This is a genomic window from Lamprocystis purpurea DSM 4197 (assembly GCF_000379525.1).
Classification (GTDB): Bacteria; Pseudomonadota; Gammaproteobacteria; order Chromatiales; family Chromatiaceae; genus Thiodictyon; species Thiodictyon purpureum.
Genome location: NZ_KB902362.1, coordinates 115344 through 172673 on the forward strand (window position 1 = coordinate 115344; position 57330 = coordinate 172673).

Consider the following 57330-nt stretch of genomic DNA (forward strand, 5'->3'; position numbering starts at 1 on the left):
CGGTCGGAAGCGGTCGATTGCGGGCCGGGCGCCGAATCCGTCAGCGTCGTCCGATCTGGCGACGCTGGCTGCCCCTGGCCGTGCTGGGAGGCTGTGCACTGGGTGCCGCACTGTTGATCGGGACCATCCAGCTCAGCCTGCCGTCGAGCGCGCCGCAGCTCTATGCCCCCGCTGTCGGAAACGGCACATCCTCGCCGCCGCCTGACCTGTCGGCCCAACTGGCGGGGCTTGAGCAGGCACGGGATCAGCGTATCGCGGCACTGTCGTCGGACCGGCAGCCCCGACCGGCGGAGTTGTCGGCGGCACCGGTGGTGGTCGCAGCGGCTGGCGCAGCGCCGGCAGCGCCGGCAGCGCAGAAAACTGCCGGGTTATCGCCTTCTGCTGTAGAGCCGGAGTCGGTTTCGCCGGTTAGCGCCGCGGCGCCGCTGTTGCCGCCGCCGATGCAACTTGCTGGACTGGCGCAGACGCTGCAACGCGACCCCGGGGCGCCGGTTCAAGAAAACAGCACCGGACTCGCGTTAGCCGTGTCGATTCCGTCCGCGCCGGCGTCGCAGGGCGTGCCGACGCTCGCGAACCCGAGCGCGCCTGCCGGTCCGGCGCCGACTCCCCAGTCGACGCCGGAGCCCATCCCGGCGGCGGTGAAACTGACCGATCGCGAGGTGCAGACCCTGATTGATCGCTATACCGATGCTTACCGCCGGGGCGACCTGAACGGTGTGATGGTCCTGTTTGCGCCCGGTGCACGCGGTAAGGGCGGCAGCGACCGCAGCAGCGTCCGGCGGGACTACGGGAGTCTGTTCGCGGCATTCCTGATCCGGCGGCTCCAATTGAACGGGCTGAAGTGGAGCTTGCGCGGCGGCCGGGCCAAGGTCTCTGCCCGTTACGAGCTCTGGCTGCGGGGACGCGGCGATGGCCAACAGACTCAGTGGACGGGCAACATCCATTTCAAGTTGCGCAAGCACCAAGGGCAGGTGATGATCGATGCCATTGATTACGATTGGCCGAGTCCGGCCAGGGGCTAACGGATGACGCGGCTCTCCGGGAGGGCAATGGTCCTGGGTGGTCTGTGCTTGCTGGCTGGGCTGCTCAGTTGGCGGATCCTGGTCGTCGGGTTGGCCGCGCATTACGCCGCGCTGGACACGCCGGATGCCGCCGCCGCCGCATTAGGTTGGCGCGCCGACCACCCGGCGGCGCTTTTTCAACGTGGTGAAGCCTTGGCCGCGCGCGAGCCGGCGGTTGCCACAACCCTGTTCCAGGCGTCGGTGTGGAACGATCCGACCAACGCGCTGACCTATCTGGCACTGGCGGAGCTTTGGGCGGCCGCCGGACGGCTGCCCGATGCGATTGCGCTGGCGGAGGTTGCAGACGCGTTGGGACCAATGCGCAGTCCGGCCCTGTCGCGATCGGCCGCGTTCTGGTTTGCACAGGGCCGGCCGGAGCTTGGGATCGAGCGCTGGAGTATCCTGCTGCGGACTCAGCCCGGGACCGCAGGTCAGTTGTTCCCGGTCTTACTGCGACTCGCCGATGAACCCGTTACCCGCGTTCTGTTGTTGCCGCTGCTGGATCAGCCGCCGGAGTGGTGGGATGGATTCTTTGCCTATGCGGCGACGCATGCCCCGCGGCCGGACCCGGTGATATTCCTGTATAATGGGCGCAACCGAAGGGGCGCCTTGCCGTCGCCGGTTGAGCAGCGTGTGTATTTGGATCGTCTGTGGAAGGATGGTCGTTGGACAGACGTCTATCTCGCCTGGGTGGGTGGCTTGGGCGAACGAGGGCTGGAGGTGCAGGGCCTAATCTATAACGGCGGTTTTGAGTTGCCGCCCACCGCAATGGGCTTCGATTGGCGGATCACGCCGACGCGCGGGGTCACGGTCGAGACGACCGAGACCTTTGGTTCCGGCGGGAGTCGCTCCCTCCATGTGGTGTTCGAAGGTCGAGGCCCGCGTTTTCAGAATGTCTATCAGCCACTGTATCTGGAGCCGGGCGGCTACCAACTCCGGGGCCGGGTGCGGACCGACGGGGTGCCCCCGCGGCAGGGTTTGCGTTGGGCGGTGCGCTGCAATCGGTCGGGTGCCGAACCCTTGGCCGCGACCTTGCCCTTCGGCGGCAAGGATGATTGGCAGGCGTTCACCCTGAATTTTGAGGTCCCGCCGTCGGAGTGTCAGGTCCAGATGCTGCGTTTGGAGCAGGAGGATCAGGTCGGCGAGCGGTGGGACGGTCAGGGCGGGATCTGGTTCGACGATCTGACGATCCGCCGCGGCACCTAGACCGCGCCCAGTGCGGTAGGCGCTGTTCGTGGATGGAATCGGCCTCGGCAGACTCGACGATTGCAGAATCTGGCGCGGTTTAAACGTTTTCCGATGTGTTAGCATTAAGATATGAAAGTCCGGCTGTGGGCTGTGTTGTCCCAGTGTCAAAATCAACATCTGCGCGGTCGTGCGAGGTCCCAAGTCATGAGAACACGGTACACGAGTATTGGTCTGGCGCTGACGCTTGCGGGTTACGTCGCTGTCGCGGCGAGTGCTGCGAGTCCCTCGGCGACGATCAAACAACTGCAAGGGCGGGTTTTTGTCGGTCAGGACACGTCGATGGGGCTGGCGCAGGACGCCATGCCGCTCTACGCCGGTAACCGCGTGGTCGCGGTTGCCGGGGGAGCGGTGCAGGTTGTTTATGAGGACGGATGCACTGTCGTCATGCCGGAAAATAGCATTCTTGCGATCGGTGATGCCGATCAGTGTCGTTCCGGTCGGTCAGTGGTCCGGAGTACCGCTGCATTTTCCGGACAGCCGATCGGTCAGGCCTTTGAAGGATTCGGCAACAGCAAACCTGACGATAAGAAGAAGCGTCGCAAGGCTGGCGCTTGGTACGGCAGCGGTGGAGCGGGCGCCGGCGCCGGCGGTGAAGCGGGCGTCGGCGCGGGTGCTGCGGCCGGCGGCGGAGCGGGTGCTGGTGCTGGTGCTGGTGCTGGCGCGGCTGGGACCGCTGGTGCGGCCGGAGCGGCCGGGGCGGTTGCCGGCGGCCTAGGTACGGTGGGCTCTGCTTTTGTGGCCGCAGGCGCAGCGGTGGGGTTGGGCGCAATCGGTACCGCTGTTGTCGCAGTTGCTTTAGTCGCTGGCGTCGCGGTCGCAGTATCGGAATCGAGGAGACAAGAGGATGGACCTACCAGTACCGGAGGGTGAGCCTGCCGGCGATTAATCCGAAACGGCGAACTGACCTCTGATGGTCGTGAAGGAATCCGACGGCGCCGCGGTGCCCGGCGCGGCGATGCTATTTGCACTCGCCGCGTTGATGGTGTTCGCCGCGCTGTTTCTCGGGGCCAGTCGGCGGCCGTTGCCGATGATGATTGCGGAACTGGTGGCGCTGGCATTGCTCGTCAGCGTCCTGCTTCCCTGGCGGGCTCCGATGCACCGCGCGGCGCCCGTTTCCGGTGCTGGTCGACCGCTATCCAGGCCGTTGCAGAGCTTCCTGATCTTGTTGTCGTTGGTGCCGCTGATTCAGTTATTGCCGGTCACGATGGGTCTCTGGGCGGAACTGCCAGGGCGTGCGTTCTATGCCGAGTCGATCCGCTTGGCAAACGGCAACAGCAGCGGTCTCGATTGGCGAGCGATTTCGCTCATCCCGAGTGCAACCGAGGCCGCCTGGTTGGCGCTGTTGCCGCCGCTGGCGGTCTTTGTGGTTGCCCTGCGACTCGACCGGGAGCGGTTGCTGATCCTGGTCTTGGTCTTCCTGGGGATCGCCACCCTGCAGGCACTGTTGGGGTTGGCTCAATACGGCAGCGCCGCGCAGACCGACAGTGCTTTAGGGACTTACCTCAATCGAAACCACTTGGCCGGCCTGCTGGAGATGGCGCTGCCGGTGAGCTTGGCGCTGCTCGCGGCCACGGTCGGGCATACCCGACCCCCGCATGCCGCGGGGCGCCACGGCCGGCGCAAGCGGACATTTCGGCAGTGGGTGGCGCGCTTCAGCGTGACGCGAATCAACCAGGCCGCGGCCTTGGGAGCGGTGTCGTTGGCGATTCTGCTGGGTCTGATCTTTACGCGCTCACGCGCTGGGGTGACCTTGGCGATGGTCGGCATCCTGCTGTCCACCCTGATGTTTTCCTATCGGTTGGGCGGACGTAACACCTACGGGTTGATTGGTACCTTTACCGCCGTCGGGGTCGGAACGGCCAGCCTGATCGGCTTGGTGCCGGTTTGGAGTCGGTTTACCTATACGGACCCGTTCGAGGACGGGCGCTGGAAAATCTTCGATGCCACGGTGCGTGCAATCGGTGAGTTCTTTCCGCTCGGGAGTGGTGCCGGGACTTTCGTCGAGGTGTTGCGGCGGTTCCATCCGGCCAGTTTTCCGGGGGTGACCATCAACCGCGCTCACAATGACTATCTGGAATGGCTGTTGGAGTTCGGGTTGATTGCCGGTGTGCTGATCCTGGTCTGGCTGCTGTTCTATGTGCGACAGTGGGGGCGGGTCTGGAAACGCGGGGACTGGACGATCTGGCGATTCGCCCAGGCCGGCGCGGGCATCGCGCTGCTGCTGATGATGCTGCACACCTTGGTTGACTACAACCTGCGGACCCCGGCGAACGCGGTGGCCACGGCCTTGGTAGCGGCGGTGTTTTTCCATCGCACGCGCAGCGACGAGGGGCGCCGCGACCGCAAGCAAAGGGCCTCCGCGGCAGGCGCTGCCGCGCCGCAGCCGGACTACCGTATCCCGCCGGAGAATCAGAGCAATCCGTTCGGGGCTTGAGACACGCCGGTAGCCTTCGACGAATCGTCCGGCTGGACTCGACACTGCCCAATCGAGGAGCGACCACATGAATGTGTCCTTTGTCACGCTATATTGGTTAGTGCCGGCCGTTTTCATATTGATCGCCAGTCTGATCGCCATGCTCCATCGGCCGGCCGCGGCACTGGGATGGGTCGACCACCCGTCCACCCGTAAGCATCACCGCCACCCGGTACCGCTGGTCGGCGGGGTGGCGATGTGCGCCGCTTTTTGCCTCGGTGTGCTGCTGTTGCCGGTCAAACCCGCGGATTGGCCGTTCCTGCTGACCGGCATGACACTGCTGACTTTGGTTGGTCTCTACGACGATCTCCACTCCAGTCGTCCGACGACGCGGTTCCTGTTTCAGGCAATTGCCGTCTTGTTGATGGCCTTCGGCAGTCATGTGGTCCTGGGGGATCTCGGCGATCTGTTCGGTCTGGGCCAGGTCCGGCTTGGCTGGGCCGCGGCGCTGTTCACACTGATCGGCGTGATCGGGGTGATCAACGCCTTTAACATGATCGACGGGCTGGATGGTCTGGCGGGTGGGACCGGCTTCGTGGTCACCGGGTGGCTGATCGTGCTCTGCCTGAGCGCTCCGGCGGCCAATGCCGGCGCTCTTGGTGCACTGCTGGTATTGGCCGCGGCCATCGCCGGTTTTCTGGTCTACAACCTCCGGCATCCGTGGCGTGTTCACGCCACCGTCTTCATGGGTGATGCGGGCAGTACCATGCTCGGCTTTGTGCTGAGCTGGTTTCTGATCCATTTGTCGCAGGGAGAGCAGGCGCTCATGGCGCCGATCACCGCCGTGTGGATCATGGCTCTGCCGTTGTTGGATACGGTCACGGTCATCATCCGCCGTATCGGTGACGGCCGCAGCCCCTTCGCTGCCGATCGACAGCACCTGCATCATCTGCTGCTCGGCCGCGGTTTCAGCGATGGCCGGGTGACTGCCATCTTGCTGGGCATGACCGCCGCCACGGGCGGTCTGGGCGTCCTGGCCGATTGGCTGGGTATGCCCGAGGCGCTGCGGTTCTACGCCTTTGTCGGTGTCTTCCTGCTGTATTACCGGTTCACGACCGGCTTGCTGAGCCGACAGCCGATCACTCCCCGTCCTGGCCGTGAGCGCCGCTGGTCACCGGAGGTCACGGATGAGTCCGAATCGACAGATCATCGGCTCGCGCCCTAGTGTCGGGCGCGTGGGTCCTGGCCCTGCTGGCCCCGCCGCTGTTCAGCGCCTGCACAACGCGGCCTGCGCCGCCGATGACCCCCGACGCGGCCCTGCTCCAAGTGAATGCCGCCGTCAACCGTCAGGCGAAACCCTGTCCGCGCGACAGTTGTCTTGACCAGTGGCCCGCGGTTGCCGATCTGCCGCGACTGGACTACTGGGACTGCAAGGCGTATGCCGTCGCCAAGGCGGATCGGCTGATCCGCCGGCACGGCTATGCGCCGACCCGGCTGGAGTATCTGCTGATCGCCGGTGCGCCGCTGCGCGTCACCCATGCGGCCCTGCTGGTTGACGGCCGCTGGGTCCTGGATCTGGGGCTGCGCTGCCAGGTGTGCACACTTGAGCGCTTCGTCGCCGGGGTCGAGGTCACCGGGCGGTTGCCGGTCAGCGATCTGCCGATGCTGATGAAGGCGCTGAGTTCGGATCCCTGACCCGGACGCCCGCGACGCGTTCCATCAACCAGTTCCAGGCCGCCTGCTCGCGCGGGCCCGCGGTCTTCTCGATCGCAATGCGCAAGTAATCGATCTCCGCAGCGATCTTCCCGGCCGGCAAGCGGTCGAGGCGGCTGACCAGGATCGCCAGTTCCACCACCGCGGCCTGGGCCCGGTTGAAACCCTGAAAAGGTCGGTGGGTCGCCTCGAAGACCGGACGGCAGAGCAGACGCGGGCGCACCGGGTCGTCTTCAATCTGCTCCAACTCAAGTTCGGTATGGGCCAGGACCTCCGCGAGGCGCGGCGCCGGGACGCGCGCCGCCGCGGCCAGGGGCCAGTCCCGCCGTCCGGTGAGACAGCCGGCGAAGACGCGGACATCATCGGTGTAGTTCACGACGGCACATCCACTCGCGACCAGATTGTCCAGGGTGACGGAGGGCCGGAAGGGGGCAATAACGATGGTCTCCCCGTGCCGACGGATGCCCATGGGGGCGATATGGACCCGGCCTGCCGGGTGTCGGGTCGTGACGATGACTTCCTGGATCAGGGCCTCAGTTGCGTTCATTGGTGGACGCTGTCTCCGGTTTTTCATCCGCCGAACGCGGGGCTTGCCGGTGTCGGGTCGTCCCGCGCCTCGCATCGCCGACCGGATCGGACCCTGCCGGCGGCACCGTGCAGCCCCATTGCAGCGGCTGGTCCTGGACATAGCGCTTGCCGAGTTGCAGGGCGATCTGGGCGCGCGCCAGTTCGACGCCGAGATAAAAGGCATGACCCGCATCGTGCTCGACCCCCAGCAGCGGATAGAAGGCGAAGGGGTCGGTGTCGGTGTGGAAGCCATCCCGGTTGAAGCAATGGATGCCCGCTTCACTCACCTGGATGCGGAAGTTCGGGTCGCGGACGGCGGCCGCCAGTGCCTGGATTTCATCGGGGCGATAGGGGAAGGGGCTGCGCTCGTGGACCGCGGTCAGGCCGCCATCGATCGCCTTGGGCAGACTCCCCTCCCGGCGCGCCCAGTGCATGATGCGGCGCGCCCGATCCGCTTCGCGGATGGCGCTGCGGCAGTGTGGACTCACCTGGGTCGTCAGGATGTTGCCGATCGCCAACTCGGAGATCAGCCCCATCAGCAGGGCATTGATGCCGGTGGTGTCGGCCTCGGTGAGTTCGGTCAGGTTGCCGATGCCCATCATGATCTCGGCCCGCGGGTGGGCGTGCCGCAGGCGGTGATAGCGCACCAGCGAGTCGGCGAAGCCGAAATGGATGGGGTCCAGCACGGGATCGGCAAGATAGGGCCGACCTTGGGCGTCCAGCCGCGCCATGGCCCGCTCCAGGGAGGACAGGTCACCCGGCTGTTGGGGTATGAGCACGGGGCAGGACGCCACTTCCGCGGCGATCCAGAGGCTGTCCTCGGTGAGACTGAGCAGGAAATCGGCCCCGGCACGGCCGCCGCGCAGCAGTTCCGCGGGCTGCATGGAATCGACGCTGACCAGATGGCCGGCCGCTTTGAGCGCAGCTACACTGGCCTCCAAATGGTCGAACGGCGTATCGGGCAGGCAGCCCAGGTCGATCACATCGGCACCGTCGGCCCGGTATCCGGCCGCGCGCTCCAGGATCTGTGCGATGCTCAGGCGCGGGGCCTCGACGATCTCGGCGAAGATGCGCACCAGATAGCCCGACAGGTCCGGCATCCGGCCGGCGCACCCGAGGTAGCGCGGCAGGTCCATCAGTTCGTCCGGGCCGCGCTCCACCGGGATGCCGAAATGCCGACTTAAGGCGGCGAGGTCGCCCCGGCAGCGTCCGGGGATGATGATGCGCTCGGCCTGTTCAGTGTCGGTGAGCCGGCGCCGGATCATCTCCGCGGTCATCAGTGCGGCCACTTTGACCCCGAGTTGGCGCACGGACCAGGTGGTGTCCCCCAGGTCCAGCCCGTCCAGGAGGCGTCGCAATGACGGCTCGGCGAGTTGGCCGGTGAGAAAGAGGATATGACCGCTCATGCGCTGCCGTCCGCCGCCAGCGCCAGGGTCAGCGCATCGAAGGTGTCGACCACGCGGGTATACGCGAAGCCGCGCAGGCGCTCGACATTGTCCAAGTCGATCGGGCGCGGATAGACCATGACCTGGCCGCCCGGCGCTTGCGTCTCCAGGGCCGGGGCGGTATCGCAGGCGAAGACGATGCTTGGAATACGGCACTTGCCGGCCTGGGCGTAGAGGTTGGTCACCAGCGTATCGGAGATCCCGCAGACCATCTTGGCCACGGTGTTCGAGGTTGCGGGGGCCACCACCAACCGCGAGTACCAGCCTTCATAGAGTCGGGCGATCACCGGGGCGCTGGCGGTGTTGTCGCGATAACAGGGAAAGCGCTTGCACAGGGCGGTCTGGTCGATGTCGTACATCGCCAACACCTCCGCGGCCGCGCGGCTGAGGAACAGGTCCAGGTCAGTGCGGCCCTCCAGCAGCGCCAGACACTCTCTGATGTAGTGACCGGAGCCGGTCAGGGCCCAGGCGAGGCGGCGTGTCGCGGTGTTTTTCATGGCCGGGTTGGGTCGATGCACCTGAACAGAGAGGCCGGCGGTCAGCGTTGCGTTTGCTGTTCCCACCAGTCCCGATAGGCCGGGTCCGGCGCCAGGACCTTGGCCGTGGCGCTGGTCAAACGCGTTCCCCGCGTGTCCGTGACGGTCATCTCCAGCTCGATGATGGGACCCTTGATGCGGGTGATCTCAAAATTGACCACCACTTCCTCGTCCGGGAGCACGGGCTTGCGGAAGCGCTCGGGGACGAAGGTGAGCCCGAGTGCGCCGTCGCCTGGAAAACGGGTGCCGAAGATCCCCGAGATGGTGCTCTGAATCAGCCCGCCGGGCACCACAATATCCGTCACCCCCGGAAACCGCCGACGGGCGGCCTCCAGATCGCGGTGGATCGCGTTGGCATCGCCGGTCAGGGCGCAGTAGGTGTCGACCTGGTCGCGGGTGAAACGCAGTCGCTCGGTGCGGCTTTGCCCCACGGTCAACATGGCGGCGGTAAGGCAATCGGTCTTTGGCAGGGAGCTGTTGGTCATTGGCATTTTCTTCAGTGACGAATCAAGAACAAGTGAAACACAATCGTTGTCGTTGTCGTTGTCGTTGTCGTTGTCGTAATCGTAATCGAGCTTATGATACCCGTGATACCCGCGAGGATTCTCTCGCATCGCGTCGTTTCTCTCTGCACTGGAGCCCGGACGAGGTCCGATGTACGCTCCACGCTGTCGCCGTGTGGCGTCGAATGGACGCGTTGCACGGGCGCGGCAGTGACAACCTGGGACGGAGCCGGCAACATGGCAAGCAACCGGATCGTGTTGATCGAATTGGACGATCGACTGCGTGAAGCAGGGACTCGGGTGCCGCTCGGCGCCGAGTCGTTTCATCGTGAACGTGCGGCGCTGCTGGCCGAGGTCGAGGCTGCGCGGTCCTGGCGCGGAATCCTGGGTCTCGGCCAGAGTGCCGCGGGGCTGTTGCCGCGGGTCCATGAACTGACCGAACGCGGCCAGGCGCTGCGTTTGCTGTTCGACCGGATCGAGCGGATCGATGGGCGGCTCAAGGCCATCGCGCAGACCCTGGAGCGGATCACGGACGGGACACTGCAAGCCCCGGACTGCATTCCGGCGCTGGTCGAGCGGATCGGCGCCGTGCTGCGCCGCCTGGGTCGGCAGGCGCGGACCGACGATGACCTGATGGTGGATCAGCGCCGCTGCGAGGAGGCCGAGGCCGCCAGTGTCCGGCTGAACGAGGCCCTGGCCCTGTGGCTGACGGCGGAAGATGCCCTGGCGAAGGTTCGCGCCTCGACCCGCACCGCGGCCCTGGCCGCCGCCCTGCCGGAACTGGGTGAACGCCTCTGTCGTGAGGGACCGACCGCCTCCTGGCGCGCCGAGTTCAAAGGGCTGGTTGATCCCCTGGACCAGTTGGTGCGCCGCGAGCAACCCCGCGAGATCAAGGAGACCGAGAAAATCATCAAGGACCTGCCGCGCTGGGCACGGGTCCTGGGCGCGGACGCCGAGCCCTGTGCCGCCTTGTCGACACGCTTCATGGCCAAGCGCCGGGACTGGCCCGGCGAGGACGATCGCACCTTCCTGGATCTGTTCGATCAGGCCCGGACCCTGGAGCAGGCGCTGTTGGAGCAGGCCGCCGCCGTCCGCGGCGACGGGATCACGGACCTGGAGGGGCGCTATGCCCTGTTCACCGAACTGGTCGGTCCGGATGCGCGGATCGAGGAGCAACTGCGCGACCTGCGGCTGGAGGCGCCCGACAATCCCCGCGATTTCGAGGACTGGTGCGAGCAGTTGCGCGAGACCAATGCCGCCTTCCATGCGCGCGTCAAGCGTTCCGAGACGGATCTGTTGGATCGCTTCAACCAGTATCTGACCGACTGTCGGCAGCGTCTCGACGCCTTGCGCCTGATCCCCCGATTGGATGAAAAGGACAATCAGCTCGAGGGCTTGCAGGAGACGTTTCAATCCTTGAGTCGCGCCGGCCAAGGGGTGGATGCGTTGGTGCTGCTCGCCGATGTGCAGCGGATGCGCGTCTTGCGCAGCACGCTCGATGACCTGGAACGGGCGATCCGCGACGATCACGCCGCGCTGGAAGCGGTCCGGGCGGCCCTGCAGCGGCGCCTTGCATGGCTCATCGCGGCTGCCGCGCGACTCGGGATCGTGCTGCCCGCACTGATGCCGGCCCCGCTGGAATTCGAGCTGGAGGCCGGCCAGCCGGCCGATCCAGTTAGCTGCCGGACCAGCCTGGAACAGGAGCGGTTGCAACTGGACGACCAGGCCGGACGGCTCGGCGAGGCCGAGGCCCGGTTCGCCGATGTCTGTGCCGAGGAAATTGGTGCGGACACGCGGCGCGTCCGTCAGGCGCTGGCCGTGCTGAACCCGGACCGGGTCCGTGCCGACGGTCTGGACTTCGCGCCTTTGCCCCCGGTGATCCCCGCTGACTTGGACGCGTGCGCAGAACATCTCGAACGCGTTCGCACGCAGCGTGCGCGGGTCGAGGTCCTGCTGGCCGCCGAAGCGCAGGAACGTCAGGCCGCTGCCGCGGCCTTGCAGCAAGCCCTGGCCGCTATCCCGGCGGAGCGCCTCGGTCATAATGATCGCGGCGAGCGTGAACTGATGCTGCGCCAATTGGAGCGGCAGGACCCGTTGCGCCTGAGCGATCCAGTGGAGCGGATCGCGGCGCTGGCCGAGTTGAGCGAGCACACCGAGCATCTCCTCAAGCGCTTTGCGACCGCCACCCGGCGGCTGGCGGAGCGCCGCGAGCGGCTGGCGGAGCGACTGCGCCGGTTCAACGGGCTGTCACTCCAGGGTTACTGTCCGGACCTCTATCTGCGGGTCGAGGCCTTGGTGCATCCGCCCCTGGGGACGCGCTGGCCGGGAAACGCCCAGGAGTGGCAGCTCCGGGAGGCTGAAGGTCTGCTCGGGCTGCTGGAGCATCAGGCCCAGCGGCTGGCGGCCCGTGAGATCGCGGGTCACCTGCGGCTCCTGCAGCAGGATGTCCGGCGTACCCGGGACGGGCTGGTGCAGGCGGTGGTCGACGAAGTCGCGGCGCTGCCCCCGGAGCAGCCGCCGTCGGCGCGGCTGCGCCGACGGCTCGCGGAACTGGCGCAGCCGCACCTGCGATGAGCGATCAGGACCCGCTCTCCAGTTGGCCCGCCCTGGCCGGCCTGCCGCGGACCTTGCCCACCGCGCTGCGCTGCGAACTGGGTGTGCTCGGCAAGGCGCCGGGCGACGCCGCGGATTTTCATTGGATCGCCGCCGGCGCCGGGTTCTCCGGCCCGACCTCGGACCTGGCCCGGCATCTGGGGCTGGGGAGCGAGGACGTGATGCGCGCGACCCTGCTCTGGCGCAGCGATGCCAACCTGTATCAGGCGGTGCACTGTTATCCGGGGCGCGCCCCGGATACGCAGGGGCGGCCCTTTCTGGAAAAGCAGGTGCTGGAATGGCAGCGCCCCGATGACTTGCCGGCGGTGCTGGGTGCCCTGATCCTGCTCCCGCTGGCGGCCACCGTCGACGACTCGGTGTGGCAGGGTCGGGAGCGTGACCCGTTCGCGGAGCACCTCTTCGTCACCCTGGGCGTCGATCAGGTGCCGCGGCCGACCGTTGATCCGGTGCTGTTGCTGCGAACCATCCGGGCCGGCACGGCGGAACTGCGCCGCCGCTTTCGCGAGGCCGATCTCGGGGTCCTGTATGCCCGTCTGCTGGCCGGTCAGCGTGGATGCTTTCCGCCGCAGCCGCTCGAACCACTCGGCCCCGCCGCGCTGGCCGCGCTGCTGCTGCCGTTGCCGCGCGTGATCGCGGACCGCGCCTCACTGATCGCCTGGCTGCCGTCGACCAGTCCCGCGCCGGAGACGCTGCGCCAACACTGGGATCTGATCCTCGGCAGTGACGGCAGCCTGCCGCCGCCCGCCGCGGTCGATCCGGTGACCGGTGCCGCGCCGGATGCCGGGATCCTGGCCCAGGGTAGCGCCATGGCCGCGGCGATCTTTCGCGACGACCCGCGTGACTTGGCCCGGACGACCGTGCCGCGGTCGTCCGGCGCGTCCGGCGGGTCGGCGCCGGAGCCGACCCGGCTGACGCTTTGGGGTCCGTCGGGCTCCGGCAAGACCGTGTTCCTGGGCCAACTGTACTGGCAGTTGAGCGGCGCCGACGGGGGCGACTGGGATATCTATCCGGGCGACAGCGGGCTGGACTTCTTTGAGATGATGCGCGACACCCTCTATTCGAGAAACGCCTTTCCGCCCGGCACGGCCTTGGGCACCTCACTGAATCTGGTCTGCCGTTTGCGCCATCGGCACACGGGTGAACAGGTGACGCTGGCGCTCGAGGACCGCGCCGGTGCCGACTATGAGGCGCTGCATTCGGAGGTGTTGGAGCGGCTGCTGCAAGCCGACGGGATCATCCTCCTGCTCGACCCGAACCGGCGCGACGATCGGGTCTTCAACGAGGTCTCACATACCTTCGAGCGAACCCTGCTGGCCGCCGGGCAGGGTTCGGCGTCCGGTGGTCCGGCCGGCCAAGACCCGCGGCCGGTGGCCGTCTGCGTGACCAAGGCCGACGAGTTGATCGCGACCCCGGAGGATTATCGGATGGCGTTGCGCGAGCCGGCCGAGTTTGCCGCGGCGCATCTCGATGCCCGTCTGCTGAATTATCTGGAGAGCCGCTTTGCCCGCTTTGCCCTGTTCCCGGTCTCCGCGGCCGGGGTGCGGATGCAGCACGGGGCCATCGAGCCCGTGTTCTTCTATGACGAGGCGCTGCGGCCGCGCATCAACAGCGGCCCGCCGTTCAATCTGATGGCCCCGATCGACTGGCTGATCCGGGAGCTGCGGTCATGAGCGATCCGCTCCGGTGGCCGGCGCTGTCGGGCGCCACGGCCCTGCTGGGCGAGGTCCTGCGCTGCGAGATCGGCATCTGGGGCAAGGTGCATCGGCAGGCCTCCGATTACCGTTGGATCGCGCGCAGCAGCGGCTTCGCCGGTCAAGCGCCGGACCTGCATCGACGGCTGCGCATCGGCAGCGAAGACCGCGCGGTCCGGGCCACCGCCTGGCGTGCGCCCTGGGAACCGACGGGTCAGGACTACTTCGCGATCGGCACCTACGCCAGTCGTGCCCTGGATGCCGCGCAGCGTGCCGGCGTGCTGGAGAAGCAGGTGCTGCACTGGCACCGACCGTCCGCGGAGGTTCCGGCGGCACTCGCCGCCGTGCTGCTGCTGCCGGCCGTGGCCCATGCCGATGACCGGCTCTGGTGGGATCGGGTGGGTGAGGGCGACTGGCAGCGGTCTGACTACGCCTTGCCGCTGGGTGGGGACGTCTGCCCGCAGTTGCGGATCGCGCGTGCTGACGTGGAGGCGGCGGTCGCGGCCGGCATCGACGCTTTGTTGGAGACGCTGGACCAGCCGTCACTGGCCGCACTCTATGCCGGTCTCCTGGCCGGGGTGCGCCCGGTGATGCTGCGCGGGCAGGCCTCGCCGCTGCCGCCGGCCGCGCTGGCGGCACTGCTGCTGCCGCTGACCGCGGAACAGGCCGGGCGGCTGTCGCTGAGCGCCTGGGTGCCCGGCGTGCTGATCGATCCGCCGGATTTGGCGCACAACTGGGATCTGGTCGTCACCGGGCAATCCGGTGCCGTGCCGGAGGTTGCATCGGAGTTCCTGGAGCGGGGTGCCGTGCTGGCGCAGGCACTGGTGAACCGTGACCCTGGATGCCTGGATGCCGGACCGCCAAGTCGGATGCACGCCGGATCCGCCCCGGCGTTCGAACCGCCCGATCCGTTCGATCCGGGGTCGCGCCACCCGGCCCAGCCGCGGCGTCCGCGCGGCACGCCGATCGACTCGGCGGACCGCGGTGGATATCCGCGGCGAATGCAGCTTGCCCGCACAGCGTCCGTCGAGTCGCCGGGGCTGCGCTATCTTTATCACTTTGCGGATCACATCGCCCTGCGCCGTTTGGATTTGTCGCTCCTGGCGGCTGACCTGATCGAAGCCGGGGGACAGCTCCTGCCGGTGCCTGGTGAGGACCCGGCCGGGCATCCGTTGATCGGCTGGATCAAGACCCTGCGGGAGACACTGCCCGCGGGCGTCGATGCGCTTGAATGGGAGATCAAGATCGACCAATTGCGCGCCGCCGCCTTGTTCCTGCTGCCGCACCCGCACACGCTCGCACTGGTGGGCCTGCCGGATAACCCGCGGGTGCCGGCGTTGCTCTGCGCGTTGGCCGCCGATCCTGCCGCTGCCGAGGCCCTGGCCGCCCATGGCGAGTCGGCGCTGCGGCGGATGATCGAACACAGCCTGGCCTGTCCCGACGCGTCGCTGGTTGCGGATATCCGCGCCTGGGTGACGGACTGGCTTGCCGGACCCGGCAAGACGCCGCTTGGGCACGGCTTGCGGGAACTGCTGTTACACGAATAGCCTGGTAGGTTGGGGTGACGAAGGAACCCCAACGGCCAACGCCTGGGATCGTTGGGGTTCCTTCGTCACCCCAACCTACGGCATTGCGATGGCACAGCAATTCCAAATTTCGGCGACAGCGCGCGACTACCGCGTGGCCCACGTGCGGCTAACGGTCATGGAAGGTCGCCCTGCCACCCCTGAACATGAAAGTTGTGTCAGGCTAACGGGGCGCTCCCCCGTCTGGCGGTCGTTTTCGGTCATCATTGCGAAAAGTGGATAATTCCAATCGATCGATCGATCCGGCCGGAGCGACGATTGCCACCAGTGTCCGTGCCTCACCGCATCCTACGCGGCCCGTGCCAGCGCGGGGACCAGGTCGGCGATGGTTTCGGGCAGGGCATCGGTCCAGCGCAGCAGTTCCAGCCGGCCGTCGTGGTGTTCCACCAGGGCGGTACAGCTTTCCACCCAGTCGCCGCAGTTGCAGTAGCGCACCCCGCCCAGTTCGCGTACCTCGGCATGGTGGATGTGACCGCAGATCATGCCGTCCACTCCGCGGCGGCGCGCTTCCTGGGCCACCGCCTGCTCGTAGTCGCCGATGTAGTTCACGGCGTTCTTGACCTTGTGTTTGAGATATCCGGCCAGCGACCAGTAGCGCAGCCCGAAATGGCGCCGCACCCGGCTCACCAGCCCGTTCAGGGCCAGCAGGTTGTCGTAGGCGCGCGCGCCCAGCCGGGCCAGCCAGGGGCCGGCCTGCACCACGGTGTCGAAGCGGTCGCCGTGCAGCACCAGAAAGCGCTGGCCGTCTGCTGTTTCATGGATGACCTCGTCGCGGACCGCGACATTGCCGAAATCCACCCCCAGATGGGTGCGCAGCAGTTCGTCGTGGTTGCCGGGGCAGTAGGTGACCTGGGTGCCGTTGCGCGCCTTCTCCAGCACCTCGCGCACCACCGCGTTATGCGCCTCGGGCCAGTAGACTGAACTCTGCATCGCCCACAGATCGACGATATCCCCCACCAGATAGAGGTGCTTACACTGGGTGGACTGGAGAAAGTCCAGCAGATAGCCGGCCTGGCAGCCGCGAAAACCCAGGTGCACATCGGAGATGAAGATGCTGCGATACTTCAGGGGCTGCATACGCTTGACCTCAGACATCCTGCTCATTCCGTTTGTTTGTTTCATTTGCTCCCTATGCTCTCCAATCTTCGTTGCAGGAAGATGGAGAACCGGTGAAGGTATCGTGAAGAATCTTGTTTTTATTCAGCTTGATGACAACGCGGTGACGCCTTCATGGCAGCGCTGATACTGCATCATCGACACTACGGCGAGCGGGCCGCGCCAGCGCTGCCCGTGCTGCTCTGTCATGGCCTCTTCGGTTCCGCGGCCAACTGGCACGGCATCGCCCAACGCCTGGCGGGTGAACGGCTGGTGCTGGTGCCGGATATGCGCAATCACGGTGCATCCCCCTGGGACCCGCGCATGGATTACCCGGCCATGGCCCTGGACCTGGCCGCGTTGCTCGATCGGCTGGGGATTGCGCGAGCGCATCTGGTCGGACACAGCATGGGGGGCAAGGCCGCCATGTGGCTCGCCCTGTCGGCGCCGGAGCGGGTGGGTTCACTGGTGGTGGCCGACATTGCGCCGGTGACCTATCCGAGCCGCCACGGCGTCCTGGTGAGCGCCCTGGCGGCCCTGCCGCTGGGGGAGATCGCGCACCGGCGCGACGCCGATGCCCGTCTGGCGGAGACCATCCACTCCGCCGCGGTGCGCGGCTACCTGCTTCAGAACCTGGTCCATGATCGCGCCCATAACGATGGCGCGGGTGCCTGGCGCTGGCGTATCAATCTGGATGCGCTGGCCCGTTCACTCGATCAACTGCTGAGCTTTCCGGCCGCCGAGGGCCGCGGGTTTCCCGGCCCCGCGCTCTTCGTCTACGGCAGCCGCTCGGACTATGTGACGAAATACGGGTTGCCGCGCATCCGCGCACTCTTTCCCCTGGCGCGCCTGCGCACCATCGCCAACGCCGGGCACTGGGTCTATGCCGATCAGCCGGACGCTTTTGTCGCGGCGGTGACGGGGTTTCTCAAGGTGTAGGGGCGGGTTTTAAAGCCGTCCCCCACGTCCCGTTATCCCGTTCGACGGCTCTCGCATCAACCCACGAGCCGCTCACGATGCTGCAAATCCAGTGCCCGCTGGCGCACCCGCCGCTCGTAGCTCGCCTGGTTCTTGGTGCAGACCAGGGTGTAGGGGCGGCCGCGCTTGTCGGTGGTCAGGTCGAGATCCGCGTTGGCGCGCTGGATCTTGTCGGCGACATGTCCCCGGTCGGTCTCGGCCGCCTTGAACAGCCAGACCCGCTCGGTCGGGGCGGCGAGGAAGCGGCTCAAACCCTGGCAATGCTTGCAGGAACAGGGAATTGCGGCGTCCCGCGCCCAGTCCGGCGGCGGCGCGAGCGGCAGCGCGATGCGCGCATCCAGGTGCGCGAGCACGGCCCGACGCAGCGTCTGCACCGCCGCGGGCTCCGGGTCTGTCCCGCCATCCTTGAGCAGCAGCGCGGCCGGGAGCAGCAGCCCGTCCAGGTTGTAGACCGCCGGCAACGACAGGAAGCGCATCACCGCCTGCTCGGCAATGGCGGCGTCGATGCGCAGGAAGGCGGTGACGGCGTCGGCGACCTGGGCCGCGGTCAGGGGTTCCGGATGTTCCCAATTGGGCAGCGGCACGATCGCATGTCCGTCCGGGAGCCCGTCGAGCAGGGCGCGCGCCGCGGCCTGCAGGGCGGCGCGGCGGGCCGGATCGTCGCTCTGCGTACAGCGCAACAGCAGCCCGGCACAGGCGCCGGGCAGTCGGCCGACATTGGCGGTGATGACGGCGCGCAGCAATTCCGTCGCCCGCTGCGTCGGCAGGTGCCCGAGCACCAGGGCCAGGGCGGTATTGTCCGCGGCCCCATAGGCGCCGTCAGCGCTTTGCCGGGCGATGAAGTCGGCACAGCCGTCGAGGTCATCCAGACGCAGTTGAATCGCGAACAGGTCGCGCATCCGGCCGTCGTTACTCGCCTGACGGCGGGTCCAGAGGTCCGTCGGCCAACCGGTGCGAATCGCCGCGGCCAGGCTCCGCGCCTCGTGCCATAACGGGTCCCCGGACTTGGCCCCGGCCGCCTCCCAGCGGTGCACCAGGGCGAGCAGCGCGGGGACGCTGACGCCGAGTCCGCCCGCGGCGAGCGTCGCGGCCCGGCGGGTGCGCGGCCAGAGGATCAGCGCGGCACGCTGATAGGTCCGTTCGAAGGAGGCGCCGGCGTTGCCGGTGGCCTCGGAGAATTCGGGCTCGGCCTCATCCAGATCGGCCAAGGCGTCGGCGGGTGACAGCTCGTCCGCGCTGAACGGGAGCGGGTCCATCGTCGGGCGGCTGTCGTCAGGCAGACACCAGTCATGGATTTCCCAGTCGGTCTCGGTCACTTCACCGACCTCGAGATCCGGGCTGTCCCAACGCCCGCCGCCGGTGTACTCGGCCCAGCCGCTCTCGGTGACGGTGAGCAGCGCCAGATGCAGGTCGCAACCGGCCGTGTCGGCAGCGGGAATCAGGCATTGCGCGATGGCCGCGTCCTTGCCCTTGAGGGCGGCGAAGGCGATCTCCGCCTGCGTGTAGGCATGTTCCAGCGGATAGACGAGCTTGGCCGGGGTCTCGTCGGGCGCTGCCGTCGAGGTATTCCAGCCACCGAGCAGTTGAACGAGCCGCTGCTGCTCGGTGCCGTAATCCGGCGCCTGCGGCAAGGGTCCGGGGCCGACGCGCACCAGGTTGTAGATCAGCGCCAGACGATAGCCGGAGGCGATCGGCAGGACCTCGTGCAGACAGTCGGCATAGAAGGCGGCGAAGGCCGCCTCGGAGGGTTCGTCACGATGCAGGTCGACCCGCACCTCCTGGCCGCGATGGCGAATGATCAGTTCGCCGCCGCTGTAATCGCAGGGCAGCACGACGACCAGTGTGGCGAACATGCCGGGCGCCTTCTCGGTGTCGCGGTGGGGGACGAAGAAGCTGCCGGTGTCGTAGATCAGGAGTTTGTAGAGTTGTGCCTCGATGGCGCCCGCGACCGCCAGCCCGCGGCGGACCCGCTCCACCACCGCGGCCAAATCCGCCGACCAGCGCTGACCGGTGAGGGCGACCCGCGCGCCGTCCACCTGCCAGGTGCGGCGCACGGCCGTGTCGACCAGGGTCTCGGGCCCCCGCCCGTAGGGCGCCTGCTCGGCCACCCGCAGCAAGGCCTCGGCCTGCACCGGCAGCAGCGGCAGTGCGATTGAGCCGACCCCTGTCACCACCAGGCGCGGCGGGTGGATGTCGAATGAGCCGGCGACATGGAAACCGCCGGGGCGTTGGACCGCGGCGAGGATGTCGGCAAAGGACTGGGCGAGATCGGGCATGGGTGCTGGTCCTGGTGCGAGGTCAGCGTCGGGGGTGATCGGCGCATTATCTCACCTCGGCGGCGGCTCGGCAGGATAACGACAGGGTTTATCCTGTGCATGGAAGGGGGAATCGACCACCTCGAGACAGGAAGTCCTCGTGGGAGCGGCCTCCGGCCGCGATGCGGCGCCGGGGTGACTGCTGACGCCACGGCAACGCGCACGGCTCAGTCGCGGCCAGAGGCCGCTCCCACCGGCTCGCTACGCGACCTTTACGGTAAATCCGTGAAATAATTCGCGATTAGATCGCCCGCTGCAAGGCCCGTTCGGCGTTCGCCACCAGGTCGGTCGGCGGCAGCAGTTCACCGCTCGGGAAACGGATCAGCTCCAGGGTAATGCGGCGCTGCCCGTCGATCAGGATATCGTTGAAGGTCATGTCATCGGCGGACTTGCGCAGGTTCTTGGACACCTTGGTGTTCATCCGATCCAGGGTCATACCGACGCGCTCGAAGCGCAGGTACCCGTGCGGCTCTCGCACGATGTTGGCGACCAGGGCGAGTTGCTCGCCGAGCGTGCCGGCCAGGGCGCGCAGCCGCCCGAGTTCGGCCTCCACACTTTGGAGTCGACGCGCATCGGCCGGGTCATGGGGGCTGCGGATGATGCCCGCGCTCAGGCCGGCGGCGCCCCGCCCGGCCCGACCGGGGACCGGCGACCGACCCAGGCAGAGTTGCCGGTACTGGCGCTCCAATTGCTCGCGGCGCGCGCGCATGGCATCCAGGTGGGTCTTGGCGACCTCGATCAGATAATCGAAGGCGCGCGCCTGGACTTGCAGCAGGGTTTCGGCCTCGGACGTGGCCGGAAAGGCGACCCGATGATTATGGAAATTGACCATGGTCTGCGGCACGTCGCGCAGCACTCGCCCGCCGTCCAGGGCCATGCCGAAGACTCGCTTTTCGGTGCGTTCCACGCGCAGCGCGGCGAACAGCTCCGGCGGGGTGGTGCTCCTGTTTTCCTTGAGATAGCCGCGGACCTCGGGGCTGGAAGACAGGACTTCCAACAGGTGATTGGGCCCGACGAACATGGCACGCAGTCGCGGGTCGGCCGAGAAGCGGCGCCGATCGAAGGTGATGGCCGGCGGAAAAATGTCCGCGTTCGCGGCGATATACTCGAGCGCGCTTTCCACCGGCCGCGCCAGGATGCGTTGGTAGTGGGGAACCGCGCGCAGCCGCGGGTCCGTGCCGTCGATCACGCGATCCACCGCCGTGTTGATGGTGGCGGATCCGACCGCCCCGATCTGCCGCGACGGCGGTGCGAAGAGTGAATGCAGAAAATGCAACACGATCGAGTCCTCTGGTAGTGTCTTCAGTCGTTGTTCTAGATCAGCAGGGCCTTGGGCGGCCCGCGGGGACGGGAACAGTAGGAAGCACAATCGGTAATCGCTAATGAATCAGGGGTCTCAGGCCAGTGCGCTGGGCCGCGCATGCGCTGGAATAACCCCCCTAGCGTAGCTTTTAACAGATGGGGCCGCACCGATCAAGTCGGGAAATCAGCAATTCCAAATTTTGGCGGCACCGCGCGACCTCTGGTGGATGCGGCGCGCGCGACCGCCGTGCCGAGTCCCTGAGACCGAGCGGCGCGCCTTATCCACCCTACAACGGAGCCGGTTTCGTAGGGTGGATAAGCGCAGCGCATCCACCATCGGCCTCGCTGCCGACACGCTGTTGGCGGCGGCCACCTAAATTTGGAACTGCTGTCGGGAAATCTGAATCTGCGGTGGGCGGACGCGTTCGGCGCGCTTGAGACTGCTGCTTTGGGAGCCGTTGTGCGGCGCCGCGGGGTCGTTACGCGGGCCGTTCATGCAGCGACCAAGGACGCGCTTTGGATGCTGACCACGGACCGCTCATCCGCGCATCACGGCAGCGGCCGCAAGACCAGCAACCCCTGTGTGCCCTCGGTCGTGGGGCCGTGCCAGGGCCAGGCGTGGGAGCCGCCGTGCAGCCAGTCGTCGAGCTGGTCGGTGCGGTAGCGCGACAACCGATGACCGGACTGGCCAAGCGGCAGGGTCCCGCGGGTCTGCGGCCAGTTGCGCGGCACCTGGACTACGCGCATGGACGGTGCGATCAGGACGCTCCGCGGATCGGCGGGCGCGCTTTGCATCAGGTCCACCGTATCGGCCGCGCCGCCGACGCCGATGGGTCCGACATCGAACAGTTGACCGAGCAGCGGCTGCTGGTGGAAGGCATGGGGCAGGGTCAGGGTCCGCAGCCGGTCGAGGCGCTGGTCCCGCGTTCTGGGCAGGGCAGTTGCCAACTCGGCCGCGGCCGTCCGCAGGGCGCGCGCCCAGATGTGGGCCGGCGTCTCGACTTCCGGCGTGGTCACGTCGTCCCAGAAGCTGGACTCACCGGTATTCAGGGTTTCCTGTAATGCGCTATAGCTCGGGTTTGCCAGCGACATCAGGACGGCGAGATCCGCTTCACCCAACTCGTCGCCATAGAGCGCCCGCCAGAGCGCCGGTTCCAGCAGGGCATAGAAGGCCGCGGCGCGGCTCGCCCCATCCATGACGCCGTCCCAGCCGAGCAGGTCGCGCTCCGCGATCACCCAGGCCTCGGGGTCCGCGGCACGCAGCGCGGATTCATCGCGCCGCAGGGCCTGCTGGGTCAACAGGGCCTGGCGACTGCGGCGATCGGTCTGGATGGCGGCCATCGCCGCGGGGGTCAAGGGGCCGGATTCGTCGAGGCGCCGCGTGATGCGCTGAGCCCGGTAGGGCGCCATCCACGAATGACTGACATTGACCGGGTGGTCGACCGGGATCGTGCGGTTATTGGCCGTGACCAGCGCGGCCCCGGCCGGAGCGGTCTGCCCCGGGTTGCGCCAGGGCGCCACCGTGCCGTCCCACCCGTAATCCGCGATCCAGCCGGGGGCCGGGAAGAGTCCGGAGCCTTTACGGCGTTGCGGCAGGAGGCCGGTTACTTGCCAGGCGATGTCCCCATCGCGGTGGGCGAGCATCAGATTCTGCGCGACCGCATAAAACCCCAGGCCGGCGCGGCGGGCCTCGGCCAGGGTGCGCGCCCGGTTCAATCCGACGAGCGCGGCGAAGCTGCGGTCCGGCGGGTCGGTGATCTGACTCAGCGCGATCAGATAGGGGCCGGCGACGGACGGCTGCAATGGGCTCCGTGCCCCGTCCGCGGCGTCCGGGACAGGCGCGAGCAAGTCGTTCAGGATGACCCCATGACGGGTGCTGCGCACCACCAAGTCTACCGGCGGCGCATCCTTGACGCCGATCCGTTGGACCCGGGTGGTGATGGCCTCGGGCGCACGTCCGGCCCGTTCCACCTCAGTGCCGTCCGCGGTGGGCCGTTCGAGGAACAGGTCCTGGGTGTCGGCGATGGCGCTGGTGAGTCCCCAGGCCAGATCGGCGTTGTGGCCGATCAACACCAACGGCACCCCGGGCAGCGCCAGACCGGCGACATGCAGATCGGGGCCATACAGCTCCATTTCGTACCAGGTCCCGGGCACCGATGGGGGTAGGTGGGGGTCGTTGGCAAGCAGGGCAGCACCATCGGCGGTGCGCGGTCCGGTGACCACCCAGGCGTTACTGGCCGCACTGGCGGTCGGCAGGCCGAAACGCGCCGGCAGGTCCAGGAGGCCGGCCAGCGCGGTCGCCGTCGCGGCGGTGGCACTGCCCAGGTCGCCGGGCCGCTCCAGCAGTTCAGGCGGCACCGGCGGGGCGGGCACTCCTTCATCTGTGGGAAAGAGTTCGCGCGCGCGGGCCGCTCCGAGACGTGCCGCCATCCGCAGAAAAGTCAGTTCCTCCTTGAGGTTGAACGATTGAGTCCAGGCCATATAGGCGCCGACCAGCAGACTGTCCTCCGGCCGCCAGGGGGCCGGTTCGAAGCCGGTGATCAGATATTCGACCGGCAGCCGTTCCAGCGCCTGGGCACGGTAGGCGTTGACCCCGGCCGCATAGGCCGCGAGCATGGCGCGCTCGGGCGCATCCAATTCGGCATAAGCACGGCGGGCGGCGGCATTGAGACCCAAGGTGCGGAAGAGCCGATCGGCGTCCAGTGCCCCGGACCCGAAGACCTCCGCCAGGCGCCCGTCGGCGAGCCGGCGCATCAGGTCCATCTGCCACATCCGCTCACTGGCCACCACGAACCCTTGGCCGAACAGCAGGTCGGGCAGTGAGTCCGCCTGGATGGTCGGCACCGCGTGCGGTCCCCAGCGCACGCGCACCGGCGCGGTCAGGCCGGCGACCCTGACCTCACCGGCATAGGCCGGCTCCGCGCGTTTGGTGATCCACAGGAGGAACCCGGCGACACCCAGCCCCAGGGTCAGCAGGATCGCCAGGAGGACGGTCAGGATACGGCGGAGCATGCGAGCACTCCATAGACTGTGCAGGGGAGGGCAGGGAAACACGCACGGGCGGACTTGTCCAGCCCGGTGATCCTCGGGGCCGAGGCAGCCGCCGCGAGCCCGACGTGCGCCCGACGCGCGCCCGACGCGCGCCGGGGTCTGGGTCCCGTCAATCACCGGACGGGTGGACGGTTGATTCTCCGCCCGCCAGACCGACCTTAACGGCTATGCGTGGGATTGTCCGCGCCGATCATGGTATCCAACCATGTCCAGGACGAGGTGACCCTGATGATCAAACCGGGCTTTACACAACTGAAATGGGCACTGTCGGCGCTCTCCGCCACGGCGGCGACCCTGTTCGTCCTGACGCTGGAGGGACACCGCTGACCGTTACCCGCCCTACGGGGCCGGGGTGGTCCGACCGCCCCGGCGTCGCCGACACCCGATGTCCACCGAGAATACCGATGCCGCAAAATGAAGTGAGACCCGTCGTCTTCTACGACGGCGGTTGCCCCCTGTGCCGCCGCGAGATCGCCCATTACCAAGCGCTGGATCGCGCTGGCGCGGTCGACTGGGTCGACTTGCTGAAAGCCCCGGAGCGGCTGCAGCAGGCCGGCATCAGCACCACCGAGGCCATGGCCCGACTGCATGTACTCGATACCAATGGGGCACTGGTGACCGGCGTCCTGGGATTCGTCACCCTGTGGCGCCGCCTGCCCTATTACCGGCACCTGGCCCGTTTGGTCACCGGTCTGCGGCTGGTCGGCCCGCTCGACTGGGCCTATCGCCGGTTCGCCGCCCGGCGTTTCAAACACCGCTGCGCCGACGGCTTCTGCGCGAACGGTTAAACTAGCGCTCTGACACCCTTCCGCTGAACGCACCCCGCCCGCCGGCCAGGTGCCAGCCGTACCGAGCCGGAGCCCCGCCATGACCACCCGCGCATTCGACGTTATCGTGATCGGCACCGGCCCGGCCGGCGAAGGCGCCGCCATGAAGCTCGCCAAAGCCGGCCGCCAAGTGGCCATCGTGGAGGCCCACAACGCCGTCGGCGGCGGCTGTACCCATTGGGGCACCATCCCCAGTAAGGCGTTGCGCCACTCCATCCAGATGTTGGCGGACTATCGGCGCAACCCGATCTTCCAGCACACCCGCGACCAGATCCAGGTGGACTTCCCCGACCTGCTGCGGGCGGCCGACGGGGTCATCAACGAACAGGTGCGCACCCGTTACCGCTTCTACCAGCGCAATCGGGTGGAGGTCATTTTCGGTCACGCCCGCTTCCGCAGCCCGGAATGCATCGAAGTCCAACGCCCCGGCGGCGCCGCCCAGGAACTGACCGCCAAGTATTTCGTGATTGCCACCGGCTCGCGCCCCTACCATCCGCCGGACGTGGACTTCAGCCACCCGCGGGTGCTCGACAGCGACAGCGTGCTGGCCCTTGCCCACACGCCGCGCTCGATGACGATCTATGGGGCCGGCGTCATCGGCTGCGAGTACGCGTCCATTCTGAGCAACCTGGACGTGAAGGTGAACCTGGTCAATACCCGCGACCGGCTGCTGTCGTTTCTGGATGACGAGATCACGGATGCGCTGTCCTATCACCTGCGTCAGGGCGGTGTCGTCATCCGCAACGACGAGACCTACGATCGGGTCGAGGCGCAGGACGATGGGGTCGTCTTGACCTGCAAGTCCGGCAAGAAATTCAAGAGCGACTGTCTGCTCTGGGCCAACGGCCGCACCGGCAATACCCATGACCTGGGTCTGGAAGCCATCGGCCTGACGCCCAATCGGCGCGGCCAGCTCGATCTCAACCGCAGCTACCAGACCGCCCTGCCGCACATCTACGGGGTCGGCGACGTGGCCGGATCGCCGGCGCTGGCCAGCGCCAGCTATGATCAGGGGCGTTTCGTCGGGGCCCACATCGCCGACGGTGAATGCGACTGGTCACTGATCGAAGAATTTCCCACCGGCATCTACACCGTGCCCGAGATCTCGTCGATCGGCCGCACCGAGCGCGAACTAACCGCTCAGCAAATCCCCTACGAGGTCGCCCAGGCCGACTTCAAGTCCATCGCCCGCGCCCAGATCACCGGCCACACCGTGGGCATGCTCAAGCTCCTGTTCCACCGTGAGACCTTGGAAATCCTGGGTATCCATTGTTTCGGCGAACAAGCCGCGGAGATCATCCACATCGGCCAGGCGATCATGTCCCAACCGGGCGCCGCCAACAGTATCCGCTATTTCACCGAGACCACCTTCAACTATCCCACCATGGCGGAGGCCTACCGTGTGGCGGCATTGAACGGGTTGAATCGGTTGTTTTGAGCGACAAGACGTCGCCCGGGACAGTCCAGGCGTGACGGTTTGGCTTCCGACGTCGGTTGACAAGCGCCGAACCTCTTGATGACCGGCCGGTGCTCTCGCCGGCTCGCCGATTTTGCCCAGTGTGGGCGCCCCGCTTCAACCCACTGACGCTACAGTAACAACGCGTCGCGTCAACCGATCAGCCAGTGCCTGCTCCCCGGTCGCGATCCGGCATCTCGCCGTGCCGATGAATGTCGTGGCGGAATTTATCTATTGCTAATTTAGTAAGTTCTTATATACTGAATACTCACCTTGGACGGTTGGGCCTGAGCGGTCGCCGTGGGCCGTCGACGATGAGGCAATGATGTTCAAGCCCGCACTGGCGGTTATGGTTGGCTTGGTCTGCGCGGCGGCTGCCGCCGCGGAGTTGAGCGTGCTCGGGTCCGCTGGAAACGGCGGGGATGACGCCGCGCACGCGGTGTCGGCCCGTACCGACGCGGGTCCGGCAGCCGCGACCGATCGTCAGCAGTTTGCCCAGATCCCCGCCAGCAATGACGCTTATGGCTGGCGTTATCCATACGCCTTTCCGACTCAGGCGCCGGTGATGGCAGGCCAGGCCGCCACCCAGCCCGCGGCAGTTGTCCGCGGTCGGCAGTGACGCGCGATCGTGCCTTGCGCGTCAGGGAACCGGCCCAGGGATACGGGTTACGTTGAGCACCTGAAAATCTTAACCCCTTTTATTCTCAGCCCGAGAAGGTACCTTAACAATGAATAAGATGGTTCAAGCTGCCTCTGTCATCGCCCTCGCCGTTGCGGCCTCCTCGGCCGGCGCCTGGTATGGCGCCCCCAATCAGGCCGGCTGTATGACCGATCAGCAGCAACAGGCCGCCGCCGACCAGCAGCGGGCTTTCGAGCAGCAACAGCAGGCATTCCTTGAGCAGCGCCAGGCGATGGCCGCCCAACGTGCCAAGGCCGCGGAGCAGGCCATGGCGGCGCGGCGCCAGTTCGCCGAGCAGCAGGCAGCCCGCTTCAAGGATGCACCGCAGCCGGCTCCGGCCATGGACCCCCGGCTCGGCAACGTCGCCGCGCCGGCGTGGGGCGGCCCCGCGTTCCCGGCCAGGCCGGAGCCGCGCCGCTTCGAGCGCCCGGCGATGCCTGAATTCGCGATGCCCGAGATGCCGCGCGCCCCGGACTTCAAAGCTCCCGAGTTCCCGGCCATGCCCGAGATGCCCGCCTTCGAGCGCCCGGCCGTGCCTGAGTTTGCGATGCCCGAGATGCCGGCCCCGCGCGGCCCGGACTTCAAGGCTCCCGAGTTCCCGGCCATGCCCGAGATGCCCGCCTTCGAGCGTCCCGCCATGCCCGGGTTCGTCGGCAACCGCGGCCCGGCACTGGATGCCCATCGCGCTCAGGCCCGACAGGAGATGGCGGCGCGCCGCCATGCGATGAAGGAGCAGAGTGACCGTCGCCGCGCGGCGCATGGCTTCGGCCCGCGCCCGGTCGGCCCCGGCGCCGGCATGGGCTGCGCCCCGGCCGCCGCGCCCCAGGCCGCCGCGCCCGCCGCGGCGAATGCGACTACGGTCGCCGCTGTCCCGACCAACCAGTAAGGCCCCATCACGGTGGCATCCGCCGCCGCTATCAAGGCCCCGCCGCTGCCGCGTCGGGGCCTTATTCTTGCCCGCTTGAGGCTTCCATGCAGGTTCGTCCATCGCTGTTCCTGACGCTGGGGTTACTCTCCGGGTTGACTCCCTTTGCGATCGATATGTATCTGCCGAGCCTGCCGGCCATCGCGCGCGATCTGGGCTCGACCATGGAATTGGCACAACTGAGCGTGACCGTTTATCTGGGGGTCTTCGCTCTGTCGCAGTTGTTCTTAGGGCCGCTGTCCGATGTGCTCGGCCGGCGGAAGACCATCGGCGGCGGGCTGGCGCTGTTCTGCGTCGGGGCGTTGGGTTGCGCGCTGGCCGATGAGATGGCGCTCTTGCTGGCGGCGCGCGCGCTCCAGGCGCTGGGCGGAGCGGCGATCGCGGTGACCGTGCCGGCGCTGGTGCGCGATCTGTTCGAGCGCGACCAGTATGCGCGTGTGATGAGCCTGGTGATGTTGGTCACGGCGCTGGCGCCGCTCTTGGCGCCGACGATCGGCGGAGTCATTGTGGGCTACGCGAGTTGGCACTGGGTCTTCGCCGTGCTGCTTGCTATCGCGTTGGCGGCGAGCGCGCTCTTTTTCCGGCTGATTCCCGAGACCCTGCCCAGGGCACGCCGCCACCCGCCCGACCTGCAACGCGTCCTGCGCAACTATCTGTCGCTCGCGCGCCATCGGGTGGGGATGGGCTACCTGCTCACCGGCGCCTGCTCATTCGGCGGGATGATGACGTACATCGTCGGTTCCCCGTTCGTCTATATCGAACTGCACGGGGTGCCGACCGCCTGGTTCGGGGTCTATTTCGGCGCGAATGTCGGCCTGGCCATCCTGGTGACCAGTGTCAACGCCCGGCTGGTCACGCGTCTGGGGGCGCAGCGCCTGCTGCGCTGGGGGCTGGGAGTGCAGGTTGGCGCCGCGTCGCTGCTGTGCGCACTGGCCCTCTGGGGGACGCCCCCGCTGTGGGCGATCGTGCTCGCGACCTTGACCTATCTGGGTATGGCGGGGGTGGTGCTCGGCAACTCCATGGCCGGATTCATGGCGTATTTCCCGCGGATGGCCGGCACGGCATCGGCCTTCTCGGGGGCGGCACGCTTCGGTCTGGGAGCGGCGGTCGGGTCACTGGTCAGCCTGGCCCACAACGGCACCGCGGTGCCCATGCTGCTCGGTATGGCACTCTGCGGACTGGCCGCGGGCGCGAGCTATCGACTGTGGTGCTGCGCCGACTCGGCTTGAATTGCCCGCCCCTGGTCGAAATAGCGTTGCAGGAAGGTGTCGAAGTCCAGGTCGTCGGCCGCCTCGATTTCGCTCCGGCGGCAGACGGACTCCGCGGCCAGGTCGCGGAACAGGGCCTCCCGCTCCGGGCTCAGGGTGCGCCCCTCGAGGGCATCGCGATGGGCGGCGGAGACCCGCCGGGCGAACGCGAAGAATCCTTCGCCGTTCGCCCGCATTTCGGCCAACATGCGTGCCGAGGGGGTCGCATCGGGGTCACGCACTTTCTCGCGCTGGGCCAGCAGGCTCAGGCCGCGTGGACCCTCGGCCGCGCCGTCGAGCAGCGCGGCGACCGGGCCCATGGCGTCCAGGATCTCGCCCGCCCACTGCCGCAGCTCCACTGCCTGACCGTCCCGGTTCAGCGTGAGCCCGGGTTGACGCCCGCGATGGGCGGTGACGACCTGGTTGTCATCGATCGCCAGCCGCTCGGTGGCGCCAATGCGCGGACTGTCCGCCAGCAGGCAATAGAGCATCAGGGTTTCCAGGACCAGGAGCTGCTCGGCGCCCACCCCGATAGGCTCATAGGCGTTCACATCCAGTGAGCGCAACTCGACATAGCGGACACCGCGCCGCCGCAGGGCCAGGGTCGGCTTTTCCAGCCAGTCGATGATCTGTTTGGGCCTGACGGTACTGTAGTACTCGTTCTCGATCTGCAGGACTGCCGCGCTCAGCTGCTCGTAGCGCCCGCCGACCTTGACCCCGATCTGTTCATACTGCGGGCAGGGCGTCTCGATCGCCCAGGTGAGGCTGCGAATGTAGGCATCCAGGCTGTCGTAGCTGGCCTTCATGCCGGTGCCCTGTTCTTTCTGGTTCTGGTACCCGATGTCTCCCATGCGTAACGAGGTCGCATAGGGGTCGTAGAAGGTCTGGGCATCGAACGGGATCAGGTTGGTCTCCCGGCCCTGGAGAAAGCTGCCGCACACCGCCGGCGAGGCGCCGAACAGATAGGGGACCAGCCAGCCGATGCGCTGGAGGTTGCGGATCATGGCGATATAGGACTCGGAGCGGAATGACCCCAGCGGACCGGTGTCGCCTTCCTGATCCTGATAGAGACGCCAGAAGTCGTCGCCGAAGGAGAAGTTGAAATGCACCCCGGCGATCACCTGCATGGTGCGCCCGTAGCGGTTACCCAGGCCGCGCCGGTAGACCGTTTTCATGGTCGCGGCATTGGATGAGCCGTAGCGGGCCAAGGGAATCCGGCTCTCCCCCGCGATCACGCACGGCATGCTCGTGCCCCACAGGAGTTCATCGCCCAGATGCCGATAGACCAGCGTATGGATATCAGCCAGGAAATCCAGCACCGCCTGATGGTCACCCAGGGCCGGGGTGACCAACTCGATCAGTGCCTCGGAGAAATCGGTGGTGATGTGCGGATGGGTCAATGGCGACCCCAGCGCGCCGGGGTGCGGGGTTGCCGCGATCTGTCCCGCGGGTGAGACCCGCAGGGACTCCTTTTCCAGCCCGATCCGATTGCCGGCAAAGCAATCGAGCGGGCGGGCGGGCTCCAGCGCCCGCAGGCGCCGGTCGAAGGTTGCTGAATGCGAATCCATGGGTCAGTCCCGGTCGGTCTTCATTACAGGCGTCCAGCTCGATAACCGGACGTAGGGGCTGGTTTTAAACCCGCCCCTACGCCAAGGTCATGTCCGGATATCAGGTGCGAAAGCGATAGCGCTCCTTGACCGGGACCCGAGGGTCCGGGTCGGCGGCGGCTCAGTGACTCATGGCCGCCCGCGGCCGGTTGGCACTTTCCAGCAGAATCCCGTCGGCCAGGATGCGCGCTGCTTCTTCAGCCTGAATGCGGCCGATGGCATCGCGTTGCGCGTCGAGCGCATCCTCATCGATCTGGTCGGCATCCTCATCCACCGGCTTGATTCCGCGGGCGCGCAGGAAGCGGTCCTGTTCATCCTTGAATGCCGCCTGCCGCGCCTTGTCCGCGGCGCGCCGCTCGGCTTCGCGCAGCGATAACTGGGTCTCTTCCTTGACTTCACGTACCACCTGGCTGCGCCGTTCCAGCATCTTGAACCCCGGGTCCTGACTGATCCGCTGAACCGACTGGCGGGTCAGCGCGCCGGAATCGGTGGTCCCGACACGGCGGTAGTCGGCCGCGTCGATCCGCGCCCAGGGCAGCGGGTTGTCGAGTGCCCGCTCGCCGTGATCAGTGGCGTCGTCCTTGGACGGGAAATGCACGTCCGGCTCCACACCCTTCAATTGCGTGCTGCCGCCGCTCACCCGGAAGAACTCGGCCATCGTCAGCCGCAGCCGACCCAGGTCGGCCTGATCGCCGGGCACGTAGCGGTTGAGATCCACCAGCGTCTGCACCGTTCCCTTACCAAAGGTCGGCTCGCCGATGACCAGACCGCGTCCATAGTCCTGGATCGCACCCGCGAAGATCTCGGAGGCCGAGGCACTGTCCCGGTCCACCAACACGGCCAGAGGTCCGGAATAGGCCACACCAGGCTCCGGATCGCGTTCGACCTCGACCTTACCGAACGCGTCTTTCACCTGCACCACCGGGCCGGTATCGATGAAGAGTCCGGTCAGGGAGGTCGCCTCAGCCAGCGAACCGCCGCCGTTACCCCGCAGGTCGATCACGATGCCGTCCACGTTCTGCGCCATCAACTTCTTGAGCAGTTCGCGCACATCGCGGGTCGTGCTGCGGAAATCGCGCTTACCCTCGCTCTCGGCCTCGAAGTCACGATAGAACGCCGGCAGCTCGATCACCCCGATCTTGAGCCCGGGGGCATTGGGCAGTTGCTCGATGAGATAGTCCTTGGCGGCCTGATCTTCGAGCTTGATCTCGTTGCGGACCAGGGGCACCTCGCGGGTCTTGCCGTCGCTGGCACCCGATTCGGGCAGCAGTTGCAGCCGCACCACGGAGCCCTTGGGGCCGCGGATCTTGTCGACCACGTCTTGCAGCCGCCAGCCGACCACGTCCTCGATTTTCCCATCCAGCCCCTGGCCGACCCCCAGGATGCGGTCTCCGGATGACACCTGACCGGAATCGCGCGCGGGGCCGCCGGGAATGGTGCGCTGGATGACCGTGAACTCGTTATCCGAACGCAAAACCGCACCGATGCCCTCCAGCGACAGTTTCATGCTGATGTCGAAATTCTCCGAGGTGGCCGGCGACATATAGCTGGTGTGCGGCTCCAGGGCCTCGGTGTAGGCATTCATGAAGGCCTGGAACACGTCGTCACCGGTGAACTGCTGCACCCGCCGGGCCAGGCCGTCGTAGCGCTGCCGCAGCCGCTCGCGGATATCCGCATCGTCCTTACCCGCGATGCGCAGGCTCAGGAAGTCGTTCTTGACCCGCAGCCGCCAGATCTCGTCCAGTTCCTTGTCGGTCTTCGCCCAAGGCGCCTTTTCACGGTCGAACGCATAGGATTCGGCAACGTTGAAATCGAAATCACTGCTCAACAACGTCAGGGCATAGGCCACCCGCTCATCCACCCGCATGCGGTAGACCCGAAAAACGTCGAAGGCGCTATCCAGTTCACCGCGGCGCAGGTTGTCATCGAGTCGCCGGGCGCCGGTGCCGAAACGTTCCACGTCGCGCGCGAGGAAGAACGAGCGGCTCGGGTCGAGGGCGGCCAGGTAATTGTCCAGGATGGTCCGGGCAAAGGCGTCGTCGAACGCGACCTTGCGATAGTGATACCGCTCCAGGACCTTGTTGATGACGATGGCCGTCTTGGCCTGGGTCTGGTTGGGAAAGAGTTCGGACAGCGGCACCTGACGCGGTGACGCAACCGCCACCCAGGCGCCGAAGGTGAGTAACGCGGCGGTCGCGACGAGGGTTAAGCGGAGTCTCATGACGATACTCGGTACCAATGATTGGGGTGATATCAACTGGGACATCAACAGGATGGAATCGATCAAGCCGGCCTCTGGCCCGGGGGCGACCGGCGCACCCAGGAACCACGGCAAGCGACCGGCGACGGTCGCAGCGATCACCGGCCCGCTGATGCGCTGGTGACCGGTGGTCAGCGAACCGGCGCCCTAACCTCAGCTTAGAGGCTGAGCAGCTTTGTTTCAACGACTTAGATAGAAGATTGCGGGAAATTAACGGGTCGGGCCAGGTTCGGCGTCCAGTGCCGGGGGCGGCGCAGTCGGATCGGGCCAGGATTCAGGCGATTTCCGGCAATGGCCTGAGGTGGCGACCATGGGTTCTCCTGTGACTGACACTACTACGCGAGCGTTTTTGTCGTCAATTGGCCGCCCCGCCTTTTTTGTAGACCCGGCGCCGATAAAGATCGGTTCGTCGGCTCACCACCCGATCGACGAAGAGCAGCCCGTCCAGGTGATCGAGTTCGTGCTGGACGGCACGCGCCTCGAACCCCTCCATCACGAACTCCAGCGGCCCGCCCTCAGGATCCTGCGCCTTGAGCTGGAGACGCGTGGCGCGGATCACGTTGCCGGTATAGTCAGGGACCGAGAGACATCCCTCCCGTCCGATTTCAAACCCCTCCCAGTGGGTGATTTCCGGGTTGATCAGCACCAAGTGCCCGTGATTCACAGTTTTGGGCCGGCCTGAGCAGTCGATGATGACGATCCGCTGATGTCGCCCGACCTGGGGCGCCGCGATCCCCACCGCGGCCGGTCCGGCGCGGCGCGTCTCGTCCAGCGCGTCGATGAACGCCTGGAGTGCCTGGTCGAAGTGGACGACCGCAACGGATGGCTGCTTCAGCCGCTCGTCCGGTAAGGTGAGGATGTCGAGGATCGCCATAGGTTCGCGCTGCGGTGTCGAATCGGGGGTCAGCCGATCATCAGTTCGATGGGAGAGACATCCACGGAGATTCCACGGGTGGTCAATCCGGCCAGGGCCTGCTCCAGATCCTCCAGGGTGCGCGCGCAGGTGCCCTGGATGTTCATGATGTAGACCGGCGCGCGGGCGTTGCCGACGACATCCGACTCCAGATCCAGAATGTTGAACCCCTGGTCCGTCAGGCATTGCGTCACCTCGGCCACGATGCCGGCGCGGTCGGCCCCAGTCACGCGCACCTGGATATTCGGCACCAGATGCTGGTGCAGTCCGCCCTGAACCTGATCCAGATGGACGCGCAAACCCAACTCCGCGGCCACCGGAGCCAGCGCCGCCTCCAGTTCGGCGTTGGGCCGACTCCCGGAGACCATCAGGAGGATGGTGAAGCTGCCGCCCAGGCGGATCATCGATGCCTCACCCAAGGTGCAGCCCGCCTCGTACAACACCCGGGTGACCCGGGCGACGATCCCGGGTCGATCCTGGCCCACCAGGGTTACTATGTTCCAATCGGTCATGCAGGCACCTCGGCGTGCGGTTAAACCGCGCCCAGCGCGGTATGCGATGTTCTTGGATGAGATCGGCTCCGGCAGACTTGACGATCGCTGGAGCTGGCGCGGTTTAGTCGAGAAATCCCAGTCGCCGATCGCCGGGGCTGGTCGTCCAGATCAGGCTCGCCATCCGCCCGGTGACGCCATCACGACGGTAGGAGAAAAAACGCTCCGGGTCCGAATAGGTGCAATCGGTGCCGCCGTAGACCTGGGTGACCCCGGCCCGTGCGAGCCGGTGGCGGGCCAGGGCAAACAGATCCGCGAACCATTTGCCGCCCGGTCCGGCCTGGAAGGCGGACGTGACTTCCGGATTGACCGCGAGAAATGCGGCACGCACTTCGCCTCCCACCGCGAAGGCCGCGGGGCCTATGGCCGGGCCGAGCCATACCAGGAGGTCCTCGCAAGATGCACCCAGCGCGCTCAGCGTCGCCTCGATGACGCCCGCGGCCAAGCCGCGCCAGCCCGCGTGGACCGCCGCCGCGCGCCGGCCCTGCCGGTCACAGATCAGCAGCGGCAGACAGTCGGCGGTCAGTACCGCGCACACCGATCCGGGTCGGCACGCGATCACCGCATCCGCAGCGGGCCGGGCGACGCGCCCGCCGGTCCGTACCACCGTGCACCCATGCACCTGATTGAGCCACAGGGGTTCCGCCGGGAGGGCGAGGGCGGTACGCAGCAGCGCGCGGTTACGCGCGACCCGCCCCGGCGCATCCCCGACGTGATCGCCCAGGTTCAGCGTGCCGTAGACCCCGGTGCTGACCCCGCCGCCGCGCGTCGTACAACAGGCATGCACCCAGGGCGGAGCCGGCCACTCAGGTCGAATCAGGTCCAAGCCCCGCCTCCCGTCGAAACAATTCGAGCAGCGCCGCGAGATCGGCGGCCATCGGCACCTCCCAGATCATCGCCTGACCCGTGCGCGGATGGGTCAGCCCCAGCCGGATGGCATGCAGGGCCTGGCGCGGGAACCCCTGAATCGCCGCGGTCAAGGCCGGGGCGCAGCCCTTGGGCGGACGTGGACGAGTCCCGTACACCGGGTCGCCGACCAAGGGGTGATGCACATGCGTCAGATGGACCCGAATCTGATGGGTACGACCGGTATCCAACTCCACCCCCAGCAGGCAATGACCGGGGAAGCGCTCGAGCACCCGATAACGGGTGAGCGCGGTCCGTCCCCCGGCGACCACGGCCATGCGCGTACGGTGCGTCGGATGTCTTCCGATTGGGGCCTCGACCACACCACCGGCGACCAGGTCCCCGACCACCAGTGCCCGATATTCGCGATGGACACTGCGCTGCTTGAGTTGATCCACCAGACAGTGATGCGCCTCCAGCGTTTTGGCAACGACCAGCAGCCCGCTGGTATCCTTGTCGAGCCGATGGACGATCCCGGCCCGCGGCAGCGTGGCGAGCATGGGAGCATGGTGCAGCAAGGCGTTGAGCAGGGTGCCGTCCGGATTGCCGGCCGCCGGGTGGACCACCAGCCCCGCCGGTTTGTCGATCACCAGGAGTTGATCGTCCTCATGCACCAGCACCAGCGGGATCGCCTGGGGCGCGTCGCGGTCGCTGATCGCGAGGACCGCGTCCAACTCCACCGCCTCGCCGCCCCAGACCCGGTCACGGCAGCGGCGCGGCAGGCCGTCCACCCGCACCTGTCCGCCCGTGATCCACTGCTGCACCCGGCCGCGGGAGAACTCCGGCCAGGACGCAGCCAGGGCCTGGTCCAGCCGCAGACCGGCGGATTGCGCATCCACCCGCAGCGAACGATACACCCGCAACGCGTCGCCCGCGATCAGAGACATTCCGCTCTCCGCCGCGGCTTCTTGGTACCGCTGATACTAACCTGGAGTCCTTCGGGTATACTCACACGGTTTTGAGCTTGGTTAATCCCCGACATGCCATCCACCTTAACACGACTGGCCACCTTGTTGACTGTGTTCCTGATCGGGATCGCCCTGACCGGCTGCTCGATGTTTGGGAAAGAGGCCGACGAGACTGAAGGGTGGAACGCCTCCAAGATCTACGCGGAGGCCGCGTCCGAGATGGATGCCGGCAACTACAAACGTGCCATCGAACTCTACGAGAAACTCGAGGCCCGCTACCCCTTCGGCCGCTATGCCATGCAGGCGCAACTCGATGTTGCTTATGCCAATTACCGGGCCGAGGAACCGGAAGCGGCGCTCGCCGCGGCCGACCGCTTCATCAAGTTGTACCCCCAAAATCCGTACGTGGACTACGCGTACTATCTCAAGGGAATCGTCAACTATAACCGCAGCGTCGGTTTCCTGGACAAGTACGTGCCGATGGACGTCTCGCAGCGCGACCCCGGTGCCGCCCTGGACGCTTTTACCGATTTCTCCGAGTTGGTCAAGCGTTTCCCCGACAGCAAATACACCGCCGATGCCCGCCAGCGGATGGTCTATCTGCGCAACAACCTGGCCAAGAACGAGGTCAACGTGGCGCGCTACTACATGAAGCGCGGCGCCTATGTCGCGGCGGCCAATCGCGCCAATTATGTGATCGAGCGCTACCAGCGTACCAGCGCAGTCGAGGACGCGCTGGAGACGCTGGTCGCTGCCTATGAAGCCTTGGGTGAGAAGAAACTCGCGGCCGACGCCCAACGCGTCTTGGATGTCAACCGCAAGGCCGGACGCTTCGTCTCCGATGAGCCGGTACCCGGTGAGGTGAGTCTCAGCCGAAAATTGTGGGACTATTTACAGCTCGATCAGAACTAAGGCGATTTCCGGCAATCGCCTGACGAGGCGTCGCGCGTTCAGACCGCCGCCTCGTTCTCCTCGCCGGTGCGGATGCGCACCACGCGGGTGACCTCCGAGACGAAGATTTTGCCGTCGCCGATCTTGCCGGTACGCGCCGCGGCGGTGATGGCATTGATGCAGGCGTCCAAGTGATCATCCGTCACCACCAACTCGACCTTCACCTTCGGCAGGAAATCCACCACGTACTCGGCCCCGCGGTAAAGCTCCGTGTGCCCTTTCTGTCGTCCGAAGCCCTTGACCTCGATGGCGGTCATCCCGGTGATGCCCGCGGCGGACAGCGCCTCGCGGACATCGTCGAGTTTGAACGGTTTGATGATGGCTTCGACCTTCTTCATGGGGATACTCCGCTGCGGGTCATTAGAATAAAGCAATCAGTATATGTTCGCGCCGCGGAGAAGAACAGCCGGCGCCTGAGAGCGACCCTGCCTCGGCTGCCTTGGGCAGCCCCGCCCGGTGCGGGCCTGGCGGCGGTTGGTATCGCCTTCGTATCTGATATCCAGATATGACCTTGGCGTAGGGGCGGGTTTGAAACCCGCCCCTGCGTCCGGTGATCGCGTTCGACGCCTTGAGGACCCCCGACATCAGTGTCGCAGTGACGCGTAGACTGCACGCCCGTTGAGCGGCTGGACGGGGCGGACATTGTTGACCCCGGCGGCGGCGGCGAGGCGGCGAATCTGCTCCGGGTCGAGACCTACCGGCTGGGCGAGGATGTACCAGGCCGCCGGCTCGCTGCACGGGGGATTCGCCAGCGATCCCGTGTAAGTGTAATAGCCTTGATCGGCCGGGAGCAGCAACAGGGGATTGATGCCTACTTGGCGATAGCTCAGGCGCTCCCCGGCGCGTAGCGGCAGGCGCTCGACGATGCGCGCCAGGGTTTGATTGGTGCGGCGGCCGGGCTGAATCTGCACCACTACGATCGCGAAGCGGCCGGTGCTCGAGCGATGGACCAGATGGACCTCCGCCGCCGCCGCCACGCCGTTGATCAGGGTCTCACCCGGGCTGTGGAAGTGGAAGGAGGTCAGGTCGAAGGTCTCCCCACGCAACTCGAGCGTGCTGCCCCCGGAGCTGAGGACATGAACCCCGCGGCCGTCGTTGACTGCTTCCAGGGTTTGTGTATGGTACCGAAAATGCAGCGGCTCGTAGGGGATCCGCTGGACGGTGCGGATATCGATCGGTGACTGCGACTGACCCTCGCGGCAGGTCGCAAAGGCCGGCGCCAGATCCGCCCAATGCGCAGGCCCGGTCTCACCCGTATAAGACCAGGCGTCCGGCGCGGGCGAAGACGGGTCACGGGCGAACAAGCTTCCACCGCAGCACAGCGGCAGGACAGCGGCCGTGACCAGCAGGGTGCGGATCCGGGCGCTTGGCCGTGGAGGATGACGCTGTGCCATGTCAGTCACGCCGCCGCGTCAGGTCGGCGACGGGCACGACCTGCACCGTCTGGGGCTCATCCGCATAGTAGGGCCGCTCGCCGCCGCGCCCTTGGGCGTCCGCCAGCTCCTTCTCCCGCGCGGCGATCAACATCAGGCACTGACGGATGTCCTCGATGGTCGCCTCACTGAGCGGATGACGCATCCCGGGCGGCGGGGTCACGTCTCTGATGATCGCCGTCAGGGTCTTGCGCATGGCGATCAGGATGTGCTGCTCCGCAGCGAGAGCCGGCGTGCCGGGCGGGATCGTTTCAGTCATGTCGGTTCTTTGCGGATCCAGTGGGTTGAGTGCATGAAGCCGGTCCACCACGCGGCGGTTCCAGCGGCGGACGACAGTGGTCTGACGATGCGCGTCGTCATCGGTTGCCGAGCCTCAGGCCGGTCCTTGACCGGTAAGCAGGGCGGCCAACTCAGCCTCATCGATCACCCGCACACCCAGCGCGCGCGCTTTCTCGAGCTTGGAGCCGGCTTCCTCCCCGGCCAACAGGAAATCGGTGTTTCCGGAAACACTGCCGGTCACCTTGGCGCCCAAGGATTCGAGTTCGGCCTTGATCTGATCACGTGGGCGGCTCAGGGTGCCGGTGATGACGAAGGTCTTGCCGACGAGCGCTTGCGGCTGGAGCCCGACGCGCGTGGTGGCGGACGGCCAGTGAATACCGGCCGCGGTGAGACGGGTGATCGCCTCGCGGTTGTGCGCCTGCGCGAAGAATCCCGCGAGATGGGCGGCAACCACGGGGCCGACCCCCTCGACCAGGCTGGTGGTGTTGGAATAGAGGTCCTCGGGTCCGGCGGCCCGCAGCCGCTCCAAGGTTCCGAACGCCTGACCCAGGACGAGCGCGGCCGGGCGGGTGAGACCGGGAATGCGTTGGTCCGCCAACCACTCCCCCAGGTCGATCACGGATCCCTGGTCCGGGTTCGGGTGTTCAGCCAGCCACGTCTGAACCGCTTGCGCGGCCTTGGGTCCGACCCCGGCCAGGCCGCGGCGGCACAGATAGTCCGACTCGCGCGCCGCCATCAGGGCCTCCAGTGACGCGAACCGCGCGGCCAGGGCGGCGGCGGTCGCCTCTCCGACCTCGCGAATGCCGAGCGCAAAGATGAAGCGGGCGAAGGTGGTTTCCTTGCTGCGCTCGCGCGCTGCGATGAGATTGGCGGCGGAGCGCTCGCCCATGCGCTCCAGCCCGGCGAGTTGGTCCTGGGTGAGCCGGTAGATATCCGCCGGCTCTCTGATGAGATCCAGGTCCACCAATTGCTCGATCAGCTTCTCACCCAGTCCCTCGATGTCCATGGCCTTGCGGGAGGCGAAATGGCGGATCGACTCTTTGCGCTGGGCCGGGCAATAGAGGCCGCCGCTGCAGCGGGCGACGGCCTCACCCTCCGGGCGGATCACATCCGACCCGCAGACCGGACATTGGGCCGGCAGGATGACCTGACGGGCGTCGGCGGGGCGCCGATCGCTCAAGACGCGCACGATCTCGGGAATCACGTCCCCGGCCCGGCGCACATACACGGTATCGCCGACGCGCACGTCCTTGCGCTCCACCTCATCCATGTTGTGCAGCGTCGCATTGGCGACCGTCACCCCGCCGACCTGAACCGGCGTGAGGCGTGCCACCGGTGTCACCGCGCCGGTGCGGCCGACCTGAAACTCCACGGCCTCGACCAGGGTCAGCGCTTCCTGCGCCGGGAATTTGCGGGCGACGGCCCACCGGGGATGATGGGCCGTCGCCCCCAGGACGACCTGATCCGGGAGATGATCGACCTTGAAAACGACCCCGTCGATGTCGTAACCGAGGGTGTCCCGACGGCGGCCCAGATCCTCGAAATAGGCGCGGCAGCCGGCCAAACCTTGCACCCGACGCAACGCTTGGGAGATCGGCACCCCCCAGCCGGCGATGCGCTGCAACATCGCAAACTGGCTGGTGCCCGGGTCGGACGTGACCTCGCCCCAGCCGTAACAACAGAAGCGCAGCGGCCGCGCTGCGGTGATGCGTGGGTCGAGCTGGCGCAGGCTTCCGGCGGCGGCGTTACGGGGATTGGCAAAGGGTTTGTCGCCGTGCGCGAGGGCCTGGGCGTTCAGTCGATCGAAACCGGCATGGGTCAGATAGACTTCGCCGCGGACCTCCAGGGTCGTCGGCCAGCCCTCGCCCAGCAGGCGCAGCGGGACGTTCTGGATGGTGCGGACGTTCTGGGTGATCTCCTCGCCGGTCGTGCCGTCGCCGCGGGTGGCGGCCAGGACCAGCAGACCCTGCTCATAGCGAATGCTGACCGCCAAGCCGTCGAGCTTCGGCTCCGCCGTGTACAGGATCGCATCAGTGGCGGCCAGTGCGCTGGTCACGCGCCGGTGGAACTCCGCCAAGGCGTCATCGCCCATGGCGTTGTCCAGCGAGATCATCGGCAGACGATGGCGGACCTGGCTGAATTCAGGCCGCGGCGCGGCCCCGACGCGCTGGGTGGGTGAGTCCGGCGTCACCAGTTCAGGGTGGCGGGACTCCAAACCTTTAAGTTCTTGAAACAGCAGGTCGTAGTCGGCATCCGGGAGTTCCGGATCGTCGAGGACATAATACCGATGGTTATGGTAGCCGATCAGCGTGCGCAGTTGCTCGGCACGCTGCCGATCCGCGGCCGCGGGCGGTGTCGGGACAGGACCGCCCTGCGTCACCGCCGCACCGCTCTCAAAAAGCGCTTCTCGTTGGCGAGCACCGCCTCGCGCATCGCTTCTTCCTTGCGCACCGTGAGCGGTCGCCGGGTGTCGTCGAACACGTCGCCGCCGAGCGTCGTCGCGAGCTTGCGGGCCGTCGCGATCATCTCCTCCAGCACCGTCAGGTCTTCCGGCTGGCCGGTGAGCTGGGCGAACAACATCAACCCCGGGGTGCTGAAGCCCTCCATGTCGTCGAAGGGGAAGGTGCCGGGCTTGACCATGTTGGCCATGCTGAAGTAAATGCGGGTGCCGTCGTCGAACTCGTCCAGACAGTGGAAGATGTCCATATCGCCCGGGCGCAGGCCGCAGGACTCAGCGACCTCGAGTAAGTCCGGGCCGTCGAACTCACCGTAGCGCTTCGCCACGCTGAGCTGGATGAGCAGCGGTGCCGGCACCCCGTCCGCGGCGTCGCCATCGGCGCTTGCCCCCGTGGGTGCTTTACCCGCTGGTTGATCGCGCAGCGTGCCGTCACGCCGCGGATGCCGGTCCCGCTCGTTCTGACCCTCGTTCCGACCCTCGTTCCGCTCAGGGTCCTCCGGACGGCCAAGCTCGGGCTCGTGCTTCGCCCGGCCGACGGTATAGGGCACATCGTCGTCCTCGTAGCCCTCGTCATCCTCCTCGGCGCGGTCACGGCCGCGTTCCCAGAGATAGAGACCAAGGAGCAGCAGAGCGCCCACGACGATCAGGATCAGGCGGATGGTATCGGGGTCCATTCGGGCTCGCGCATCTGGATGGAATTGATCGGTAGACCGCGAGTATAACCCGTGTCACCGATCCTTGTGACCAGTGGTGCCGCGGCCAGGCCGCGACCGGTGTTGGCGACCTGCGTTGGCGACCTGCGTTGGTTCGGTCGCAGCGCGCGCTGAACCATATAGAACAGTGGCGTGGCTCGGACTGGATGCGTTGTCAGGCGATCTCCGACACATCATGCGCCCGCTCGCGCGTCCTGTCGCCCGCCGGCTGCGGCGCGCCGACAGTCACACAGCCCGGCCATGCTCCTGTCGGCGCCCCTTGAAGGCGGACGAAAATCCTTCGCGATGAGGACGATGATGTTTCGCCGATCGCCTTAGCCGACGCTTAAGGCACGGCCTTTTGGGGTTTGACGGACTCCTCGACGATCTTGCTCAGATCGGCCGGGGTCAGCGTGTCGTCGTAAATCCCGGCGCCCACCTGGATATCGGACTTGAACGAGACCGGGGCGCTGTGGACGTAAGAGATCTTACGCGACGCCTTCGCCTCGCCCGGCTTCGGCCACCAGTACTCGACCCAGCCGCCGTCAGGGTTGCCCGCCGCTTTGCACATGTCCTGAAACAGCGGGTGATCCTTGTCATCGCGCATCTGCAGGATGGGCTTGCCCACCAGATCGGGGCGCAGGGGGTGTGCGATCATCACGTCGTCGAGGCAGCTATAGACAAACACGTAGCTGTCTTTCCAAACCCAGCGGGAATCCTTGTTGTTATTGAAATCCGCGAATCCGGCCAAGCCTTTCGCGTTCAGGTACTGGGCGGCCTCGCGGACCTTCGACACCACCTCCTGGGCGGTCGCGGTGTCGGCGTCGGCAGCCCAGGTCATGGCCGGGGCAGTCCCCAGGGTCAGCACCAGGCCGGCGAGGGCAAACGGGTGTTTTTCCATTGTTGAATCCTCTTGAGTCGATTGTTCTCAGGGAAGGGAGGCTGAGGGCGACAGCGATGCGACGCTCAGCTCAGCCAGGGCTTGCCGGCGGGCAGGAGTTCGCGCCCGTAAAGTTCGTTCAGGATGATACGGGCCATCATGTACCAGGCCGTCAGAGCGCAGACAATCAAGGTGTAGCCGGCAACGACGGTCATTTGCGGATAACCGAAATGCGCCAGGTCCAGCAGGATGAATCCGGCCAGCAACAAGGTGAAGGTGATGGCCATGGCGCCGTGGATGCGCAGCGAGCCGACCCAGAGAATCGCCGTGAACAATGTCCAGGCGACCAGGAACCAGCCGACATCTTGCGTGCTGGCCTTGAAAATGTCGAACTTGTTGGCGATCAGCATCAGGGCCAGGGCGATCCAGAAGGCTCCGTAAGACGTGAAGGCGCAATACCCGAAGTTGTTGCCGGTCTTCTGCTCCTGCAGCCCGGCGATGAGCTGCGCCAGACCGCCGAAGATCAGCCCGAGCCACACCACAGGTCCGATGCTGGGCATCCAGCCGACATTGTGGAATTGGAGCACCAAGGTGGTAAGACCGAAGCCGGCGAGGCCGACCACGGCAGGGTTGCCGAGTTTTTGTTCTGCCATTATGTCAATCCCAAACGCGTATTAGAGAGGATCAGTGCCCCCGCGTGACCGCGGGGCGCCCGATCTTAACCTAACTTTGAGAAACGCGCAGGTGCGACGTGCGGCGGTCGCCGCGGCGGCGTCCTGGCCGCGCCGGATTTCGTCTCGTTGAGCCGTTTTCCCGATCTGCCGGACACCGGCGATGGGCGTGGCGGCCGATGCCGAGAGTCGACGCATCAAGAATATCTTATATGCTTATTCGCTTATCCAGTGGTTCCACGAAGACGCGAAATGACGAGATAAGCACAAGGGAAATACGAACACAATCGTTGTCGTTGTCGCAATCGGATAAGCGATTCAAGTTTGGCATGCGCAGCCCGCTGTCTTTCTCGCGGGGATCATCAGCTCGATTACGATTACGATTACGACAACGACAACGACGCGATCGTTCAGAAAAGAAAATGATTCGACTGGAGTCCAAGGCTTCAGCCTTGGCAGGCGCCGCGCATCCCTGCGCGGCTGAATCGGCCGGAGGCTAAACCCGCAACAATAACCGCGCCGGCTCTTCCAGCGTTTCCTTGATGGTGACCAGGAACTGCACGGCCTCGCGGCCGTCGATGATCCGGTGGTCATAGGTCAGGGCCAGGTACATCATGGGGGCGATGACGACCTGGCCGTTCTCGGCGATCGGGCGTTCCTGGGTCTTGTGCATCCCGAGGATGGCGCTTTGCGGCGGATTGAGAATCGGCGTGGACAGCAAGGACCCGAACACGCCGCCGTTGGTGATGGAGAAGGTGCCGCCGGTCAGGTCTTCGAAACTCAGAGTGCCGTCTTTGGCCTTGCGCCCGAATTCGCTGATGCCCTGCTCGATCTCGGCCATACTGAGCTGGTCGCAATTGCGCAGGATCGGTACCACCAGGCCGCGCGGGGAGGAGACGGCAATGCCGAGGTCGAAATAGCCATGGTAGAGAATGTCATTGCCGTCGACCGAGGCATTGACCACCGGGAAGCGCTGCAGGGCCTCGACCGCGGCCTTGACGAAGAAGGACATGAAGCCGAGGCGCACGCCGTGGGCTTTTTCGAATTGGTCCTTATAGCGATTACGCAGTTCGATGACCGCCTTGAGGTTGACCTCATTGAAGGTGGTCAGCATCGCGGCATTCTGCTGGGCCTGGAGCAGGCGCTCCGCGACCCGCGCGCGCAGCCGGGTCATCGGCACGCGCTGCTCGGGACGGCCCGCCTCCCCGGTCAACTGCGGGGCACCGGTGATCGGCACGGTCTCCGGGTCACGCGCCGGCTCGGCCTGGTCGCGTTCATCCAGGTAGGCGACAACGTCGGCCCGCTGGACCCGGCCGTCACGGCCACTGCCGGCGATCTTGGCGGGATCCAGGCCCAACTCTTTGACCAGACGCCGCGCGCCGGGCGCAACAACCGATTCGGCCTTGCCTGACGTGCCTGACGTGCTGGTCCCGGCGCTGGCCGGGGCCGCCGGTCGCGGCGCGGGCGCCGCCGCACCGGGCGCGCCGCCGACGATGGTGGCGAGCACGGTGGCGGCAGTGACCACGGCACCGACCGGGGCCAGGATCTCACCGAGCACGCCGTCCATCGGCGCCGGGACTTCCAGCACCACCTTGTCGGTCTCCAGGTCGACCAGATTCTCATCCTTCCTGACCGCCTCTCCCGGTGCGCGGTGCCAGGCCGCGACGGTGGCGTCGGCGACTGATTCCGGGAGGGCTGGGACTCTGACTTCGCTACTCAATTCGGAACTCATTGTTCGGGGATCCTGCGATTCATACTCGGGTTGAAGCGGCCGGTCAGGGCCTCGTCGATCAGGCGGTCATGCTGCTCCACGTGGGCGGGACGGTGACCCACGGCAGGCGCGGCGGAGGGTGGGCGGCCGACATAGTGGGGCCGCTTGCCTTCCTGGATCAGGTGGTGGAAACGGTGTTTGATCTGGTCCCAGGCGCCCTGGTTCTGCGCCTCTTCCTGGCACCAGATGACCTCTTCGGTGGCCGCGTAGGGCGCCAGGGCGGCGGCAAAGGCCTCCTTGGGGAAGGGATAGAGTTGCTCGATGCGGATCAGCGCGCAGTTGGTCAGTCCGCGGGCGCGGCGCGCTTCCAGCAGGTCGTAATACACCTTGCCGCTGCAGAAGATGACCCGCTCCACCCCGGCCGGGTCGATCGGGTCCAGTTCCGGGATCACGTTCTGGAATTGCCCGGCGGTCAGTTCATCGAGCGCTGAGACCGCCAGGCGATGCCGCAGCAGACTCTTGGGGGTCATCACCACCAGCGGTGTGCGGTAATCCCGCAGCATCTGCCGACGCAGCAAGTGGAAAATCTGGGCCGGCGTGGTCGGCACGCACACCTGGATATTGTACTCGGCGCACAGTTGCAGATAGCGTTCCAGTCGGGCGGAGGAGTGCTCCGCCCCCTGGCCCTCCAGACCATGTGGCAGCAGCATGACCAGGCCGCAACTCAGGTCCCACTTGGTGCCGGCGGAGGTGATGAACTGGTCGATGACGACCTGGGCGCCATTGGCGAAATCGCCGAACTGCGCCTCCCACAAGGTCAGCCCGTTGGGTTCGGCGGTAGCGAAGCCGTACTCGAAGCCAAGGACCGCCTCCTCGGAGAGGATGGAGTCGATGGCGATGAAGGCCCCCTGGTGCGCGCCGATGTGCTGGAGTGGGGTATAGGCATCGCCGGTGCGCTGGTTGTGGACCTTGGCATGACGGTGCACAAAGGTCCCGCGCCCGCAGTCCTGGCCCGAGAGGCGCACCGGAATGCCGACATCGAGCAGACTGGCATAGGCGAGATTCTCGGCGCAGCCCCAGTTGAGCAGTTGCTCGCCCGCGGCCATCTTGCGCCGCTCCTCCCACACCTTCTCCACCCGTGGGTGGAGCTCGAACCCCTCCGGCAATTGCAGCATCGCCTCCGTCATGGCGCGCAGCCGCTCGACCGGTACCCCGGTGTCGACCGCCTGATCCCAGTTCGGGTCCACGCTCTTGGACCAGTCCACCCGATAGGCATTGTCGAGCCCGCACAGCACCGGGCGGGCGACCACGACGCCTTGTTCGATCGAGCGGCGGTAGTCATCGACCATGGCCGCGGCCTCCTCCCGGGTGCCGATCCCGGCGGCCGCGATCCGCTCGGCGTAGAGCGTCCGCACCGTGGGGCGGGCGGCGATCTTGCGGTACATCATGGGCTGGGTGACGGCCGGCTCGTCGGCCTCGTTATGGCCCAGGCGGCGGTAACACATCAGGTCGATGATCACGTCCTTGTGGAACTGATTGCGGAAGTCCAGCGCCATGCGGGTGACGAAGATCACCGCCTCGGGGTCATCGCCGTTCACATGGAAGACCGGCGCCTGGACCATCTTGGCCACGTCGGTGCAATAAGGGCTGGAGCGGGCATCCAGCGGATGGCTGGTGGTGAAGCCGATCTGGTTGTTGATGACGATGTGCACTGTCCCGCCGGTCGAATAGCTGCGGGTCTGCGACAATTGCAGCGTCTCCATCACCACGCCCTGGCCGGCGAACGCGGCGTCGCCGTGGATCAGCACCGGCAGTACCAGGTCGCCGGTCTTGTCGCGGCGGCGGCGCTGGCGGGCGCGCACCGACCCCTCGATCACCGGGTTGATGATCTCCAGATGGGACGGATTGAAGCCCAGGGCCAGGTGGACCACCCCGCCGGGGGTGTCGACATCGGTCGCGAAGCCCAGGTGATATTTCACATCCCCCGCCATTTTGCGCCAGTCCGAATGCAAGCGGCCCTCGAACTCGTCGAACATCGCCTGGGGCGGCTTGCCGAAGATGTTGGTCAGCACGTTGAGCCGGCCGCGGTGGGCCATGCCGATGACGACTTCCTTCTGGCCCTTGCGCCCGGCGCGCTGGATCAATTCGTCCAGGAGCGGGATCAGGGACTCGCCGCCCTCCAGTGAGAAGCGCTTCTGCCCGACGTAGCGCTGGTGCAGATATTTCTCGATGCCCTCGGCGGCGGTCAGCAGGAACAGGATCCAGCGGCGGTCGGCGGTCTCCAGTTCGGGGGTGGCGCGATACCCTTCCAGGCGATTCTGCACCCAGCGCTTCTCGGTGGTGCTGGTGATGTACATGTACTCGGAGCCCACCGAGCCGCAGTACATCTGGTTCAACAGCGCCAGGACCTCGCGCAGCTTCATGCGGTCCGGGGCGCAGAGCGAGCCGGTGTGGAAAACCAGATCCAGGTCCTCCGGGCCCAGGTTGTGAAAGGCCGGGTCCAGATCCTGGATGTGTGGTTTCTCGCGCAGCCTGATCGGGTCGGTGTCCGCCACCTGATGGCCGCGGTAGCGGTAGGCGTTGATCAGGCGCAGCACCGCGGTCTGTTTCTGCGCCGCCGCGGGCTCCAGGTTGTCCGCCGGGCGGGCGCGCGGCCGGGCGCGATTCTCCTGGGCCAGACGTAGGAAATTCTCCCGCACCGGACCATGGGGGACGTCGGGGCGGCCGGTTCCCGGGGTGCCGGGCTCGTTGGCGGCCTGCTGGCGCAAGGCGTCGAACCGGGCGCGCCAGGCGATGGCCACGCTCTCGGGGTCGCTGAGCCAGCGTTCGTACAAGTCTTCGATGAAGGCGGCATTGCCCCCATAGAGGGCGCCGGAACTGCGGAAGAGTTCTAGGATTGCGCTCATACTCGGTGTCGTTCTGCCCCTGGGCTTAGCTGACGATCAAACTTGATGATCCCATAACGGCCGTTTATAGCACAGCCTGAATGCCGCGGGTTGGTTGCGTGATCTGCCCCGGCACTGGACAATTGACGACAGTTCCGCAACACCACAGACACCGCGCCGCACACCGAGAACCATGGCCAGTCCGGAATCCGTGATCAGCGACGAGCGCCGCCGCCGCCGTGTCAGCTTGGCGCGGCTGGAAGCCGATATGGCCTATTTTCAGGCGCGGCTGGAGATGATCGGCGACCCCGGGAGCACCAACCAGATGGCCCAGCGCAAGGTCTTCAAGCTGTTGCACAAGACGATCGGGGCCAAAGTCCTGCTGGCCAAGCGGGATACGCCGGAGCCGCACTGAATGTGCACCCTGGTCTGCCTGCGGCGGCCCGATCACCCCTGGCCGGTTCTGATCGCGGCCAACCGCGACGAACACCGCGGGCGGCGCTCCGCCCCGCCGGTCCGACACTGGCCCGACCGTCCCCAGGTGGTGGCCGGGCTCGACGTCGCCGGCGGGGGCAGTTGGCTCGGGATCAACGATGACGGCCTGGTGGCCGCGGTCATGAACCGCACCGGGACCCTGGGGGCGCAGCCGGGTAAGCGCAGTCGGGTGCAGGACCGTGCGGACGGCTTCGGCACCCGGTCGGGCGCTTTGATCGCCCTGCCGGCCTATCCGGGTCCGAACGCCTTGCCCCGCTGGCGCCATGCCGAGGGCCGGCCGGACCGCACGGCGTTTGTCCCCGTATGGTTGGGCACCGCGCCCTGAATCATGATTGCCATCCGACTTGGCGCCATCCTCTTACTTGCCATCGCCTTGCGTTGGGCGGCATTCGTCGGGCTGGTGGGCGCGGATGACATCGCGATCGCCGACAACGCGTTGCGACTCTTGGAGAGCGGCCCCTGGTTGCCGATGAACCACTACGCGGCCCGCGTCGGTTTGATCTATCCGCTTGCCGGAATCTATGCGCTGATGGGTGTCGGCGAGTGGCAGACCGTCGTCATGCCGTTTTTCTATAGCCTGCTGTCCATCGTGCTGGCCTATCTGATCGGCGCGCGCCTGGCCGGGACCCCCGCCGGTTTGTGGGCCGCCTTGTTCCTCGCGCTGTTTCCGCTGGACGTGGCGGGCGCCTCCCAGTTGATGCCCGATCTCCCTCAAGGGGCCACCATGGCCCTGACCTTCTATCTGGCGCTGCGGGTCGGCGATGCGCAGCGACCCATCCTCTGGGCGATTTTCGCCGGCCTGGCCTGGGGTCTGAGCTACCTGATCAAGGTGGAGGCGCCGCTGCTGGCGCTGCCCATGCTCGTCCTGCTGATCATGAACCGCGAACACTGGCGGGCCATGCTCCTGGTCTTTGTCGTACTGGGCGCCGTCATCGCGCTGGAAAGCCTGATTTACTGGAGTGCGGGCGGCGGGATCGTCCATCGACTGTACGCGGTGCAGCACCACGGTGACGGCAAGGTTATGGCGGCCTACAGTGCGGTCCAGTTGTGGGTTTTCCCCAAAGCCTGGTTTATTACCGTGTACGAATTTGGGCTGCACTATTACCTGATGTTCGGCGCCATGCTATGGGTGATGGCGACCCGGCAGTCGCGGCTGTACGTCATCGTCGTCTGGGCCCTGGTATTACTCCTCTGGCTGCAATTCGGCGGCAATCCCTTCGCCGCCGACTATTCGGTCAAGTCGCACCTCAATCGCTACTGCGAGATGCTCGCTGTTCCAATGGCCGTCTTGATCGGTGCCTTCGTCGCCCGGCTGTGGTCTTTGCGGTCGAACACCGCCGCGCTGATGGTGACTGCAGCGGCCTTGAGTGCCGGGCTGTTTTTCATCAATTTCAATACGTTGAGTCATGAGTCGGAGCACGCGACAAAGCGCGCGATCGACTATGTCAGAGCCCACGACTTGTTTCCTGTCTATATGGATCGCAAGAGCTACGACCTGGCAACGATCTATCTGCATGGCGACCCTCGACTGGTTCAGGTCCACCCATTGCAGGTGCAGGACGTAAAGACCAACGAGACCGCCGGCGTCGGCCCGGACGCCGCGGCGGCCTACCTCCTTCTCAACCGGGATTTTATGCTCTACGGATGGCGCCGCTATGAGATTGAGCCGGTGGATGCCGGCCAGTTCAAGGATCGGGAGTTGGTGTTTCAGGTCGACAATCCCGGCAATCGGCTCGCCTACCTCCAGGCGCGGTTCCTCGGCGCCGTTGGTCGGCTGCTGCCGGTCGCGTTTTTGCGGGAGAAGATCGGCGGTACCGCTGATGAGTTGCTTGCACCTGAGGATGTCCTCCTGTTCGGCAAGGCGCCGACCAGGGGCTGATTCGCACGCCCTCCCGGAATCCCGCCTGACCCGTGCCGAGCGACCCGCCGGACCGCCTTGGGCAGCGAACGCGCGGATCACGCTTCCGGCTTCCTGTTAGCATATGCAGCTTCGTCGTGATTCCAGGACCCTAACATGCCCGAGACCTTGCGTATCGCCACCCGTAAATCCCCCCTGGCCATGTGGCAGGCCGAGCACGTCGCTGCCGCGCTGACGGCCCTCCACCCCGGACTGCAGGTCGAAATCCTGGGAATGACCACCAAAGGCGACCGTATCCTCGACGCACCGCTTGCCAAGGTGGGCGGCAAGGGGCTGTTCGTCAAGGAGTTGGAGCAGGGAATGTTGAACGGTGAGGCGGATATCGCCGTGCACTCGCTGAAGGATGTCCCGGTGGAGTTCCCCGCCGGGCTGCACCTGGCGGTGATCATGGAGCGGGAGGACCCGCGGGATGCCTTCGTGTCGAACCGCTTCGAGTCCCTGGACCAGTTACCCCAGGGGGCCTGCGTCGGCACCTCCAGCCTGCGTCGCCAGTGCCAGCTCGCCGAGCGTCGTCCGGACCTGCGCATCGAACCCTTGCGCGGCAATGTCAACACCCGGCTGGCCAAGCTCGACGCGGGGGAGTATGACGCCATCATCCTGGCTGCTGCCGGGCTGATCCGGCTCGGTTTCGGGTCGCGTATCCGCGGTACCATCGCCCCCGCGGACAGTCTGCCCGCGATTGCCCAGGGCGCGATCGGCATCGAGTGTCGCATCGAGGACCCGCGCACCAATGCCCTGATCGCCCCGCTGCATCATGGGGAGACGGCCCTGCGCATTCGTGCCGAACGGGCGATGAACGCGCGTCTGCACGGCGGTTGCCAGGTACCGATCGCCGGGCACGCGACGCTCGAGGGCGATCACCTGATCCTCCAGGGGTTGGTCGGCACCACGGACGGAACGCTGATCCTGCGGGCGCGGGCGGAAGGTCCACGCGACACCGCGGAGGCGCTCGGTACCCAGGTGGCGGATGACCTGCTGGCTCAAGGGGCGGCCGAAATCTTGAGTGCCCTGCAAATGCCCGAAGACGCGTCGTGAGTCCGACCGGTGCACTGGCGGGAGTGGGGGTGCTGGTCACCCGGCCGGCGGGGCAGGCGCGGCCGCTCTGCGACCTGATCGAATCCGCCGGTGGGCGGCCCCTGCCGTTCCCGACCATCGAGATTTTACCCGCTGCCGATCCGGAACCAGCCCGCGCTCTGCTGGCCGCGGAGTGGGACCTGATGGTCTTCACCAGCCGCAACGCGGTGGAGTTCTCACTGGCCCTGGGGTGTGCCGGGGCTTGGCCGAACGCCACCCTGCTTGCCGCGGTGGGGCGGGCGACGGCGGTCGCCCTGACAGCGGCCGGGCGGGCCCCCGATCTGGTTCCGCCCGAACGTTACGACAGCGAGTCGCTGACCGCGCTGCCCGGCCTGGCGGAGATGGCTGGCCGCCGGGTGTTGATCGTGCGGGGAGAGGGCGGCCGGGCGCTGCTCGGGGACGTACTCACCGAGCGCGGTGCACGGGTGTCATTCGCGGAGGTCTATCGGCGGGTGCGTCCAATGCACGATGCGCGCCCGCTGCTCGAACGTTGGCGCGCCGATCTGGGGCTGGTGATCGCCACCAGCGACGAGGTCCTGCTCAATCTGGTCGAAATCCTGGGCGCCGCCGGGCGCGCGTTGCTGGTTTCGACACCGTTGGTTGTGATCAGCGAGCGCACCGCGCAGACCGCGCGGGGGCTGGGTTTTCGGACGGTGCGGGTGGCTGAGCGTGCAGATGACCCTGCGATTCTCAAGGCGTTGATCGAATGCAGATAAGAGCGGTCGATGCCCTTCTCGATCAGCACCCGCGCCGCCTGGGTCAGCAACCGGAGTGCCGTGGGTGACCTTGGCACCATGACCTCGGCTGGGGCCGACAGGTGCAGGTTCGGTCATTCCGCCAGACGGGCCACGCTCGCCTCATCCAGGTCCAGGGTAGCGATACCGTGCCGCGCGCGTTGAATTTGGCAGATAAGTCTCGGGGCGATCCGGCAACGGTAATTTGCCTAGGCGATACTTGACCAATGCCTCCCAGACGGTTACCGGGCTTAGAAATACGTTGTTATCCGGGTCGCGTAGGGTACGCGTTCCTCGGCGAGCTTGTAGGGCTTCGCTGCGAAACGTTGGTTTGGTGCCCTCGGCGGGAGTTGAACCCACGACCTATCGCTTAGGAGGCGATTGCTCTATCCAACTGAGCTACGAGGGCAAGCGTGAAGAGGGCCGACCCATAAGCCAGCCCGACGACCAGTGATCCTAGTGTAACCGAGTCGCCCCGGCAGGGCACCCGCGAGATGACGGACGCGCGGGTCACAGACGGAGCAGCCGTCTGCTGCGATTCGCCCCGGACCGTCCGGACCCAGAGGACAAGACCATGACAGCCTTCGTATATATCAAGCTCTACCTGCTTACGGTACCGGTTTTCTTCGCCGTTGACCTGCTGTGGCTCGGCGTCATCGCGCGGGATTTTTATCGCGACAACCTGGGCCACCTACTGGCCGCAACCGTGAACTGGCCTGCCGCCATCGTCTTCTATCTTTTGTTTATCGTCGGTATCCTCTACTTTGCCGTGGCCCCGGCGCTGACCCAGGGGTCTTTGTGGCGGGCGATAATCAACGGATTGTTGTTCGGCTTTTTCACCTACGTAACCTATGAGCTGACCAATCTGGCGACCCTGCCGGATTGGCCAATCAAGGTCGTCCTGGTCGACACCGCCTGGGGTATGGTCTTGTGTGCCGCCGTGGCTGGATTAAGCTATGGCATCGGGCGGTGGCTCCAGAACGTGTGACGCTCGGTATCAAGAACGGCGCAGGGACCGGACCGGACCGAACCGGATCAGGTTTGCCCGGATCAGCGCCATCCGTCATTCGATCGTTAGAAGTATGCACGCGGAGCTAGTGTCATGCCGAATATTCCAGGCGCGGGCGACCTCACCGACCCCTTCGCCCCTGACCTGCCACTTGCCCAGCGGCTGCGCGCCCTGGAGTCGGCCGATGCCGAGTCGGTGACCTGGCCTGAACAGGACGCACGGATGCACGCCTGCGCGCTCCGGGTTCAGGCTCTGGCCGAGGAACTCGCCGCCCATCAGACGCACATGCGGGACCAGGAGAAGGCGCTCGTTGAACGTATCGCCGATGTCGATGACGACCGCCGCCTGGCGATCGCCCATCTCCAACGCGGCTGGCAGACCCAACGCGACGACATCGCTGCACGTTTGCGCGGCCCAAGTTGGCTTGCGGCCGCGGCCCTGATGTTGGCGCTGGCCCTCGGCGTCGGCATGGCCGCCCTCTACTACGATGCGCAGGCTACGCGGGCGACTCTGGTGACCGCCATCGAGCGGGTGACGGCGGAACAGCAACGCCTGGCCGCCGCGTTGGAGATGCTCGGGCAAGCCGGCGACGCGGCGCCGATCGCGAGACAGCCCGAGCAGGAACAGGCTGTCCCGGCCGACCTGGCAGCGCCGACCACACCCGCGGTACCGATGGAGGCGACCGATCCGACGCCGCCGCCGGGCGATCCGGCGCCCGCCGCTCCCGACCTGGCGCCGGCGTCATCAGTGAATACCGAGGCGAACGCGGCGCCGGAAGCGCTACCCCTCGCCGTCGTTCCTGCAATGCCGGACCAACAGGCTGAATCAGGGACGACCGTTCGGGTCAACGAGCGTCCATTCGCCCTCCAGCTCGTCGGCTCCCACTACCGGGAACGGCTCATGGAGCTGACGGACCGGGCGGACCTTCCCGAGTTTGTCTATTTGCATCAGGAGACCAGGCGCGGGCGTCCTTGGTTCGTATTGATCCACAGCCTGCACGGAAGCGTCGAGGAGGCGCGGGAGGCGCTCGCGCAACTCCCGCCGCCACTGCGTGCGCCATTGCCCTGGGTGCGTGAACTGGCCCCGGAAACCAGCCTCGATCGCATCTCCACACGCGCTTCAACCAGATGAACTGGCCCGCTCACGAACCAATCGTGGTGGCCGGTTGCGGCGACAATGTCATGTCACTTGGAAATCAAGGCATGATCCGCACCGCAACTCGCCGGATCGGTGTGTCCCCGCCGCCTGTCATGCCGCGGTCCGCAGCAATGTGACGCCATAGGTAGAGACAAGAATTTCGGGATCCGCTTTCCCGAGGGCTAAACGTGTGCACTTTAGCATCTCCCGCGCCACGCGGGAAATGCCGGTCCGTTTCGGGTACAGGGGATAGTGGCTGTTATAGGTGTTGAGTACCCTGCTGGGGTGTACGATTCGCCTTGGGCTGATTTCGACGAATCCGTCCCGCAGGGTCTCCAGCAACCGGCGAAAAGCGGCTGGCTGCAAATCGTGATTCGACCGCTCCGACACATCGAAGGTCAGCACGAAAAGCCCGCCTGGCTTGAGAACACGGCGAACTTCACGGATTGCTTCCCATGGTTCCGGCAAGTGCTCCAAGACGCTGATGCAGTATGCATGGTCGAGGCTGCCATCCTCCAGTGGCAGCGCCGCGATATCCGACCGCAGGAATCGAACAGACCCCGGCTGAGTAGGCATCGTTCCGATCGCACGATGAAGCGCTTGCTCGGCCGCCGCATCAGTATCAATTGCCCGGACGTCAAACCCGAGCCTTGCCAGGGCGAAAGGGAAGAATGTCGCACCGCTTCCCAGGTCCGCGACCGTTTCAGCGCTATTCGCCGCGGTGGCTGACAGAACGGCGAACTGTTGGTATACAAAGGGGTATTCCCATACCCGAATGCAATTATAAAGGGGCTCTCTGGGCCACCGGTACTCTACGCCGTGGGATTCCAGCCCGGTAAATTCCTGTTGGACCTTTTCCAAATGGGGAAAGATTGCTTTCCAGCGGTCGGAGTCGAGGTCGTCAAGTGACGCGAAGCCGGTTGTATCAAATGGAAGCTGAGTCATTAGCGCCGCCGAAAAATCTCTTTTTTCACAGTGTGATGTGCTCGTTCTAAGTCTTCTTTCGCATGATCGAAAAAAGGTGATAATCGCCGGATCTGACATCCAGAGTCGCACGCTTTTCACTCGAAAGGGCTGCCATCGCCAGCGCCTGATAGAGGTTTCCGGCGGTGGTGCGGAGGTTGGCGATGGTGCGTATCTGCATGACCGAAACCGCCAGTCGCCTTCTCCAGGTCAGGATCCCTTGCCGGCCTCTCCGCGATGACGCGGGGCGTTGTTCGATTCCTGCGAAGTCCGGAAATCCGAGCGTCTCCAAGTGCTCTACAGCTAGATTACACTGGTTGCTTAAGCGGATGATGGCAGCAGGTGAAAAATATTGCATGTGTTCGAGGTCGACACGGAAGCCAACCCAGTCGCGGGCGACTGCCGGATCTGCTCCGGCCGCCCCGCCATTAGGCGTCCAGAGCAGCAACAATCCACCTGGCTTCAACATGTTCAGGGATCTGTGCAGGAGGTTCAGGGGACGCAAAGGATGCTCGATGACATCGCTCATCACGACCACATCAAAACTCCCGAGATGGTCTTGACAGTTCTCAAGCATGTCTTCGCACACATTGAGATGCAAGCAGGTCTGCGCAAATCGCACCGCTTCCGGAGCCGGATCCTGCCCGGCCACGTGCGCCCCGAGCGATTGCGCCTGCAGCATGAAGTATCCGAGTCCGCAACCAACGTCGAGCAGCCGCTTGCCAACGAGTGAGCGAGCGATGACATTGAGTCGCTGGAGGCGGATATCCTGCGGAGCAAAGCGCGCCGCATTCTGGCGCATTTCGTTCGCCCGATCCTGATTCAAGCTGGAGGGACGGGTCGAGATCCAATAGCCCTCGCGATAATACTCACCGAGCGCCTTCTCGGAAGGCGTCGCGACCAGGTACCAAAGTGCACAGGCCGAACAGTAGGCAAGCGGAAGTCCATCTGGCCGAAGCAACGCTGGTGCGTTTGTTGCTTCGCAGAGCGGGCAGTGTCGTTCTTGGAGGTGTTTTGCAGTCCATGGCGGCATCCGCGCATCAAGAGGTTCCAGTTTCGGCAGCGACATTGGCAATGTGCTTCGAGTAGATTCATCCATAGCGCCGACTGCTCAGCAGCTGAGATCGTGCATAGCTGACTGTCCATATCGTGTGCGCTATATACCCAAGTAAGTAGGCGCCAGCCAACCCCCGGCTTCCAAAGCCGTTCCCCAGTAACCACCAAGCCGATATGAGAACAACGACGGCCCACCCGAGATTCATCATCAATCCTAACCACATCCTGCCGGATGCAGTGATGAAATGTCCTACCGGGGTTAAAATAGCCAGTAACCCCGCGGTCAGCGCAATCAGCCACAGCAAAGTGCCTTGGCCTGAGAACTCCTGACCGTATAGGGATAGCACCTCGTCACCCCAGATACCCAGCATCCCAGCAATCGGCAGCGTGACGATTGCTGTCCCGCCCATGGCGGCGAAAAGCACCTTGCGGGCGGCACGAAGATCACCTTGTGCCAACACCGAAGACAGGATCGGTATTGTCACCGCTCCAAGAACACTTGGAAGCAAGAGTAGAGCCATCCGCCACTGATTTGCCGCATTGAAGAGTCCCATCTCCCGATAGCCGTCGGGCTGATTGACCAGCATC

The 57330-nt window shown here is 66.1% G+C and carries 50 protein-coding genes and 1 tRNA gene (2 of these 51 running past the window's edge); 24 read left to right on the forward strand and 27 right to left on the reverse strand.

Going from position 1 to position 57330, the window contains the following annotated elements:
- From A39O_RS36040 to A39O_RS0100485, 6 genes are all read left to right on the forward strand, one after another.
- Positions 1–1022 carry the 3' portion of a J domain-containing protein gene (locus A39O_RS36040; protein ID WP_026199053.1) on the forward strand. 502 nt of this gene lie to the left of the window's left edge, so only the last 1022 of its 1524 coding nucleotides appear in the window; its start codon lies beyond the left edge, outside the window; its stop codon occupies positions 1020–1022.
- Between the two features lie 3 nt (positions 1023–1025).
- Complete coding sequence (locus A39O_RS0100465; RefSeq protein WP_157639535.1) at positions 1026–2267, forward strand: tetratricopeptide repeat protein; 1242 nt, start codon at positions 1026–1028, stop codon at positions 2265–2267.
- Positions 2268–2724: 457 nt separating this feature from the next.
- Complete coding sequence (locus A39O_RS40115; protein WP_157639536.1) at positions 2725–3024, forward strand: hypothetical protein; 300 nt, start codon at positions 2725–2727, stop codon at positions 3022–3024.
- A gap of 201 nt (positions 3025–3225) precedes the next feature.
- Positions 3226–4743 (forward strand): O-antigen ligase family protein, encoded by a 1518-nt coding sequence (locus A39O_RS0100475; RefSeq protein WP_245561676.1) that lies wholly within the window; start codon positions 3226–3228, stop codon positions 4741–4743.
- Between the two features lie 67 nt (positions 4744–4810).
- On the forward strand, positions 4811–5947 hold the full coding sequence (locus tag A39O_RS31350) for an MraY family glycosyltransferase (protein WP_051088741.1): 1137 nt from the start codon (positions 4811–4813) through the stop codon (positions 5945–5947).
- Positions 5947–6417, forward strand: a complete 471-nt coding sequence (locus A39O_RS0100485; RefSeq protein ID WP_020502748.1) for a hypothetical protein — start codon at positions 5947–5949, stop codon at positions 6415–6417. Before A39O_RS31350 ends, A39O_RS0100485 begins: the two co-directional genes overlap by 1 nt.
- Here the strand turns inward: A39O_RS0100485 and A39O_RS0100490 are convergent.
- The 4 genes from A39O_RS0100490 to A39O_RS0100505 are packed head-to-tail and all read right to left on the reverse strand — an operon-like array spanning position 6371 to position 9468.
- Positions 6371–6982 carry a DUF447 domain-containing protein gene (locus tag A39O_RS0100490; RefSeq protein WP_020502749.1) on the reverse strand — a complete coding sequence of 204 codons (612 nt, stop codon included), beginning with the start codon at positions 6980–6982 and terminating at the stop codon, positions 6371–6373. The two genes, A39O_RS0100485 and A39O_RS0100490, sit on opposite strands and share 47 nt — an antisense overlap.
- On the reverse strand, positions 6969–8408 hold the full coding sequence (locus tag A39O_RS0100495) for a DUF6513 domain-containing protein (protein ID WP_020502750.1): 1440 nt from the start codon (positions 8406–8408) through the stop codon (positions 6969–6971). Before A39O_RS0100495 ends, A39O_RS0100490 begins: the two co-directional genes overlap by 14 nt.
- Positions 8405–8944: a flavoprotein gene (locus A39O_RS0100500; RefSeq protein ID WP_020502751.1), complete on the reverse strand. Its 540-nt coding sequence runs from the start codon at positions 8942–8944 to the stop codon at positions 8405–8407. Before A39O_RS0100500 ends, A39O_RS0100495 begins: the two co-directional genes overlap by 4 nt.
- A 41-nt stretch (positions 8945–8985) precedes the next feature.
- On the reverse strand, positions 8986–9468 hold the full coding sequence (locus tag A39O_RS0100505) for a MaoC/PaaZ C-terminal domain-containing protein (protein WP_020502752.1): 483 nt from the start codon (positions 9466–9468) through the stop codon (positions 8986–8988).
- A 255-nt stretch (positions 9469–9723) separates the two neighbouring features.
- Here A39O_RS0100505 and A39O_RS0100510 point away from each other — a divergent pair, with 255 nt between their 5' ends.
- From A39O_RS0100510 to A39O_RS0100520, 3 genes are read left to right on the forward strand one after another with little or no spacing between them, the layout of a single operon-like run.
- Positions 9724–12060 carry a hypothetical protein gene (locus A39O_RS0100510; RefSeq protein WP_026199055.1) on the forward strand — a complete coding sequence of 779 codons (2337 nt, stop codon included), beginning with the start codon at positions 9724–9726 and terminating at the stop codon, positions 12058–12060.
- Positions 12057–13769, forward strand: coding sequence for a TRAFAC clade GTPase domain-containing protein (locus A39O_RS0100515; RefSeq protein ID WP_020502754.1), 1713 nt, complete (start codon positions 12057–12059; stop codon positions 13767–13769). Before A39O_RS0100510 ends, A39O_RS0100515 begins: the two co-directional genes overlap by 4 nt.
- Positions 13766–15337: a hypothetical protein gene (locus A39O_RS0100520; RefSeq protein WP_020502755.1), complete on the forward strand. Its 1572-nt coding sequence runs from the start codon at positions 13766–13768 to the stop codon at positions 15335–15337. The genes A39O_RS0100515 and A39O_RS0100520 overlap by 4 nt, the downstream gene beginning before the upstream one ends.
- A gap of 327 nt (positions 15338–15664) precedes the next feature.
- On the opposite strand, the gene A39O_RS0100525 is transcribed toward A39O_RS0100520, so the two are convergent.
- A complete protein-coding gene (locus tag A39O_RS0100525; RefSeq protein WP_026199056.1) occupies positions 15665–16471 on the reverse strand; it encodes a UDP-2,3-diacylglucosamine diphosphatase in 807 nt (268 codons plus the stop codon).
- Between the two features lie 135 nt (positions 16472–16606).
- Here A39O_RS0100525 and A39O_RS0100530 point away from each other — a divergent pair, with 135 nt between their 5' ends.
- Positions 16607–17410, forward strand: a complete 804-nt coding sequence (locus A39O_RS0100530; RefSeq protein ID WP_020502757.1) for an alpha/beta fold hydrolase — start codon at positions 16607–16609, stop codon at positions 17408–17410.
- Between the two features lie 56 nt (positions 17411–17466).
- Here A39O_RS0100530 and A39O_RS0100535 read toward each other — a convergent pair whose 3' ends face one another.
- The 3 genes from A39O_RS0100535 to A39O_RS0100545 form a co-directional block, all read right to left on the reverse strand.
- Complete coding sequence (locus tag A39O_RS0100535; protein ID WP_020502758.1) at positions 17467–19725, reverse strand: 2OG-Fe(II) oxygenase; 2259 nt, start codon at positions 19723–19725, stop codon at positions 17467–17469.
- A gap of 280 nt (positions 19726–20005) precedes the next feature.
- A complete protein-coding gene (locus A39O_RS0100540) occupies positions 20006–21043 on the reverse strand; it encodes a hypothetical protein (RefSeq protein WP_020502759.1) in 1038 nt (345 codons plus the stop codon).
- Between the two features lie 572 nt (positions 21044–21615).
- Positions 21616–24078, reverse strand: a complete 2463-nt coding sequence (locus A39O_RS0100545) for a penicillin acylase family protein (protein ID WP_020502760.1) — start codon at positions 24076–24078, stop codon at positions 21616–21618.
- Between the two features lie 231 nt (positions 24079–24309).
- Here A39O_RS0100545 and A39O_RS43070 point away from each other — a divergent pair, with 231 nt between their 5' ends.
- The 6 genes from A39O_RS43070 to A39O_RS0100575 all read left to right on the forward strand — a co-directional run bounded on the left by A39O_RS43070 (position 24310) and on the right by A39O_RS0100575 (position 29233).
- Entirely contained in the window at positions 24310–24444 is a 135-nt protein-coding gene (locus tag A39O_RS43070; protein WP_281170039.1) for a hypothetical protein, read from the forward strand.
- A gap of 77 nt (positions 24445–24521) precedes the next feature.
- Positions 24522–24905 carry a thiol-disulfide oxidoreductase DCC family protein gene (locus tag A39O_RS0100555; RefSeq protein WP_020502762.1) on the forward strand — a complete coding sequence of 128 codons (384 nt, stop codon included), beginning with the start codon at positions 24522–24524 and terminating at the stop codon, positions 24903–24905.
- Positions 24906–24984: 79 nt separating this feature from the next.
- Positions 24985–26382, forward strand: coding sequence for a Si-specific NAD(P)(+) transhydrogenase (gene sthA / locus A39O_RS0100560; protein WP_020502763.1), 1398 nt, complete (start codon positions 24985–24987; stop codon positions 26380–26382).
- A 343-nt stretch (positions 26383–26725) separates the two neighbouring features.
- Positions 26726–27019: a hypothetical protein gene (locus tag A39O_RS0100565; RefSeq protein WP_169338388.1), complete on the forward strand. Its 294-nt coding sequence runs from the start codon at positions 26726–26728 to the stop codon at positions 27017–27019.
- A 109-nt stretch (positions 27020–27128) separates the two neighbouring features.
- Positions 27129–27965, forward strand: a complete 837-nt coding sequence (locus A39O_RS0100570; protein ID WP_020502765.1) for a hypothetical protein — start codon at positions 27129–27131, stop codon at positions 27963–27965.
- 86 nt (positions 27966–28051) lie between these two features.
- On the forward strand, positions 28052–29233 hold the full coding sequence (locus A39O_RS0100575; RefSeq protein ID WP_020502766.1) for a Bcr/CflA family multidrug efflux MFS transporter: 1182 nt from the start codon (positions 28052–28054) through the stop codon (positions 29231–29233).
- Here the strand turns inward: A39O_RS0100575 and gshA are convergent.
- The 6 genes from gshA to rluD form a co-directional block, all read right to left on the reverse strand.
- Positions 29200–30819, reverse strand: a complete 1620-nt coding sequence (gshA, locus tag A39O_RS0100580; RefSeq protein ID WP_020502767.1) for a glutamate--cysteine ligase — start codon at positions 30817–30819, stop codon at positions 29200–29202. The two genes, A39O_RS0100575 and gshA, sit on opposite strands and share 34 nt — an antisense overlap.
- Before the next feature lie 160 nt (positions 30820–30979).
- A complete protein-coding gene (locus A39O_RS0100585) occupies positions 30980–33079 on the reverse strand; it encodes a carboxy terminal-processing peptidase (protein ID WP_026199058.1) in 2100 nt (699 codons plus the stop codon).
- Between the two features lie 394 nt (positions 33080–33473).
- Positions 33474–33992, reverse strand: a complete 519-nt coding sequence (def, locus tag A39O_RS0100590; protein ID WP_020502769.1) for a peptide deformylase — start codon at positions 33990–33992, stop codon at positions 33474–33476.
- Between the two features lie 29 nt (positions 33993–34021).
- Entirely contained in the window at positions 34022–34543 is a 522-nt protein-coding gene (locus tag A39O_RS0100595; RefSeq protein ID WP_026199059.1) for a glycine cleavage system protein R, read from the reverse strand.
- 103 nt (positions 34544–34646) lie between these two features.
- Entirely contained in the window at positions 34647–35408 is a 762-nt protein-coding gene (pgeF, locus tag A39O_RS0100600) for a peptidoglycan editing factor PgeF (RefSeq protein ID WP_040526738.1), read from the reverse strand.
- Positions 35389–36375 (reverse strand): 23S rRNA pseudouridine(1911/1915/1917) synthase RluD, encoded by a 987-nt coding sequence (gene rluD, locus A39O_RS0100605; protein WP_020502772.1) that lies wholly within the window; start codon positions 36373–36375, stop codon positions 35389–35391. The genes pgeF and rluD overlap by 20 nt, the downstream gene beginning before the upstream one ends.
- A gap of 93 nt (positions 36376–36468) precedes the next feature.
- Between rluD and A39O_RS0100610 the strand changes: the two genes are divergently transcribed.
- Positions 36469–37308: an outer membrane protein assembly factor BamD gene (locus A39O_RS0100610; protein ID WP_020502773.1), complete on the forward strand. Its 840-nt coding sequence runs from the start codon at positions 36469–36471 to the stop codon at positions 37306–37308.
- 38 nt (positions 37309–37346) lie between these two features.
- On the opposite strand, the gene A39O_RS0100615 is transcribed toward A39O_RS0100610, so the two are convergent.
- From A39O_RS0100615 to A39O_RS0100655, 9 genes are all read right to left on the reverse strand, one after another.
- Entirely contained in the window at positions 37347–37685 is a 339-nt protein-coding gene (locus A39O_RS0100615; protein WP_020502774.1) for a P-II family nitrogen regulator, read from the reverse strand.
- 246 nt (positions 37686–37931) lie between these two features.
- Positions 37932–38741: a carbonic anhydrase gene (locus A39O_RS0100620; RefSeq protein WP_020502775.1), complete on the reverse strand. Its 810-nt coding sequence runs from the start codon at positions 38739–38741 to the stop codon at positions 37932–37934.
- 1 nt (position 38742) lies between these two features.
- On the reverse strand, positions 38743–39039 hold the full coding sequence (locus A39O_RS0100625; protein WP_020502776.1) for a hypothetical protein: 297 nt from the start codon (positions 39037–39039) through the stop codon (positions 38743–38745).
- A 114-nt stretch (positions 39040–39153) separates the two neighbouring features.
- A complete protein-coding gene (ligA, locus tag A39O_RS0100630) occupies positions 39154–41439 on the reverse strand; it encodes an NAD-dependent DNA ligase LigA (RefSeq protein WP_020502777.1) in 2286 nt (761 codons plus the stop codon).
- Entirely contained in the window at positions 41436–42191 is a 756-nt protein-coding gene (locus tag A39O_RS0100635; protein WP_020502778.1) for a cell division protein ZipA C-terminal FtsZ-binding domain-containing protein, read from the reverse strand. Before A39O_RS0100635 ends, ligA begins: the two co-directional genes overlap by 4 nt.
- A 364-nt stretch (positions 42192–42555) precedes the next feature.
- A complete protein-coding gene (locus A39O_RS0100640; protein ID WP_020502779.1) occupies positions 42556–43110 on the reverse strand; it encodes a cache domain-containing protein in 555 nt (184 codons plus the stop codon).
- 65 nt (positions 43111–43175) lie between these two features.
- On the reverse strand, positions 43176–43742 hold the full coding sequence (locus A39O_RS0100645) for an acetate uptake transporter (protein ID WP_020502780.1): 567 nt from the start codon (positions 43740–43742) through the stop codon (positions 43176–43178).
- Between the two features lie 514 nt (positions 43743–44256).
- Complete coding sequence (gene odhB, locus A39O_RS0100650) at positions 44257–45480, reverse strand: 2-oxoglutarate dehydrogenase complex dihydrolipoyllysine-residue succinyltransferase (RefSeq protein WP_026199062.1); 1224 nt, start codon at positions 45478–45480, stop codon at positions 44257–44259.
- 8 nt (positions 45481–45488) lie between these two features.
- On the reverse strand, positions 45489–48377 hold the full coding sequence (locus A39O_RS0100655) for a 2-oxoglutarate dehydrogenase E1 component (RefSeq protein WP_020502783.1): 2889 nt from the start codon (positions 48375–48377) through the stop codon (positions 45489–45491).
- 172 nt (positions 48378–48549) lie between these two features.
- Here A39O_RS0100655 and A39O_RS0100660 point away from each other — a divergent pair, with 172 nt between their 5' ends.
- From A39O_RS0100660 to A39O_RS0100680, 5 genes are all read left to right on the forward strand, one after another.
- Positions 48550–48771 carry a hypothetical protein gene (locus A39O_RS0100660; protein WP_020502784.1) on the forward strand — a complete coding sequence of 74 codons (222 nt, stop codon included), beginning with the start codon at positions 48550–48552 and terminating at the stop codon, positions 48769–48771.
- Positions 48772–49176: an NRDE family protein gene (locus A39O_RS36045; protein WP_020502785.1), complete on the forward strand. Its 405-nt coding sequence runs from the start codon at positions 48772–48774 to the stop codon at positions 49174–49176.
- A gap of 3 nt (positions 49177–49179) precedes the next feature.
- A complete protein-coding gene (locus tag A39O_RS0100670) occupies positions 49180–50730 on the forward strand; it encodes an ArnT family glycosyltransferase (protein ID WP_020502786.1) in 1551 nt (516 codons plus the stop codon).
- A gap of 135 nt (positions 50731–50865) precedes the next feature.
- Positions 50866–51804: a hydroxymethylbilane synthase gene (hemC, locus tag A39O_RS0100675; RefSeq protein ID WP_020502787.1), complete on the forward strand. Its 939-nt coding sequence runs from the start codon at positions 50866–50868 to the stop codon at positions 51802–51804.
- The gene (locus A39O_RS0100680; protein ID WP_020502788.1) at positions 51801–52559 is read left to right on the forward strand and encodes a uroporphyrinogen-III synthase; all 759 of its coding nucleotides are present in this window, start codon (positions 51801–51803) and stop codon (positions 52557–52559) included. The genes hemC and A39O_RS0100680 overlap by 4 nt, the downstream gene beginning before the upstream one ends.
- Positions 52560–52909: 350 nt before the next feature.
- Here the strand turns inward: A39O_RS0100680 and A39O_RS0100685 are convergent.
- Positions 52910–52986: transfer RNA gene (locus A39O_RS0100685), tRNA-Arg, on the reverse strand.
- Between the two features lie 165 nt (positions 52987–53151).
- On the opposite strand from A39O_RS0100685, the gene A39O_RS0100690 reads away from it, so the two are divergent.
- Complete coding sequence (locus tag A39O_RS0100690) at positions 53152–53565, forward strand: DUF2177 family protein (RefSeq protein ID WP_020502789.1); 414 nt, start codon at positions 53152–53154, stop codon at positions 53563–53565.
- Positions 53566–53679: 114 nt separating this feature from the next.
- Entirely contained in the window at positions 53680–54717 is a 1038-nt protein-coding gene (locus A39O_RS0100695; RefSeq protein ID WP_020502790.1) for a hypothetical protein, read from the forward strand.
- 117 nt (positions 54718–54834) lie between these two features.
- Here the strand turns inward: A39O_RS0100695 and A39O_RS0100700 are convergent, their stop codons facing one another.
- The 3 genes in view from A39O_RS0100700 to A39O_RS0100710 are tightly spaced (at most 46 nt apart) and all read right to left on the reverse strand, a layout consistent with a single transcriptional unit that may run on beyond the window.
- Positions 54835–55668 carry a class I SAM-dependent methyltransferase gene (locus A39O_RS0100700; protein WP_020502791.1) on the reverse strand — a complete coding sequence of 278 codons (834 nt, stop codon included), beginning with the start codon at positions 55666–55668 and terminating at the stop codon, positions 54835–54837.
- A 46-nt stretch (positions 55669–55714) separates the two neighbouring features.
- The gene (locus A39O_RS36050; RefSeq protein WP_083924377.1) at positions 55715–56785 is read right to left on the reverse strand and encodes a class I SAM-dependent methyltransferase; all 1071 of its coding nucleotides are present in this window, start codon (positions 56783–56785) and stop codon (positions 55715–55717) included.
- Positions 56778–57330, reverse strand: partial view of an oligosaccharide flippase family protein gene (locus tag A39O_RS0100710; RefSeq protein WP_083924379.1) — the final stretch only. It continues 827 nt past the right edge of the window; only the last 553 of its 1380 coding nucleotides appear in the window; its start codon lies beyond the right edge, outside the window; the stop codon is at positions 56778–56780. The genes A39O_RS36050 and A39O_RS0100710 overlap by 8 nt, the downstream gene beginning before the upstream one ends.

Bases quoted from the DNA above. Each gene is read 5' to 3' on its own strand.
- A39O_RS0100465 (WP_157639535.1), top strand. From the start codon at position 1,026: ATGACGCGGCTCTCCGGGAGGGCAATGGTCCTGGGTGGTCTGTGCTTG.
- A39O_RS40115 (WP_157639536.1), top strand. From the start codon at position 2,725: ATGCCGATCAGTGTCGTTCCGGTCGGTCAGTGGTCCGGAGTACCGCTG.
- A39O_RS31350 (WP_051088741.1), top strand. From the start codon at position 4,811: ATGAATGTGTCCTTTGTCACGCTATATTGGTTAGTGCCGGCCGTTTTC.
- A39O_RS0100490 (WP_020502749.1), bottom strand. From the start codon at position 6,982: ATGAACGCAACTGAGGCCCTGATCCAGGAAGTCATCGTCACGACCCGA.
- A39O_RS0100495 (WP_020502750.1), bottom strand. From the start codon at position 8,408: ATGAGCGGTCATATCCTCTTTCTCACCGGCCAACTCGCCGAGCCGTCA.
- A39O_RS0100500 (WP_020502751.1), bottom strand. From the start codon at position 8,944: ATGAAAAACACCGCGACACGCCGCCTCGCCTGGGCCCTGACCGGCTCC.
- A39O_RS0100505 (WP_020502752.1), bottom strand. From the start codon at position 9,468: ATGACCAACAGCTCCCTGCCAAAGACCGATTGCCTTACCGCCGCCATG.
- A39O_RS0100510 (WP_026199055.1), top strand. From the start codon at position 9,724: ATGGCAAGCAACCGGATCGTGTTGATCGAATTGGACGATCGACTGCGT.
- A39O_RS0100515 (WP_020502754.1), top strand. From the start codon at position 12,057: ATGAGCGATCAGGACCCGCTCTCCAGTTGGCCCGCCCTGGCCGGCCTG.
- A39O_RS0100520 (WP_020502755.1), top strand. From the start codon at position 13,766: ATGAGCGATCCGCTCCGGTGGCCGGCGCTGTCGGGCGCCACGGCCCTG.
- A39O_RS0100525 (WP_026199056.1), bottom strand. From the start codon at position 16,471: ATGTCTGAGGTCAAGCGTATGCAGCCCCTGAAGTATCGCAGCATCTTC.
- A39O_RS0100530 (WP_020502757.1), top strand. From the start codon at position 16,607: ATGGCAGCGCTGATACTGCATCATCGACACTACGGCGAGCGGGCCGCG.
- A39O_RS0100535 (WP_020502758.1), bottom strand. From the start codon at position 19,725: ATGCCCGATCTCGCCCAGTCCTTTGCCGACATCCTCGCCGCGGTCCAA.
- A39O_RS0100545 (WP_020502760.1), bottom strand. From the start codon at position 24,078: ATGCTCCGCCGTATCCTGACCGTCCTCCTGGCGATCCTGCTGACCCTG.
- A39O_RS43070 (WP_281170039.1), top strand. From the start codon at position 24,310: ATGGTATCCAACCATGTCCAGGACGAGGTGACCCTGATGATCAAACCG.
- A39O_RS0100555 (WP_020502762.1), top strand. From the start codon at position 24,522: ATGCCGCAAAATGAAGTGAGACCCGTCGTCTTCTACGACGGCGGTTGC.
- sthA (WP_020502763.1), top strand. From the start codon at position 24,985: ATGACCACCCGCGCATTCGACGTTATCGTGATCGGCACCGGCCCGGCC.
- A39O_RS0100565 (WP_169338388.1), top strand. From the start codon at position 26,726: ATGTTCAAGCCCGCACTGGCGGTTATGGTTGGCTTGGTCTGCGCGGCG.
- A39O_RS0100570 (WP_020502765.1), top strand. From the start codon at position 27,129: ATGAATAAGATGGTTCAAGCTGCCTCTGTCATCGCCCTCGCCGTTGCG.
- A39O_RS0100575 (WP_020502766.1), top strand. From the start codon at position 28,052: ATGCAGGTTCGTCCATCGCTGTTCCTGACGCTGGGGTTACTCTCCGGG.
- gshA (WP_020502767.1), bottom strand. From the start codon at position 30,819: ATGGATTCGCATTCAGCAACCTTCGACCGGCGCCTGCGGGCGCTGGAG.
- A39O_RS0100585 (WP_026199058.1), bottom strand. From the start codon at position 33,079: ATGAGACTCCGCTTAACCCTCGTCGCGACCGCCGCGTTACTCACCTTC.
- def (WP_020502769.1), bottom strand. From the start codon at position 33,992: ATGGCGATCCTCGACATCCTCACCTTACCGGACGAGCGGCTGAAGCAG.
- A39O_RS0100595 (WP_026199059.1), bottom strand. From the start codon at position 34,543: ATGACCGATTGGAACATAGTAACCCTGGTGGGCCAGGATCGACCCGGG.
- rluD (WP_020502772.1), bottom strand. From the start codon at position 36,375: ATGTCTCTGATCGCGGGCGACGCGTTGCGGGTGTATCGTTCGCTGCGG.
- A39O_RS0100610 (WP_020502773.1), top strand. From the start codon at position 36,469: ATGCCATCCACCTTAACACGACTGGCCACCTTGTTGACTGTGTTCCTG.
- A39O_RS0100615 (WP_020502774.1), bottom strand. From the start codon at position 37,685: ATGAAGAAGGTCGAAGCCATCATCAAACCGTTCAAACTCGACGATGTC.
- A39O_RS0100620 (WP_020502775.1), bottom strand. From the start codon at position 38,741: ATGGCACAGCGTCATCCTCCACGGCCAAGCGCCCGGATCCGCACCCTG.
- A39O_RS0100625 (WP_020502776.1), bottom strand. From the start codon at position 39,039: ATGACTGAAACGATCCCGCCCGGCACGCCGGCTCTCGCTGCGGAGCAG.
- A39O_RS0100635 (WP_020502778.1), bottom strand. From the start codon at position 42,191: ATGGACCCCGATACCATCCGCCTGATCCTGATCGTCGTGGGCGCTCTG.
- A39O_RS0100640 (WP_020502779.1), bottom strand. From the start codon at position 43,110: ATGGAAAAACACCCGTTTGCCCTCGCCGGCCTGGTGCTGACCCTGGGG.
- A39O_RS0100645 (WP_020502780.1), bottom strand. From the start codon at position 43,742: ATGGCAGAACAAAAACTCGGCAACCCTGCCGTGGTCGGCCTCGCCGGC.
- A39O_RS0100655 (WP_020502783.1), bottom strand. From the start codon at position 48,377: ATGAGCGCAATCCTAGAACTCTTCCGCAGTTCCGGCGCCCTCTATGGG.
- A39O_RS0100660 (WP_020502784.1), top strand. From the start codon at position 48,550: ATGGCCAGTCCGGAATCCGTGATCAGCGACGAGCGCCGCCGCCGCCGT.
- A39O_RS36045 (WP_020502785.1), top strand. From the start codon at position 48,772: ATGTGCACCCTGGTCTGCCTGCGGCGGCCCGATCACCCCTGGCCGGTT.
- A39O_RS0100670 (WP_020502786.1), top strand. From the start codon at position 49,180: ATGATTGCCATCCGACTTGGCGCCATCCTCTTACTTGCCATCGCCTTG.
- hemC (WP_020502787.1), top strand. From the start codon at position 50,866: ATGCCCGAGACCTTGCGTATCGCCACCCGTAAATCCCCCCTGGCCATG.
- A39O_RS0100690 (WP_020502789.1), top strand. From the start codon at position 53,152: ATGACAGCCTTCGTATATATCAAGCTCTACCTGCTTACGGTACCGGTT.
- A39O_RS0100695 (WP_020502790.1), top strand. From the start codon at position 53,680: ATGCCGAATATTCCAGGCGCGGGCGACCTCACCGACCCCTTCGCCCCT.
- A39O_RS0100700 (WP_020502791.1), bottom strand. From the start codon at position 55,668: ATGACTCAGCTTCCATTTGATACAACCGGCTTCGCGTCACTTGACGAC.
- A39O_RS36050 (WP_083924377.1), bottom strand. From the start codon at position 56,785: ATGGATGAATCTACTCGAAGCACATTGCCAATGTCGCTGCCGAAACTG.